Origin of the sequence: Thiofilum flexile DSM 14609, assembly GCF_000380185.1 — a bacterium.
Classification (GTDB): domain Bacteria; phylum Pseudomonadota; class Gammaproteobacteria; order Thiotrichales; family Thiotrichaceae; genus Thiofilum; species Thiofilum flexile.
The window spans coordinates 172,452-230,122 of record NZ_KB904747.1 but is presented as its reverse complement, the minus strand read 5'-3'; the positions used below and the strand labels follow the sequence as shown (position 1 = coordinate 230,122).

At 44.3% G+C, this 57,671-nt stretch carries 56 protein-coding genes (2 of these 56 cut by a window edge); 25 read left to right on the top strand and 31 right to left on the bottom strand.

Annotated elements, in window-relative coordinates:
* From A3IK_RS0102340 to A3IK_RS0102325, 4 genes are all read left to right on the top strand, one after another.
* Window positions 1-487, top strand: partial view of a DUF3501 family protein gene (locus tag A3IK_RS0102340; protein WP_020558356.1) — the 3' portion only. It extends 95 nt beyond the left edge of the window; the window shows 487 of its 582 coding nt (coding positions 96-582); its start codon lies beyond the left edge, outside the window; the stop codon is at window positions 485-487.
* Between the two features lie 84 nt (window positions 488-571).
* Window positions 572-2,476, top strand: coding sequence for an ATP-binding cassette domain-containing protein (locus A3IK_RS0102335; protein ID WP_020558355.1), 1,905 nt, complete (start codon window positions 572-574; stop codon window positions 2,474-2,476).
* 269 nt (window positions 2,477-2,745) lie between these two features.
* A complete protein-coding gene (locus A3IK_RS20035) occupies window positions 2,746-3,753 on the top strand; it encodes an OmpA family protein (protein WP_020558354.1) in 1,008 nt (335 codons plus the stop codon).
* 40 nt (window positions 3,754-3,793) lie between these two features.
* Entirely contained in the window at window positions 3,794-4,954 is a 1,161-nt protein-coding gene (locus tag A3IK_RS0102325) for a mechanosensitive ion channel (RefSeq protein ID WP_020558353.1), read from the top strand.
* 101 nt (window positions 4,955-5,055) lie between these two features.
* Here A3IK_RS0102325 and A3IK_RS0102320 read toward each other — a convergent pair whose 3' ends face one another.
* Window positions 5,056-6,555 (bottom strand): CoA-acylating methylmalonate-semialdehyde dehydrogenase, encoded by a 1,500-nt coding sequence (locus tag A3IK_RS0102320; RefSeq protein WP_020558352.1) that lies wholly within the window; start codon window positions 6,553-6,555, stop codon window positions 5,056-5,058.
* 247 nt (window positions 6,556-6,802) lie between these two features.
* On the opposite strand from A3IK_RS0102320, the gene A3IK_RS0102315 reads away from it, so the two are divergent.
* The 3 genes from A3IK_RS0102315 to moaC all read left to right on the top strand — a co-directional run bounded on the left by A3IK_RS0102315 (window position 6,803) and on the right by moaC (window position 10,175).
* A complete protein-coding gene (locus A3IK_RS0102315; protein WP_162596606.1) occupies window positions 6,803-8,080 on the top strand; it encodes a murein hydrolase activator EnvC family protein in 1,278 nt (425 codons plus the stop codon).
* A gap of 154 nt (window positions 8,081-8,234) precedes the next feature.
* Window positions 8,235-9,692 carry a S41 family peptidase gene (locus tag A3IK_RS0102310; RefSeq protein WP_020558350.1) on the top strand — a complete coding sequence of 486 codons (1,458 nt, stop codon included), beginning with the start codon at window positions 8,235-8,237 and terminating at the stop codon, window positions 9,690-9,692.
* Between the two features lie 3 nt (window positions 9,693-9,695).
* A complete protein-coding gene (gene moaC, locus A3IK_RS0102305; RefSeq protein ID WP_020558349.1) occupies window positions 9,696-10,175 on the top strand; it encodes a cyclic pyranopterin monophosphate synthase MoaC in 480 nt (159 codons plus the stop codon).
* Between the two features lie 50 nt (window positions 10,176-10,225).
* Here moaC and A3IK_RS0102300 read toward each other — a convergent pair whose 3' ends face one another.
* Window positions 10,226-10,420, bottom strand: a complete 195-nt coding sequence (locus A3IK_RS0102300) for a heavy-metal-associated domain-containing protein (protein WP_020558348.1) — start codon at window positions 10,418-10,420, stop codon at window positions 10,226-10,228.
* Window positions 10,421-10,571: 151 nt separating this feature from the next.
* Between A3IK_RS0102300 and A3IK_RS0102295 the strand changes: the two genes are divergently transcribed.
* Together A3IK_RS0102295 and cueR are read left to right on the top strand one after the other, a co-directional pair.
* Complete coding sequence (locus A3IK_RS0102295; RefSeq protein WP_020558347.1) at window positions 10,572-13,046, top strand: heavy metal translocating P-type ATPase; 2,475 nt, start codon at window positions 10,572-10,574, stop codon at window positions 13,044-13,046.
* Between the two features lie 72 nt (window positions 13,047-13,118).
* Window positions 13,119-13,511: a Cu(I)-responsive transcriptional regulator gene (gene cueR, locus A3IK_RS0102290; RefSeq protein ID WP_020558346.1), complete on the top strand. Its 393-nt coding sequence runs from the start codon at window positions 13,119-13,121 to the stop codon at window positions 13,509-13,511.
* Window positions 13,512-13,585: 74 nt separating this feature from the next.
* Here the strand turns inward: cueR and glmS are convergent, their stop codons facing one another.
* Window positions 13,586-15,424, bottom strand: a complete 1,839-nt coding sequence (gene glmS, locus A3IK_RS0102285) for a glutamine--fructose-6-phosphate transaminase (isomerizing) (RefSeq protein ID WP_020558345.1) — start codon at window positions 15,422-15,424, stop codon at window positions 13,586-13,588.
* 5 nt (window positions 15,425-15,429) lie between these two features.
* A complete protein-coding gene (gene glmU / locus A3IK_RS0102280; RefSeq protein WP_020558344.1) occupies window positions 15,430-16,794 on the bottom strand; it encodes a bifunctional UDP-N-acetylglucosamine diphosphorylase/glucosamine-1-phosphate N-acetyltransferase GlmU in 1,365 nt (454 codons plus the stop codon).
* A gap of 250 nt (window positions 16,795-17,044) precedes the next feature.
* Between glmU and A3IK_RS21245 the strand changes: the two genes are divergently transcribed.
* Window positions 17,045-17,269, top strand: coding sequence for a hypothetical protein (locus A3IK_RS21245; protein ID WP_162596605.1), 225 nt, complete (start codon window positions 17,045-17,047; stop codon window positions 17,267-17,269).
* A gap of 96 nt (window positions 17,270-17,365) precedes the next feature.
* Here A3IK_RS21245 and A3IK_RS0102275 read toward each other — a convergent pair whose 3' ends face one another.
* From A3IK_RS0102275 to A3IK_RS0102225, 11 genes are all read right to left on the bottom strand, one after another.
* The gene (locus A3IK_RS0102275) at window positions 17,366-17,791 is read right to left on the bottom strand and encodes a F0F1 ATP synthase subunit epsilon (RefSeq protein ID WP_020558343.1); all 426 of its coding nucleotides are present in this window, start codon (window positions 17,789-17,791) and stop codon (window positions 17,366-17,368) included.
* A 17-nt stretch (window positions 17,792-17,808) separates the two neighbouring features.
* Entirely contained in the window at window positions 17,809-19,188 is a 1,380-nt protein-coding gene (atpD, locus tag A3IK_RS0102270) for a F0F1 ATP synthase subunit beta (RefSeq protein WP_020558342.1), read from the bottom strand.
* 38 nt (window positions 19,189-19,226) lie between these two features.
* Entirely contained in the window at window positions 19,227-20,081 is an 855-nt protein-coding gene (gene atpG, locus A3IK_RS0102265) for a F0F1 ATP synthase subunit gamma (protein WP_020558341.1), read from the bottom strand.
* 15 nt (window positions 20,082-20,096) lie between these two features.
* Window positions 20,097-21,638 carry a F0F1 ATP synthase subunit alpha gene (atpA, locus tag A3IK_RS0102260; RefSeq protein WP_020558340.1) on the bottom strand — a complete coding sequence of 514 codons (1,542 nt, stop codon included), beginning with the start codon at window positions 21,636-21,638 and terminating at the stop codon, window positions 20,097-20,099.
* Window positions 21,639-21,654: 16 nt separating this feature from the next.
* A complete protein-coding gene (locus tag A3IK_RS0102255; protein ID WP_020558339.1) occupies window positions 21,655-22,191 on the bottom strand; it encodes a F0F1 ATP synthase subunit delta in 537 nt (178 codons plus the stop codon).
* 10 nt (window positions 22,192-22,201) lie between these two features.
* Window positions 22,202-22,672: a F0F1 ATP synthase subunit B gene (locus tag A3IK_RS0102250; protein WP_020558338.1), complete on the bottom strand. Its 471-nt coding sequence runs from the start codon at window positions 22,670-22,672 to the stop codon at window positions 22,202-22,204.
* Window positions 22,673-22,724: 52 nt separating this feature from the next.
* On the bottom strand, window positions 22,725-23,012 hold the full coding sequence (atpE, locus tag A3IK_RS0102245) for a F0F1 ATP synthase subunit C (RefSeq protein ID WP_020558337.1): 288 nt from the start codon (window positions 23,010-23,012) through the stop codon (window positions 22,725-22,727).
* Window positions 23,013-23,070: 58 nt separating this feature from the next.
* Window positions 23,071-23,946, bottom strand: coding sequence for a F0F1 ATP synthase subunit A (gene atpB / locus A3IK_RS0102240; RefSeq protein WP_020558336.1), 876 nt, complete (start codon window positions 23,944-23,946; stop codon window positions 23,071-23,073).
* Window positions 23,947-23,985: 39 nt separating this feature from the next.
* Window positions 23,986-24,351, bottom strand: coding sequence for an ATP synthase subunit I (locus A3IK_RS0102235; protein WP_020558335.1), 366 nt, complete (start codon window positions 24,349-24,351; stop codon window positions 23,986-23,988).
* Window positions 24,352-24,565: 214 nt separating this feature from the next.
* Window positions 24,566-25,309 (bottom strand): LytR/AlgR family response regulator transcription factor, encoded by a 744-nt coding sequence (locus A3IK_RS0102230; RefSeq protein WP_020558334.1) that lies wholly within the window; start codon window positions 25,307-25,309, stop codon window positions 24,566-24,568.
* Window positions 25,310-25,325: 16 nt separating this feature from the next.
* Complete coding sequence (locus tag A3IK_RS0102225) at window positions 25,326-26,366, bottom strand: sensor histidine kinase (RefSeq protein ID WP_020558333.1); 1,041 nt, start codon at window positions 26,364-26,366, stop codon at window positions 25,326-25,328.
* 258 nt (window positions 26,367-26,624) lie between these two features.
* Here A3IK_RS0102225 and argH point away from each other — a divergent pair, with 258 nt between their 5' ends.
* Complete coding sequence (argH, locus tag A3IK_RS0102220; RefSeq protein ID WP_020558332.1) at window positions 26,625-28,028, top strand: argininosuccinate lyase; 1,404 nt, start codon at window positions 26,625-26,627, stop codon at window positions 28,026-28,028.
* A gap of 138 nt (window positions 28,029-28,166) precedes the next feature.
* Here the strand turns inward: argH and nudK are convergent, their stop codons facing one another.
* Together nudK and trhP are read right to left on the bottom strand one after the other, a co-directional pair.
* Window positions 28,167-28,748 (bottom strand): GDP-mannose pyrophosphatase NudK, encoded by a 582-nt coding sequence (nudK, locus tag A3IK_RS0102215; protein WP_020558331.1) that lies wholly within the window; start codon window positions 28,746-28,748, stop codon window positions 28,167-28,169.
* Between the two features lie 87 nt (window positions 28,749-28,835).
* Window positions 28,836-30,191, bottom strand: coding sequence for a prephenate-dependent tRNA uridine(34) hydroxylase TrhP (gene trhP / locus A3IK_RS0102210; RefSeq protein ID WP_020558330.1), 1,356 nt, complete (start codon window positions 30,189-30,191; stop codon window positions 28,836-28,838).
* A gap of 148 nt (window positions 30,192-30,339) precedes the next feature.
* Between trhP and A3IK_RS0102205 the strand changes: the two genes are divergently transcribed.
* Both A3IK_RS0102205 and A3IK_RS0102200 read left to right on the top strand, forming a co-directional pair.
* Window positions 30,340-30,690 carry a hypothetical protein gene (locus A3IK_RS0102205; protein WP_020558329.1) on the top strand — a complete coding sequence of 117 codons (351 nt, stop codon included), beginning with the start codon at window positions 30,340-30,342 and terminating at the stop codon, window positions 30,688-30,690.
* 163 nt (window positions 30,691-30,853) lie between these two features.
* Window positions 30,854-32,227, top strand: a complete 1,374-nt coding sequence (locus A3IK_RS0102200) for an L-serine ammonia-lyase (RefSeq protein ID WP_020558328.1) — start codon at window positions 30,854-30,856, stop codon at window positions 32,225-32,227.
* Here A3IK_RS0102200 and A3IK_RS0102195 read toward each other — a convergent pair.
* Window positions 32,208-33,122 carry a LysR family transcriptional regulator gene (locus A3IK_RS0102195; protein ID WP_020558327.1) on the bottom strand — a complete coding sequence of 305 codons (915 nt, stop codon included), beginning with the start codon at window positions 33,120-33,122 and terminating at the stop codon, window positions 32,208-32,210. The two genes, A3IK_RS0102200 and A3IK_RS0102195, sit on opposite strands and share 20 nt — an antisense overlap.
* A gap of 130 nt (window positions 33,123-33,252) precedes the next feature.
* On the opposite strand from A3IK_RS0102195, the gene A3IK_RS0102190 reads away from it, so the two are divergent.
* From A3IK_RS0102190 to A3IK_RS20030, 6 genes are all read left to right on the top strand, one after another.
* Window positions 33,253-34,116 carry an MBL fold metallo-hydrolase gene (locus A3IK_RS0102190; RefSeq protein ID WP_020558326.1) on the top strand — a complete coding sequence of 288 codons (864 nt, stop codon included), beginning with the start codon at window positions 33,253-33,255 and terminating at the stop codon, window positions 34,114-34,116.
* A 133-nt stretch (window positions 34,117-34,249) separates the two neighbouring features.
* Window positions 34,250-35,194, top strand: coding sequence for a lipoyl synthase (gene lipA / locus A3IK_RS0102185; protein WP_020558325.1), 945 nt, complete (start codon window positions 34,250-34,252; stop codon window positions 35,192-35,194).
* Window positions 35,194-35,973 carry a YdcF family protein gene (locus tag A3IK_RS0102180; protein WP_020558324.1) on the top strand — a complete coding sequence of 260 codons (780 nt, stop codon included), beginning with the start codon at window positions 35,194-35,196 and terminating at the stop codon, window positions 35,971-35,973. The genes lipA and A3IK_RS0102180 overlap by 1 nt, the downstream gene beginning before the upstream one ends.
* Window positions 35,974-36,142: 169 nt before the next feature.
* Window positions 36,143-36,898 (top strand): ATP-binding protein, encoded by a 756-nt coding sequence (locus A3IK_RS0102175; protein ID WP_020558323.1) that lies wholly within the window; start codon window positions 36,143-36,145, stop codon window positions 36,896-36,898.
* Window positions 36,899-36,989: 91 nt separating this feature from the next.
* Window positions 36,990-37,334, top strand: a complete 345-nt coding sequence (locus A3IK_RS0102170) for a hypothetical protein (RefSeq protein WP_020558322.1) — start codon at window positions 36,990-36,992, stop codon at window positions 37,332-37,334.
* A gap of 55 nt (window positions 37,335-37,389) precedes the next feature.
* Window positions 37,390-37,920: an ankyrin repeat domain-containing protein gene (locus tag A3IK_RS20030; protein WP_162596604.1), complete on the top strand. Its 531-nt coding sequence runs from the start codon at window positions 37,390-37,392 to the stop codon at window positions 37,918-37,920.
* Here A3IK_RS20030 and xerC read toward each other — a convergent pair.
* Genes xerC through dapF form a run of 3 tightly spaced genes read right to left on the bottom strand, consistent with a single transcriptional unit; the run spans window position 37,917 to window position 40,401 of the window.
* Window positions 37,917-38,831 carry a tyrosine recombinase XerC gene (xerC, locus tag A3IK_RS0102160; RefSeq protein ID WP_020558320.1) on the bottom strand — a complete coding sequence of 305 codons (915 nt, stop codon included), beginning with the start codon at window positions 38,829-38,831 and terminating at the stop codon, window positions 37,917-37,919. The genes A3IK_RS20030 and xerC overlap by 4 nt on opposite strands.
* Before the next feature lie 2 nt (window positions 38,832-38,833).
* Window positions 38,834-39,529, bottom strand: coding sequence for a DUF484 family protein (locus A3IK_RS0102155; RefSeq protein WP_020558319.1), 696 nt, complete (start codon window positions 39,527-39,529; stop codon window positions 38,834-38,836).
* 32 nt (window positions 39,530-39,561) lie between these two features.
* Window positions 39,562-40,401 carry a diaminopimelate epimerase gene (dapF, locus tag A3IK_RS0102150; RefSeq protein WP_020558318.1) on the bottom strand — a complete coding sequence of 280 codons (840 nt, stop codon included), beginning with the start codon at window positions 40,399-40,401 and terminating at the stop codon, window positions 39,562-39,564.
* Window positions 40,402-40,526: 125 nt separating this feature from the next.
* On the opposite strand from dapF, the gene A3IK_RS0102145 reads away from it, so the two are divergent.
* Both A3IK_RS0102145 and bioF read left to right on the top strand, forming a co-directional pair.
* Window positions 40,527-40,757 carry a sulfurtransferase TusA family protein gene (locus tag A3IK_RS0102145; RefSeq protein WP_020558317.1) on the top strand — a complete coding sequence of 77 codons (231 nt, stop codon included), beginning with the start codon at window positions 40,527-40,529 and terminating at the stop codon, window positions 40,755-40,757.
* Between the two features lie 34 nt (window positions 40,758-40,791).
* Window positions 40,792-41,973, top strand: coding sequence for an 8-amino-7-oxononanoate synthase (gene bioF, locus A3IK_RS0102140; protein WP_020558316.1), 1,182 nt, complete (start codon window positions 40,792-40,794; stop codon window positions 41,971-41,973).
* A gap of 42 nt (window positions 41,974-42,015) precedes the next feature.
* Here bioF and A3IK_RS0102135 read toward each other — a convergent pair whose 3' ends face one another.
* The 10 genes from A3IK_RS0102135 to def form a co-directional block, all read right to left on the bottom strand.
* Window positions 42,016-43,527, bottom strand: a complete 1,512-nt coding sequence (locus A3IK_RS0102135; protein WP_020558315.1) for a YifB family Mg chelatase-like AAA ATPase — start codon at window positions 43,525-43,527, stop codon at window positions 42,016-42,018.
* A 202-nt stretch (window positions 43,528-43,729) separates the two neighbouring features.
* Complete coding sequence (locus A3IK_RS20025; protein ID WP_245539444.1) at window positions 43,730-44,449, bottom strand: C40 family peptidase; 720 nt, start codon at window positions 44,447-44,449, stop codon at window positions 43,730-43,732.
* A 278-nt stretch (window positions 44,450-44,727) separates the two neighbouring features.
* Complete coding sequence (locus A3IK_RS20020) at window positions 44,728-45,324, bottom strand: GspH/FimT family pseudopilin (protein WP_020558313.1); 597 nt, start codon at window positions 45,322-45,324, stop codon at window positions 44,728-44,730.
* Between the two features lie 47 nt (window positions 45,325-45,371).
* On the bottom strand, window positions 45,372-46,742 hold the full coding sequence (gene trkA, locus A3IK_RS0102120; protein WP_020558312.1) for a Trk system potassium transporter TrkA: 1,371 nt from the start codon (window positions 46,740-46,742) through the stop codon (window positions 45,372-45,374).
* 17 nt (window positions 46,743-46,759) lie between these two features.
* The gene (locus A3IK_RS0102115; protein WP_020558311.1) at window positions 46,760-48,139 is read right to left on the bottom strand and encodes a sigma-54-dependent transcriptional regulator; all 1,380 of its coding nucleotides are present in this window, start codon (window positions 48,137-48,139) and stop codon (window positions 46,760-46,762) included.
* The gene (locus tag A3IK_RS0102110; protein WP_020558310.1) at window positions 48,139-50,328 is read right to left on the bottom strand and encodes a sensor histidine kinase; all 2,190 of its coding nucleotides are present in this window, start codon (window positions 50,326-50,328) and stop codon (window positions 48,139-48,141) included. The genes A3IK_RS0102115 and A3IK_RS0102110 overlap by 1 nt, the downstream gene beginning before the upstream one ends.
* Window positions 50,313-50,891, bottom strand: coding sequence for a DUF4390 domain-containing protein (locus A3IK_RS0102105; RefSeq protein WP_020558309.1), 579 nt, complete (start codon window positions 50,889-50,891; stop codon window positions 50,313-50,315). The genes A3IK_RS0102110 and A3IK_RS0102105 overlap by 16 nt, the downstream gene beginning before the upstream one ends.
* A 12-nt stretch (window positions 50,892-50,903) precedes the next feature.
* The gene (gene rsmB, locus A3IK_RS0102100) at window positions 50,904-52,199 is read right to left on the bottom strand and encodes a 16S rRNA (cytosine(967)-C(5))-methyltransferase RsmB (RefSeq protein ID WP_020558308.1); all 1,296 of its coding nucleotides are present in this window, start codon (window positions 52,197-52,199) and stop codon (window positions 50,904-50,906) included.
* Entirely contained in the window at window positions 52,196-53,131 is a 936-nt protein-coding gene (gene fmt, locus A3IK_RS0102095) for a methionyl-tRNA formyltransferase (RefSeq protein ID WP_020558307.1), read from the bottom strand. The genes rsmB and fmt overlap by 4 nt, the downstream gene beginning before the upstream one ends.
* Window positions 53,128-53,673, bottom strand: coding sequence for a peptide deformylase (gene def / locus A3IK_RS0102090; protein WP_020558306.1), 546 nt, complete (start codon window positions 53,671-53,673; stop codon window positions 53,128-53,130). The genes fmt and def overlap by 4 nt, the downstream gene beginning before the upstream one ends.
* Before the next feature lie 102 nt (window positions 53,674-53,775).
* Between def and A3IK_RS0102085 the strand changes: the two genes are divergently transcribed.
* The 4 genes from A3IK_RS0102085 to rnd all read left to right on the top strand — a co-directional run.
* The gene (locus A3IK_RS0102085) at window positions 53,776-55,008 is read left to right on the top strand and encodes a LysM peptidoglycan-binding domain-containing protein (protein WP_020558305.1); all 1,233 of its coding nucleotides are present in this window, start codon (window positions 53,776-53,778) and stop codon (window positions 55,006-55,008) included.
* Between the two features lie 18 nt (window positions 55,009-55,026).
* Window positions 55,027-56,214, top strand: coding sequence for a DNA-processing protein DprA (dprA, locus tag A3IK_RS0102080; protein WP_020558304.1), 1,188 nt, complete (start codon window positions 55,027-55,029; stop codon window positions 56,212-56,214).
* A 6-nt stretch (window positions 56,215-56,220) separates the two neighbouring features.
* A complete protein-coding gene (locus A3IK_RS0102075; RefSeq protein WP_020558303.1) occupies window positions 56,221-56,694 on the top strand; it encodes a Smg family protein in 474 nt (157 codons plus the stop codon).
* A gap of 367 nt (window positions 56,695-57,061) precedes the next feature.
* Window positions 57,062-57,671: the 5' portion of a ribonuclease D gene (rnd, locus tag A3IK_RS0102070; RefSeq protein ID WP_020558302.1), read on the top strand. Its footprint extends 530 nt past the window's final position; the window shows 610 of its 1,140 coding nt (coding positions 1-610); its start codon is at window positions 57,062-57,064; its stop codon lies beyond the right edge, outside the window.

The window sequence follows — 57,671 nt, the reverse complement described above, 5'->3', positions numbered from 1 at the left end:
TCGCAAAGTCGCTTTAGGCTCTAATGCTACCCTCTATTTTGAAAATCGGCTCACTATTCAGTATCAGATTCAAGAAATGCTACGGATTGAGCGCGTTTTTGAGGCTGGGGGTATTAAGGATGAATTGGATGCTTATAACCCGTTGATTCCTGATGGCTCGAATTGGAAAGCTACCTTTATGCTAGAATTTCCCGATCCTGAAGAGCGTAAACGACAGCTAGCCTGTTTAATCGGTATTGAGCGTCAAATATGGGTACAAATTGCCGGGTTTGAGAAGGTTTTTGCCATTGCTAATGAAGATATGCCCCGTGAAACCGCAGAAAAAACCGCAGCCGTACATTTTCTACGTTTTGAACTCAGTTCAGGTATGCGTCAAGCTGCATTGAATGGAACCACTATTTCTATGGGTGTCGACCATCCTAATTATCACCATGCCATCACAGTCAATCAGGCTACACAGCAGTCATTAAGCGCCGATTTGATTTAACACTTAACAAGGAAGTACTGATTCATAAGGCAGTACTTCCTTATGCTATACTCCCGGCCTTCTAGCTTTTACTTAGTATGCTCTATGTTAGTATTTTCCGATTTAAGTCTGCGTCGCGGTAGTAAAGAATTACTCACTCAAGCCACTTTTAGCATTCACCCCGGACAACGGGTCGGGCTTACGGGTGCCAATGGAACCGGCAAATCGACCTTAATCTCCTTGATTCGTGGTGAAATCGGTGCCGATAGTGGCAACTTTAGCCGCCCACCGAATTGGGTACTAGCGCATGTTAAACAAGAAACCCCCTCTAGTTCACAATCCGCACTCGACTATGCACTAGAAGGTGATAGTGAATATGTCACTCTACGCAAAGAACTCGAACATGCCGAAGGGGTAAGGTTAGGTGAACTACACGCTAAGCTCGATGCGATTGATGGCTATACCATTGAAAGTCGTGCAGCGACCCTATTACATGGTTTAGGTTTTAAGCCTGCTGAAATTCGCAATCCAGTGAGTAGCTTTTCCGGTGGTTGGCGCATGCGTTTGAATTTAGCGCAAGCCTTAATGTGTCGCTCGGATTTATTACTACTAGACGAACCGACCAACCATCTCGACTTAGATGCCGTGATTTGGCTACAAGAATGGCTAAAAAGCTATCGTGGCACTCTGATTCTTATTTCTCATGACCGTGAATTTTTGGATGCCATTTGTACTCAAATCGCCCATATCGAACAAGGGCGCTTAACACTCTATACCGGCAACTATTCAACCTTTGAAATCACCCGTTCCGAGCGTTTAGCCCAACAACAATCCGCCTATGAAAAACAAAAACGCGAGCGGGAGCATATTCAAAGCTATGTCGATCGTTTCCGAGCGCAGGCCACCAAAGCCCGTCAAGCTCAAAGCCGCCTCAAAGCTCTAGAGCGTATGGAGGCGATTGCCCCGGCACATATAGACTCGCCTTTTAACTTTAGTTTTCGCCCACCTGAAAAACTGCCTGATCGCTTGTTACATATTAAGGAAGTGGACTTAGGCTATGGTGGGAAACGCATTATTAATAATGTTGAACTCCAAATTTTACCCAGCGATCGGATTGGTTTAATTGGCCCTAATGGTGCAGGTAAGTCAACGCTTATTAAATTTCTGGCTGGAAAACTAAAAGAGCAAAAAGGGATTTATTGGCAAGCCCAAGATTTAAAAATAGGCTACTTTGCTCAGCATCAATTGGAGCAATTAAATCCTAATGACTCCCCCCTACAGCATTTACGCAACCTAGATAAACAAGCACGCGAGCAAGATTTACGTAATTATTTAGGTGGGTTTGCCTTTCATGGGGCACGAGTCGAGGAGGCTGTCGCACCCTTTTCAGGAGGGGAAAAAGCGCGTTTAGCCTTAGCTTTACTCATTTATCAACGCCCTAATTTATTATTACTCGATGAGCCTACTAACCATCTTGATTTAGAAATGCGTCTCGCACTGAGTATGGCATTACAAGAATTTAGTGGTGCTATGGTGATCGTTTCACATGATCGCCATATGCTAAAAACGGTTACGGATAAATTAATCTTAATCGATAGCGGTAAATCAACCGAGTTTGAGGGTGATTTAGAAGATTATGCCCTATGGTTACAAAATCGCTTTAAACAAGAAGAACTAGAAAATAATCCTATACCTAATACTGTAACTACTAATACTCAATCGACTACTGCACGTAAAGATCAGCGTCGTGAATCCGCCGAAAAACGTAAACGCTTACAGCCACTCAAAAATAAAGTGGATAAGCTAGAAAAGCAAATGACATTGCTGCAACAAAAGAAAGTAGAGTTAGAGAATAAGTTAGGTGATAGTGATTTATATTTCGATGCTAAAAAAGAAACACTAAAGCAGCTATTACTCACCAAAGCTAGTAATGATACCGCTCTAGAAGCAGCCGAACTAGAATGGATGGAAGCACTAGAGGAGTATGAAACTGCACAAGCCGAAGATTAAAATTAGAGCTGTTACCTGAGAACAGTTATTGAGCCTTTCAGGGAGAAAACTCCTTGAACCTAAGTTTATTAGCACGTCTATCTCTGTGATTTATACGTGCATCCATAATAACTATACGTACTAGAACCTCACTTGTTAGATTGCCGGATAGGTATTTGAGGATAAGCCCCTCTTTTTTCCATAAGTACTAGTCACCCTTGTCAGACCCACTGTGCAAGGAATTGTTATTGCTTAGGTTTTACTGAATACTACGACTCAGGAAAAGGCTCATGTCTAATCAAGATGACTCCACCCTTATGCCTGTCACCGCAGAACCCCAACTCTTTGAGTATGGTGTTGCGGGGGCAGCCGTATTATTTTTTGGTTGGTTATATTATTGGCTCAATCCGCCTGGTGTTGATGTAACTGCCCTACCCACTACTCGCACTGTCTCCGTCGCAGCGCCGACCATTGCTCCTTTATCATTAGCACTAGATACCAGTGATTTAACCGTCACACCACCCAAAGCGAATACAGAGGCGGTTGTCACAGAGGCAACCACGACACCGGCTGTTGCAACAGTGCGCTCTAGTGTAGCAGCGGCTCCTAGCACTGTTGACTTAGGGCAGTTAAAAGCCGATCTCGTCAAACAGCAACAAGCTGAACTAACCAAAGTGCGTGATGAACTCAACACCGCTCATGAACAAGCTTTAAATAAGGTGCGTACTGAAACTGAGCAACAACAAGAGCAAATTGATCAATTACGTGATCAATTAGCCGCCGCAACAGCTGCCAAAGCAGCAAGCCCAGTGGTTACGCCTGCACCAGCACCTAGCACACAACCTGTCGAATTAAGCGTGACTCCACAGCCTGCAACGGTTGTAGAAACACCTCCTGCCACCCCAGCACTCGCGTTTGAACAGCAATTAGTAAATCAATTGAAAAAGCCTGTTGTGGGTCAATCTCTAATCTTAGACCAAGTCACATTTGACTCTAACTCTACTGCTCTGAATCCAAAAGCACTAGAGCAGATTAAAATAGCGGCTCAAACATTAACTCAATACCCTAATACTAGAGTTTTAATTCGCAGCCATACCGATAATGTAGGTGATTTTAATGATAACTCGCTGTTATCTCTAATGCGTAGCAAAAGCATTCGAGATCAATTAGTTAAATTAGGGTTAAATAATAACCGCCTACAGATTGAAGGAGTCGGCCCTTTAAATCCTATTGCTAGTAATGATACTGAAGAAGGTCGACGTAAAAACCGTCGCACTGAAATGATTGTCATAGAATAACACCACTACTAACGACTATTACAAGATAAGGAACTTAACAATGGAAAACTTATTAGCCCCTATTACTAATATGCTAGGCCCTTGGGCGACTAGTAAATTAGGTCATGCTTTAATCGGCCTATTAATATTAATCGTAGGCTTATTCATTGTCAGTATTATTGCTCGCTTCTTTAGACGCTTATTAACACGCGTAGACTTTTTAGAGCGCATTAACCTAGCAGGCCCTATTGCCACTTTAATCAAAGCGGTTCTGACTTTATTCGTATTATTAGCGGTTCTACAACACTTTGGCTTAACCGGAGTAATGGAACCCTTAAAGGCTATGCTCAATAAATTTGTTGCTGTCATACCTAATATTATTGGCGCAGGTGTAATTGGCTATGCTGGCTGGATTATTGCGAAAATTGTTTCCAGCCTTGCTGGTGTTGGTTTAAGACGCGTTGATCAACATATTATGTCACGCACTGGGCATGAGGATATTAAATTAGCTAAATTTGGTAGCACCTTTATCTTTGCCGCCTTACTCCTACCCATCGTAGTAGCAGCATTAGGGGTGTTAAATATTCCAGCTATTACAGTTCCTGCCTCTGCAATGATTAATAAATTAATGGCTGCTATCCCTAATATTATTGGTGCGGCTGTTATTTTAATTGTGTCTTATTTTGCAGCTAAATTTGTGACCTATATTCTCAGTGGGCTTCTATCAGGCTTAGGTGTGGACTCCTTACCACAACGCTTAGGTATCTATGGTGGATTCACTCCTCAATTTACTGTCACAAAACTCATTAATTACGCCATTATGTTCTTTGCAATGTTGACTGCCACTACAGCGGCTGTGAGTACTTTAGGTATCGATATTGTCTCGAATATCTTTGCCCGTATCTTAGACTTTGGCGGTAGCATTTTAGTAGGCGCTCTGATTTTAGTGATTGGTTATGTGTTAAGTACCTTAGCCTACAATAAATTATCAGCCACCACTGGTGTAGCCACAGCAAATATTGCACGCTTTGGTATCTTAGGCTTAGTGCTAGCGATGGGACTAAGAGCTATGGGACTTGCTGATAATATTGTCAACATGGCCTTTGGTTTCACCCTAGGTACTGTCGCAGTCGCAGCCGCAATAGCATTCGGCTTAGGTGGACGTGAAGCGGCTCGTGCCATTGCTAATTATTGGGCACAACGTGTACTGAGAAATCGCTAATTCTCAAACCAGTCGATAGGTAGACAGATCTAGGTATCTGCCTACTCTCAGTAAACGGGTAGACATGTAAGTCTGCCCGTTTGCTTTTGTCTCTTTATGCTTTATTTCATAGTTGGCATAGAAAACTCATTCCCCGCACGAATTCCAGTAGGCCAGCGACTAGTAATGGTCTTCATCCGCGTATAAAAACGCACCCCATCTGAGCCATGCACATTCAGTGATCCAAAAATCGAGCGCTTCCATCCGCCAAAACTATGAAAGGCCATTGGCACAGGAATAGGCACATTGACTCCGACCATGCCGACTTGCACCTCTTCACAAAACTGCCGAGCTGTATCACCATCACGAGTAAATATGGCTGTGCCATTACCATATTCATGGTGATTAATCAGGGCGAGCGCTTCAGCATAGGTATTAACACGCATCACACTCAAAACCGGGCCGAAAATTTCTTCACTATGAATACGCATTCCCTGCTTTACATGATCAAACAAGGTAGGGCCTACGAAATAGCCGGTTTCGTAGCCTTTGACCACAAATGAACGCCCATCTCGTACTAAGGTCGCGCCCTCCGCTACTCCTTGATCAATATAACTTTTGACTTTGGCAGCGTGCTCTTTAGTCACTAAAGGCCCCATATGCGGCTCATTTGCGTCCAAACCATTACCCACTTTCATCGCATCAATTTCTTGCGCTAGGCGTTGCACTAATTTATCTGCCACTGCATCACCGACACACACTGCCACCGAAATAGCCATACAACGCTCACCTGCTGAACCATAAGCGGCTCCCATCAGGGCGCTAATCACTTGCTCCTGATCCGCATCCGGCATAATCACCATATGGTTTTTAGCCCCACCTAAAGCCTGTACGCGCTTGCCATGTTTGGAGCCAGTTGCATAGATATATTCGGCAATCGTGGTGGAGCCTACAAAGCTAATGGCTTGCACACGTGGATCGGTCAGCAAGACATCCACGGCTTCCTTATCGCCATTGATGACATTAAATACACCATCAGGCAAACCCGCTTCTTTGAGTAACTCTGCTATACGTAAAGCAGGAGAAGGGTCTTTCTCAGAAGGCTTCATGACAAAGGTATTACCACAGGCTAGTGCGATGGGAAACATCCACATCGGCACCATCACGGGAAAGTTAAAAGGCGAAATACCCGCACACACGCCTAAGGGCTGCATTAAGGTGTAACTATCTACATCAGTACCCACATTCAGTGAGTGCTCGCCTTTTAATAAATGTGGAATACCACAGGCAAACTCCACCACTTCTAACCCACGTGTGAGTTCGCCGTGTGCATCTGAGAGTACCTTCCCATGTTCAGAGGTAATCAGCGCTGCTAACTCATCTTTATGCTGCTCTAGTAGCTCTTTAAACTTAAACATCACCCGCGCTCGGCGTAGCGGTGGGGTTTTACCCCAATCTGCAAAAGCCTCTTGAGCCGCATGAATCGCCGCCCGCGTTTCATCCGCTGTCGCTAAAGAGACTTGTTTAGTCTGCTCGCCTGTTGCAGGATTAAATACCGGAGCTATACGACTACTTTGACTAGCAAGACGTGCTCCATGAATAAAATGGCCTAGAATCTGCATGATATTGACTCACTCATAGGTAGAACGCTCTCATTTTGCGGGGGAGAGCGGTGTTCTTCAACCTCGTTAAGCGGAATAAAAGGGAGCCTATAGGATAAAGATAAGGTATAAAGGAATAAGACAAGACCTTAGCAGTGTTGTTAGTTCGCGCCTAGCTAATGCTAGACAAAGGACGGCAAGCTACTTATTATGCAAAGTGCGACTGCTGATCGTATAACATCACACCAATTATTACCTGTGACCAGCCGTGAATACTCACTTACAACATTTTATATCACTTAACATTATCTTATTGAGTTTAGCCGCTTATCCACTAGGTGCAGCAACTGTTCCTACCGATACGCAGTCTATTCGACGTGACATCAAACAACTCAAAGATACCTTAGACAGTACCAAGGATCGCTATCAAAACCTGAGAAGTGAAGTCACTCAACTAGAAAAGAAACTAGGTGATATAGCAACAAACTATCGTAAAACCGAGCTAAAAATTGAAGCCTCACAAAAACGCCTACAAGAGGCCAATACGAAAGGCGAGAGCCTAGATCGAGATTTAGATGTACAAAAGTCCGCGCTAGCTGAACAATTACAAGCCATGTATACAGCAGGCGGGCAATCGCATTTACGCCTTTTACTGCGGGAAGATGACCCATCCGATATTAGTCGTACCTTACGCTATTTTGCCTATCTCAACGATTATCGTATGGCGCGTATTAAACGCTTACATAAAACGCGCAGCGATATTGCCACTTTGCGTGAAACCACCCATAACGAACAGCAAACCTTAGCAGAATTATCCGTCACCCTCAAAACTCAACAATCTCAATTACAATCTACTCTGGATGAGCGTGAGGGTAAATTAAGCGCACTTAAAGGGGACATGCGTACTCAAAGCCGCCAACTGGCTACCCTGCAAGCGGAAGAGGCGCAGTTACAACGCACGATAGAACGTATTACACAACAACGTGAACAAGCTGCTCTCGCCCAAACTAAAATCGCTGCAGCGACTCCCCCTCCACCTGTTACCAAACAGACAGCTAAGAAAGCGCCGGACGTTTCAACGGAGACCAGCGCTCCTACTACCTCAAACAAACGCACTAAAGCCGATGCGGAGCTAGTTAGCTATACCGGTAATCGCCCTTTTACCCAACTCAAAGGTAAACTTGCTTGGCCTACTAGTGGGAGTATTCTACATGCCTATCGCTCGCGGCGTAATGAAAAGCTCCATTGGAATGGGGTAGTCATTAAAGCGCAGGGAGGTGCTCCGGTACGGAGTGTGGCGGCAGGTAAAATTATTTTTGCCGATTGGGTTGATGGTTATGGTCATTTAATTATGGTGGAACATGATCGCAATTATATGAGCATTTATGGTTATAATCGCGCTCTATATAAGAAAAAAGGCCATGTCATTAAAGCCAATGAAGTCATTGCTGTGGTAGGTAACTCAGGAGGACAACAGCAAAATGGTTTGTACTTTGAAATCCGTAAAGGTACTACCCCAATGAATCCGGCTATTTGGTGTCGTTAAGACACCCTAGTATGATAATTGAACTTATTCAAGCAGCTTTAGATCTAGTAAACTATTCTGTACTTTATATCGATGACTGAATAGTAGAGCTGCTACTATTAATAACAGACAAGGGCTTGCTTGCGGCTCGTGCCCCTTAGAGAGAATTAAATTTATGCAATCACAACGTCTCATTCTCGGCACTTTAATAGGCGTCTTATTAGGTGCAACCGCTACTATAAGCATCAATGTATTTGCCTTTAAACAAAGTGCAGATGATGCGGCAGCACTCCCACTGGAAGACTTACGCAAATTTACTGAAGTTTATAGTCGGGTAAAAGAAGACTATGTAGAACCGGTCAAAGATAAAGAAATGATCGGTAATGCGATTCGCGGCATGTTAACGGGACTAGATCCACACTCCGACTATCTCAATGAAGAAGAATATAAAGAGCTACAAGTTGGAACCACAGGGGAGTTCGGTGGTTTAGGTATTGAAGTGGGTATGGAAGATGGCTTTGTGAAAGTCATCTCCCCTATTGATGATACGCCTGCCCAAAAAGCGGGGCTTGAAGCGGGCGACCTAATTATTCGCCTTGATGATAAGCCGGTAAAAGGCATGAGTTTAAACGATGCGGTTAAAGTCATGCGGGGTAAACCGAATACTGATATTAATTTATTAGTGGTACGTGAAGGTAAGCCTAAGCCCTTTAAGGTCACCATCACGCGTGCGGTGATTAAAGTAAATAGCGTTAAACAACGTCTCTTAGAGCCGGGTTATGGCTATGTGCGGATTAGTAGCTTCCAATCTAAAACTACAGATTCATTAGCTGAGGCAATTAATACCCTACAAAAAGAGAATAAAGGTAAGCTACGTGGCTTAGTGCTAGACCTACGTAATAATCCGGGCGGGGTTTTAAATGCAGCGGTAGGCGTATCGGATACCTTCTTAGACTCTGGCAAAATCGTCTATACCGAAGGACGGGTTGAAGACGCTAAGACCGAATATAGCGCTCAAAAAGGCGATCTTTTAAATAGTTCCCCCATAGTGGTATTGGTCAATCGTGGGTCTGCTTCAGCCTCTGAAATCGTCGCCGGAGCCTTACAGGATCATAAACGCGCTCTCATTGTCGGACAAAAAACCTTTGGTAAAGGCTCAGTACAGACCGTATTACCTTTGGATGAGAAAACCGCGATTAAGATTACTACCGCACGGTATTTCACTCCTCTAGGGCGCTCCATTCAAGCCGAAGGCATTAAACCTGATATTGAACTCAGAGTACTCAAAGTCAGTGCCGATACCAATACTGATGATGATCTTGATTTACTCAGTGAAGCTGATTTAAGCAAACACTTAAGTAATCCGACTTTAAAAGCTGCCAATGAGGCTGACGAAGCTTTAAAAGTAGAGGATGAAAAAAATAAGCCTGCAGCAGACGACAAAGCTAAACCCGCAGAGCCCAATAAGGAAACGAGTCCAAGTACGACTAAAGAATCTAAGCCACTTCCTGCTGCTAGCAAGGATGGTAAAGATAAGCCTTTAGCTGAAACGGATTATCAGTTGTTTGAAGCACTCAATATTCTAAAGGGTATGGATTTAGCGATTAAACGTGCCCCTGACAAAGCCTTATAACGCATGAGTGATTTAACTCACTTTAATGCTCAAGGCGAAGCCCATATGGTCGATGTCGGTGCTAAAGCATCGACTCACCGTATTGCCATTGCCAGTGGTACCATCCAGATGCAGCCCGCCACGCTTGCCAAAATCTTGGCGGGCGAGCATAAAAAAGGGGATGTGTTAGGCATTGCGCGGATTGCCGGTATTATGGCAGCTAAGCGCACCGCTGACCTCATTCCACTGTGTCACCCACTAGCACTCACCCATATCCACATTGATTTTACTACCGAAACTACCCCTCAAGCCTTAGTACAGTGTACTGTACAGGTAGAAACTCAAGGGCAAACGGGTGTTGAAATGGAAGCGCTGACAGCGGTTAATGTAGCCTTATTAACCATTTATGATATGTGTAAAGCGGTGGATAAAGGTATGACATTGACGAATATTCGCCTGTTAGAAAAACAAGGCGGACGTTCCGGTCATTGGCAAGCAAGCTAAAATAAAAATAGCCTCATTCAGAGGCTATTTCATGTAAGACAGTTTATGGGTTATTGCACTTTGGCAGGAAAACCGTCTTCTGTTAAAGCAGCAACGATCTTATCTACATTAGCCGTTGTTTCCACATTAACCACTTTAGTGGGTAAATCAACATTCACTTTGGCCGTAGGATCAAGATCCTGAATGGTAGCCGTCACACTACGAGCACAACCACCACAAGTCATATTTTCAATTAATAGTTTCATTGTCGTCTCCCAATAGAACATCTATTAACAACAAGCTTAAACCTTGTCATGATGGCAAGGTCAAGTCTATTTTTTAAAGAAACATGCTTGACCTTACCATCATGTCAATCTGTATGCTGGTCACAAAACATTGAAAAGGACAGAGGTTGTTATGGACTCAAATACTACAAACCCCCTCTACCGTGACACATTATCGATCGAAGGCATGACCTGTGCCTCTTGTGTAGGACGCGTAGAAAAGGCCTTGAAAAAGGTTGAAGGTGTGCAGCAGGCAGACGTGAATCTTGTTACTGGCAAAGCCGTGATTGCCTCCTCTCAACCCGTAGACCGTTCAGCTCTCACTCAAGCCGTTAAACGGGCCGGGTATGAGGTGCTGACTACCCAACCTATTGAGCTTGCCATTGAAGGCATGACCTGTGCTTCTTGTGTGGCACGAGTAGAAAAAGCCCTAAAAAAAGTAGAGGGTGTACAAGAAGCCACCGTCAATCTTGCCACTGAACGCGCATGGATTCAGGGTAATACTCAGGTGCAAAGTGAGGCTCTGATTCAGGCCATCAAAAAAGCAGGCTATGAGGCCAAACTTATTGAACAGGACCACAATGAACAACGTGATAAGAAAGCCACTGAACAGCAGCAACTCAAAAACGATTTAATCCTCGCACTTATTTTGACCTTACCTGTTTTCATTCTGGAAATGGGATCCCATATGATTCCCGCCTTTCATATGTGGGTCATGGAAAATATCGGGCATCAGCAAAGCTGGCTGATTCAATTTGTGTTGACTACATTAGTGCTGATCTTCCCCGGCAGACGTTTCTATCAAAAAGGTATTCCTGCCCTACTCCGTTTTGCACCGGATATGAATTCATTAGTGGCGGTCGGCACCTTATCTGCTTATAGCTTTTCCGTAGTGGCGACTTTTGCTCCACAGGTTTTGCCTGAGGGTACAGTAAATGTGTATTACGAAGCCGCCGCCGTAATTGTGAGCTTAATTTTATTAGGGCGCTATTTTGAAGCGAAAGCGAAAGGACGTACCTCTCAAGCCATTCAACATTTGATTGGTATGCAGGCTAAAACTGCACGCATTCAACGTGATGGACAAATACTCGAAGTCCCTATTGCCGAAGTAACGGCGGGAATGATAGTTGAAATTCGTCCGGGTGAACGTGTACCTGTGGATGGAGAGGTGGTAGACGGGCAAAGTTATATTGATGAATCCATGATCACAGGTGAGCCTATTCCGGTTGAAAAGCACTCAGGTGCTCAAGTGGTAGGCGGAACCATTAACCAGAATGGCACCTTGACTATTCGAGCTACTGCTATTGGTGAAGCTTCGGTTTTAGCCCAAATTATTCGTATGGTTGAACAAGCCCAAGGCTCTAAATTACCGATTCAAGCCTTAGTTGATAAGGTGACCATGTGGTTTGTACCGATGGTGATGCTCTTGGCATTACTAACCTTTATCGTCTGGTTTATTTTCGGCCCTGAACCCGCGCTAACCTTTAGTTTAGTGAATGCCGTTGCCGTACTAATTATTGCTTGTCCTTGTGCTATGGGGCTGGCTACCCCTACCTCGATTATGGTCGGTACAGGGCGTGGGGCAGAAATGGGGATATTATTCCGTAAAGGTGAAGCCTTGCAGCTCCTGCAAGATGTAAAAGTGGTCGCTGTTGATAAAACCGGAACCCTGACCGAGGGCAAACCCACTCTAACCGATTTTCAGATACAACCAGGCTTTGCACGGGAACAAGTCTTGCGATTGGTAGCATCGGTTGAGGCTAAATCTGAGCACCCGATTGCCGTGGCGATTGTACAAGCCGCCAAACAGGAAAACATTGATTTATTACCTGTCACAGCCTTTGATTCTATCACAGGGTCGGGCATTAAAGCTGAGGTAGCAGGGCAAGTCGTGCAAATCGGTGCGGATCGCTATATGCAGCAATTGGGGTTAGACATCACGGCTTTTGAACAAGAAGCCATCCGCTTAGGTCAGGAAGGCAAAACCCCTATCTATGTGGCGATTGATCAAAAGCTCGCCGCCATTATTGCCGTCGCAGACCCTATTAAAAGCACTACCTATGCTGCTATTGCTGCTTTACACCACATGGGCTTAAAAGTTGCTATGCTTACAGGTGATAACCGTCATACCGCTCAAGCGATTGCCAACCGTCTGCAGATTGATCAAGTGGTAGCCGAGGTTTTACCAGATGGAAAAGTCGAAGTAGTGCGTCAATTACAGCATCAATATGGACGAGTAGCTTTTGTAGGCGATGGTATTAATGATGCCCCTGCATTAGCACAAGCCGACGTAGGGTTAGCGATTGGTACGGGGACTGATGTGGCGATTGAGGCCGCAGATATAGTATTAATGTCGGGTAATTTGCAAAGCGTGCCTAATGCTATTGCATTAAGTAAGGCAACTATCCGTAATATTCGACAAAACCTATTCTGGGCCTTTATCTATAATATTGCCTTGATACCGATTGCAGCCGGTGTGCTTTATCCTGCCTTTGGGATTTTACTGTCGCCCATGTTTGCAGCCGGTGCTATGGCACTATCCTCTATCTTCGTACTTGGTAATGCCTTACGGTTAAAATATTTTCGTGCTCCAACACTTACCGCATAACTAGGAGCCGTTCCATCAGGGGTTAGGCAAAATTAACAGCTTAACCCTTATTTCAGGATCAAGAGATCACACATGAATATTGGTCAAGCCTCTAAACAATCCGGCATATCCGCCAAAATGATTCGCTATTATGAGCAAATTGGTTTATTGGATACGGCTAAACGCTCTTTGGCGGGTTATCGGATTTATACTGAACAAGATATCAAAACCTTGGTCTTTTTAAGACATGCGCGAGATCTAGGCTTTTACTCTGATCAAATGAAAGAGCTACTGTCATTATGGAAAAATACCGGACGGCAAAGTGCAGAGGTTAAGCAATTAACCTTGCAACATATTGATACCTTAAATGAGAAAATTGCTCAACTACAAGATATGGTGAATTGGCTACAAGAATCTGCTGATCATTGTGCAGGAGATAGTCAGGCAGATTGTACTATTCTAAAAAATATCGAGCAGGGTAAATAGAACCGTATGGTAGGAATAAACCCAGTCTATTTTAATAAAAATAGCTGGGCTTATTAAGTGTAGAGCGTTAAGACTTACTCTACTGTTACAGATTTAGCTAGATTACGCGGTTTATCTACATCTGTGCCTTTCAATACCGCCACATGATATGACAATAATTGCAGTGGAATGGTATACACAATCGGAGTCAATAACTCAGGCACATGCGGCATTTCCAGCACATGTAAATTGCTAAAAGGTTGAATATGTGCCTCTTTATCGGCAAACACATATAACTCCCCACCGCGTGAGCGCACTTCTTCTAAATTAGATTTGAGTTTCTCTAATAAAGCGGTATTAGGTGCTACCGTAATAATCGGCATTTCACTATCGACTAAAGCCAGTGGGCCATGTTTTAACTCGCCCGCTGGATAAGCTTCAGCATGAATATAAGAGATTTCCTTGAGTTTTAAAGCGCCTTCTAAGGCAATCGGATACATTTCACCGCGCCCTAAAAATAAAGCATGTTGCTTTTCTAAAAAGCGCTCGGCTAACGTTTCAATCGCATCATTTAGATTCAGTGCTTGCTCAATCAATAAAGGTAACTGACGCAATCCATTACTCAGTTGCTCGACCTTACTAATATCTCCACCCTTGGCTTGAATTAACAAGCCAACTAATAGCTGCAATGCTACTAATTGGGTGGTAAATGCTTTAGTAGAGGCTACACCAATTTCAGGGCCTGCAACCGTCATTAACGACCAATCCGATTCACGGGTCAATGAACTTTCGGGCACATTGCAAATCGTGAGTGAGGCTAAACAACTACCTTCTTGTTTGATTTTCTCTAAAGCCGCTAAAGTATCTGCCGTTTCACCGGATTGTGAAATAGTAATAACTAATTGGTTTTTACGCGGTGGTTGACGACGATAACGGTACTCGCTAGCGACTTCAATCTGGCACGGAATATCGGTTAAAGCCTCAATCCAATAACGCCCGACTAGTCCTGAGTGAAAGCTAGTACCACACGCAATAATCTGAATAGACTCGACTTGAGCTAGGCGCTCCTGCACTTGTTGCCCTTTAATGGTTCCCCAATTAATCCCATTAGCAGCAATGCGTCCCTCTAAAGTAGCTGCAATAGCACTAGGCTGCTCAAAAATTTCTTTGAGCATAAAGTGACGATACTCACCCAAATCCGAGGCAAACGAATTCACATTGGATTGCTTAACGGGACGCTCTATGGGTCGATTATTAACATCAAAGATTTCAATACCATAACGCTTCACCCGTGCTACATCGCCATTTTCTAAATAAATAAAGCGTGAAGTAACGGGTAATAGCGCTTGAATATCGGAGCCTACGAAGTTTTCCCCCAAACCTAAGCCAATCACCAAAGGACTTCCCTGGCGAGCGACAATTAAGGTTTCGGGATCATCATGAGCTATCACAGCAAAACTATAAGCTCCAATGAGTTGCGAGCGTACATTAAGCATCGCTTGCATGAGGTCATCACCATTTTCTAGAGCACGACTCAGTAAATGTGCGACCACTTCGGTATCGGTTTCAGAGGTGAATACATACCCTTGTGTTTTCAGCTCAGCACGTAATTCAGCATGATTTTCCACAATACCATTATGTACCAACCCTACCCGATCATTACTAAAGTGCGGGTGAGCATTATGCTCTGCGGGTACGCCATGCGTGGCCCAACGGGTATGAGCAATACCAATATGTCCCTCAATAGGCTCCTTGTGTAAGCGCTCTTGTAAGCTCGCTACTCGACCTAAGGCACGACTACGGACTAACTGGCCTTGCTCATCAATTACTGCAAGACCCGCTGAGTCATAGCCACGGTATTCTAGCCGCCGTAAACCTTCGAGGAGAATTTCTGTCACCGGACGCTGTGCAACAGCGCCAACAATTCCACACATTACTATTACTCCTTAACTGGACGTTTCCAGTTATCAATCGTTTTTTGTGGGGCACGGGTTAGGGTTAACTTATCAGGTGGAGCATTTTTAGTGATAGTAGAACCAGCGCCAATGGTCGCACCGGCTCCAACGGTCACGGGTGCCACTAATTGTGAACACGATCCAATGAAAGCCCCGTCCTCAATCACCGTTTGGTGTTTATTCACACCGTCATAATTACAAGTAATCGTACCAGCACCGACATTAACATTGGCACCGATAGTTGCATCACCAATATAGCTTAAGTGGCTTACTTTACTGCCAAAACCGATATGGGCTTTTTTGGTTTCAACAAAATTACCCACTTTCGCCTCAGCCTCTAACACTGTTCCGGCTCTGATGCGGGCAAAAGGCCCAATATCACAATCATCCGCAATAATGGCAGACTCAATCACGCTATTAGCCTTGATATGGCAAAAATCACCAATAGTAGAGTCTTTAATCACGCAGTTAGGTTCAATAACAACATTTTTCCCCAGAACAACATCACCTTGCAGCACTACATTCACATCAATATAGGTATCCATTTGTGCGGTGACTTTGCCACGAATATCAAGACGCATCGGGTCAACCACGGTGACACCATTTAGCATTAATTGCTCTACTTGACGTCTTTGGGCTACCCGCTCTAATTGGGCGAGTTGCACACGGTTATTAATGCCCTCCACCTCTTGCGAGTCTTCACAGAGCACCGTGTTCACGAGCCAGCCTTCAGCGACTGCTAAACCCACACAATCGGTTAAATAATACTCACCTTGAGCATTCTGTGGGGTGAGTTGTTTAAGCCAACGCTTCCAATCACTCGCACGTGCCACCATAAAGCCGGTATTGATCTCATTGATCAGGCGCTGCTCTACATTGGCATCTTTTTCCTCAACAATGGCAACCACCTTGCCTGATGTATCACGCAGCAGACGCCCATACCCTTTAGGATTAGCGACTTTGGTCGTTAAAATACACAGGGTAGCCTGCCCTAAACCTTGAGCAAGTTCAGTTAAGGTTTCCGAGCGGATTAAAGGAACATCACCATAAGCAATCAGTACTAGGTCATTATCTTGTGCTAAGCCAATAGCTTGTTGCACGGCATGTCCTGTACCTTTTTGCTCGGCTTGTAATGCCCAGAGTAACTGCTTACCCGTGATCTGTTGTCGTACTTGCTCCGCACCATGGCCGTAAACAATGGCTATGCGGGCGACGGACAGTGGTTCAAACGCATCGATTACATGCTGTAACATAGGCTTGCCTGCAATCGTGTGTAGTACTTTAGGCAGAGCAGAGCGCATACGAGTACCTTGACCCGCTGCTAGAATAATTGGAAATAATGATATCATAAATAATAGTTAATACTGGCTAACGAATAAATGAGCTAAAGATAACGCTACTAAAATCATTCTAACAATAGCTTTTATTAAGTTTAGTAGGGTTAAGATAGAAATAGTTTTGATTTTCCTGTCATTAATGACATTAAGTCACAAAAAACTACCGTTTGTCGGAAAAGTAATTTTCATTTGAACCTTTTCTGAAATAGTTTTTCGTATAAGTTCTGAGTGTGCTAAGTATATAAGTATAAGGGAGGCAATTATGTCTAATTCTCAGTTACTCTATGGCAACACTGCAATGGCTGATCATGCCGAAGCTGTAAAGCAAAACCAAATCATCTGTCCGCATTGTCAAAAAGTAGATGGTTATGTGTCGCGCCTACATCGAAACTGGTGGCAACGTTTCTTTTCCCCTAATCGTAAATATTTTTTGTGTCAGGAGTGTGATAGGACTTTCTGGGCAGAAAGCCAATCCAAACGCTCTTGATCCTCTACTACGGCTGGACTTTAATTTTTATATCATCTAAACAAAAAGCGCCTTAAGAGGCGCTTTTTGTGATTATGGTGTCAGAGACTACTCTGCTTAGCGACGGTTTTTACTAATCCGTTGCAGCATTTCGATTTGCGCTTTAGCGGCTTCGAGTTCGGCTTGTAGCGTTTCGTAGTTCAGATCCTCAGGATCTTTACCTGCTAACGCATCCTCTGCACGTTTTTTAGCCTCAATAGCGGCTTTCTCATCAAGGTCATCTGCCCGAATAGCAGTATCGGCTAATACCGTTACTACATAGGGTTGAACCTCAACAATACCACCTGACACAAATAAAGAAGCTGCATCACCATTTTCAGGTTTATAGCGTAACTCTCCGGGGCGCAGTGGTGAAATGAGCTGAGCGTGACGTGGATAAATACCTAATTCACCCATCACCCCTGGTACACTCACCTCATATACCATACCGGAAAATAGCTTCTTTTCTGCACTTACTACATCAAGACGTATAGTCATTGCCATAAGAATACCTCCTCAGATTAGAGTTTCTTGGCCTTCTCTACAGCCTCTTCAATACTACCGACCATGTAGAACGCTTGCTCAGGTAACGTATCATGTTCACCACTGAGAATCGCTTTAAAGCCTGCAATAGTTTCTTTGAGCGTTACGTATTTACCCGGAGAGCCGGTGAATACTTCAGCAACGTGGAAAGGTTGAGATAAGAAACGTTGCATACGACGCGCACGTCCTACCACTCTCTTGTCCTCATCCGACAACTCGTCCATACCTAAGATGGCGATAATATCTTGCAGCTCTTTATAGCGCTGAAGAACACCTTGTACGCCCCGCGCTACATTGTAATGCTCTTCACCAATAACTAATGGATCAAGCAAACGTGAAGTCGAAGCCAAAGGATCAACCGCAGGGTAAATACCTAACTCAGCAATATTCCGTGACAATACGAGTGTCGCGTCTAAGTGAGCGAAGGTAGTCGCAGGTGACGGGTCAGTCAAGTCGTCCGCAGGTACATAGACCGCTTGGAAGGAGGTAATAGAACCTGTTTTCGTTGACGTAATACGCTCTTGTAGCGCACCCATTTCTTCCGCTAGTGTTGGTTGATAACCTACCGCAGAAGGCATACGACCTAACAGAGCTGATACTTCCGTACCCGCTAAGGTATAACGATAGATATTGTCAATGAACATGAGAACGTCACGACCTTCGTCACGGAAGTACTCAGCCATTGTCAATCCCGTTAACGCTACCCGCAAACGGTTTCCGGGAGGCTCATTCATCTGACCGTAGACCAGTGCTACTTTGTCCAGAACGCCACCTTCTGCCATTTCGTGGTAGAAGTCATTACCCTCACGAGTACGCTCACCAACACCAGCGAACACTGACAGACCAGAGTGAGCTTTTGCGATATTGTTGATCAGTTCCATTAGAGTAACGGTTTTACCTACACCCGCACCCCCGAACAGACCGACTTTACCACCTTTAGAAATCGGCATAATTAAGTCAACGACTTTAATGCCGGTTTCTAAAATCGAAACACCACTGGCTTGCTCTTCGTAGCTAGGAGGAGCACGGTGAATGGGCCACTTTTCAGTAGCTTCAACGTCGCCTTTCATGTCAATGGGATTACCCAAAATATCCATGATACGACCTAAGGTGCCCTTGCCCACAGGTACAGCAATCGGAGAACCTGTGTTGCTAACACCCATACCACGGCGTAAGCCATCGGATGCACCCATGGCAATCGCACGCACTACACCATCGCCTAACTGAGTTTGCACTTCTAAAGTCAAACCCTCTGGATTGGCAACGGTCAGGGCATCGTATACTTTCGGCACAGCATTGCGTGGAAACTCCACATCAACTACCGCACCGATTACTTGAACGATGTGTCCAGTACTCATTGAAACAGTACCTCTTAAAATTTAATTTCCAAACAGCTTTAAACCGCTGCCGCACCGGCGACAATTTCTGAAATTTCTTGCGTGATCGCTGCTTGACGCGCTTTGTTATAGACGAGCTGTAACTCATGAATGAGGTTGCCCGCATTATCCGAAGCACTTTTCATCGCGACCATACGTGAAGCCATCTCAGAGGCCACATTTTCAACTACCGCTTGATAGACTAATGACTCAATATAACGCTGCATCACTAAGTCAATCACCTCTTTAGCATCAGGCTCGTAGAGATAATCCCAGTGATACTTAATATCTTTGTCATCAGCCGCTACCAAAGGAATCAGTTGAGTGACCTGAGGTTTTTGGGTCATGCTGTTGATAAATTCGTTCTCAACCAGATAGAGGCGGTCAATACGACCGGACTCATAAGCATCCAGCATTACCTTGATAGTACCTACCAAGTCGGCTAATTGAGGCGCATCACCCAAGTGGGCTTTTTCTGCAACAATACCGTAGCGGCGAAACGTATTAGCACCCTTACTGCCAAATACAGCAATATCGACTTCAACGTTTTGCTCTTTCCACTTTATGATGCTTTGTAGGGCGGTTTTGAATAGATTCACATTCAAACCACCACACAAACCACGATCGGTAGAAATAATAATGTAGCCTACGCGCTTAACGTCACGCTCTTGGGTAAAAGGATGACGATACTCTAATTGACCGTTAGCAATGTGGCTTATGACCTGCTGCATCTTTTCTGCATAGGGGCGAGTAGCGATCATACGCTCTTGCGCCCGACGCATTTTAGAGGCGGCAACCATCTCCATTGCCTTGGTGATCTTCTTAGTATTTTTGATACTTTTGATCTGGGTCTTAATTTCCTTAGCGCCTGCCATGGGACTTACCTCCCATTACCAGGTGTTTTTGGATTTAAACGTTGTTAACGCCTGACTCATTGCCGCAGCAATTTCGTCATCGTACTTACCACCATTATTAATCTTACCCAATAATTCAGATTGCTCTGAGCGGAGGTAGCTTAATAAGGCCGCTTGGAAATCAACCACTTTGTTTACATCAACATCGTCTAAGAAACCATTATTGGCTGCATATAAAGCAAAACCAATTTCAGCCGTAGACATAGGTGAGTATTGAGGCTGCTTCATTAACTCGGTAACACGTTGACCACGTTGCAATTGTTTACGGGTAGATTCGTCTAGATCCGAAGCAAATTGCGAGAACGCCGCTAATTCACGGTATTGAGCCAAGTCAAGACGTACACCACCACCGAGCTTTTTAATGACCTTAGTTTGGGCTGCACCCCCTACCCGTGATACGGATAGACCGGCATTAATAGCAGGACGAATACCCGCATTAAATAGATCGGTTTCTAAGAAGATCTGACCGTCGGTGATTGAGATCACGTTGGTAGGAACGAAGGCAGATACGTCACCCTCTTGAGTTTCAATAATCGGTAATGCGGTTAGAGAACCTGTTTTACCTACTACTGCACCCTTAGTGAAACGCTCTACATACTCGGCGCTAACACGTGAAGAACGTTCTAGCAAACGTGAGTGTAAATAGAATACGTCCCCAGGATACGCCTCACGTCCAGGAGGACGGCGTAATAGTAGAGATACTTGACGATAAGCCCATGCTTGTTTGGTGAGATCATCATAAACGATCAAAGCATCTTCACCACGATCACGGAAGTACTCACCCATCGCGCAACCGGCGTAGGGAGCTAAGAATTGCATAGAGGCAGGATCAGCCGCATTCGCAGCGACCACAATGGTATACTCCATCGCGCCATGCTCTTCTAACTTACGTACCACACCAGCAACAGAAGACGCTTTTTGACCTACGGCAACGTAGATACATTTAACATCTTTGCCTTTTTGGTTCAGGATAGCATCAATCGCTACCGCTGTTTTACCCGTTTGGCGGTCACCGATAATCAATTCCCGTTGACCACGACCGACTGGCACCATCGCATCCAATGCTTTGATACCCGTTTCTAGTGGCTGATCAACCGATTTACGATCAATAACGCCGGGGGCAATACGCTCAACGGGCGCAAAACCGTCGTTTTCAATCGCACCTTTGCCATCAATAGGAGTACCTAATGCGTTCACAACACGGCCTAGTAAGCCACGTCCGACCGGTACTTCTAAAATACGACCAGTACATTTAACAGTGTCGCCCTCGGTGATACCTTTGTAATCACCTAGAACAACCGCACCGACAGAATCACGCTCAAGGTTGAGCGCTAGACCGAAGGTTCCGTTAGAGAATTCAATCATCTCACCAGACATGACATCGCCAAGGCCGTGGATGCGAACAATACCGTCCATAACGGAAACAACAGTACCCTCTGTACGTGCTTCAGCGCTGGCGTCGAAGCTTGCAATACGCTTCTTGATCAGATCGCTGATTTCAGTTGGGTTTAGTTGCATAATGCTAATTCCTCAGTTATCGGCTCAATGCCGCCTTCATTTCTTTCAGACGACTTTGAATCGAACCATCAATCACCAGATCACCCGCTCTTACCACAGCGCCTGCCATGAGTGAGGGGTCTAATTTAGTGACCAGTTTGACTTCACGTCCCAAACGCTTCTGGAGTGCTACAGCAATGGCGTTTTGCTGAGCTGCTGATAATTCCATAGCAGCAGTAACCTCAGCCTCAATCGCGCCTTCAGCTTGTGCTTTGAATTCCTCATATAAACGAGTAATTTCTGGCACTAGAATAAAGCGATTGTTTTCTCCCAAGACCCGTAGCAAATTTTTGCCATCAGGGTTGACATGTTTACCGAGAGCATCGGTCAAAACATCAACCTTTTGATCTTGTGATAGGCGCGGATTATTCAGCAGCGCCGCTGAATCCTCTGAGCTAATGACTTGTGCCATAGCCTCAAGCTGCTGAGACCAACCTGCTAGGTTGCCAGCACCTTGTGCCATTTCAAACACAGCTTTGGCGTAAGGACGAGCAGCGGTTGTCAATTCAGACATGGTTCACCACCTAAATTTGTGCAGCTAAATCATCCAGTGCTTTTGCGTGCGTAGCTGCGTCGATTTCTTTGCCAAGAATCTTTTCAGCTCCAGCGACCGCTAATTGCGCTACTTGAGCACGTAAACCTTCACGCGCCCGTGAAACTTCTTGCTCAAGGTCTGATTGCGCTGCAAGCTTCACACGACCGGCTTCGTCTAAAGCGGCGTTTTTAGCTTCATCTACAATCTCACCTGCACGGCGTTGTGCCTGAGCAATAATTTCAGCCGCCTCAACTTTGGCTTTCTTCAGTTCATCTAGAGCTTTTTGGCGAGCCAATTCTTCTTCGTGCTTGCCCTTTTCTGCAGCAGCTAGACCATCAGCAATACGCTGTTTGCGGTCATTGAGCACTTTAAGCATCGGTTCCCAGAGTACACCTTTGACGAACCAAATCAGGATCGAGAAAACGATCATCTGACCGATCAGCGTTAGTGTTACATTCATGTTAACCTCCGAGTGTTAGTGTGTTAGTAACAACGTTTAACAATCGTGAGTATTAACCAGCACCTAGGGCTGCTTTTGCTGCACCAACGAATGGGTTAGCAAAGATGAACCACATAGAAATACCAAGAACGATCATCGGGAAGGCTTCCATCAAACCGCCGGTGAATAACATTTGACCTGTTAATTGCGCACGCATTTCGGGTTGACGCGCAATACCTTCTAAGAATTTAGAGCAAATTAAACCCCAACCTAATGCAGAACCTAAACCCGCAGCCGCTAAAATAATACCCACACCGACCGCAGTGTAGGAATAGATCATTGCAATACTTTGTGCATCCATTGTGGAGTCTCCAGAGAAATTAAAAGTTAAAAAGTAAAAATTAAATCAAAATCCAGTTTTAATGGTGTTCGTTGTTTTGGCTAGCTAATCCTAAGTAAACCACGGTTAAAAGCATGAAAATGAATGCTTGTAAGGTGATAACAAGGATATGGAAAATCGCCCACAATGAACCTAAAACAATTTGTGCAGGCATTGCCCAAACGGAGAATGCTAACAGTGCAATCAATAGGAACAACAACTCACCCGCAAACATATTCCCAAATAGCCGCAGACCAAGACTGACCGGTTTAGCCACTTCTTCAATCAGCGTCATAAGGAAATTAATCGGGGCAAGAATAATCTTTACGATTATATTTTTGGCAGAGAAAGGATGAAAGAAAAATGAGCTTAACCAGCCTACTAATCCCTTACTTCTAATGTTGTAGTAAATAATCAGTGCAAATACGGTAAGCGCTAATGCAAATGTAGTATCTAGATTAGTTGTAGGGACTACTTTTAGGTATACATGATGCGGATCAGCACCAAATAATCCCAAAATCCCACCCCATAAGGAAGGTAATAAATCGACGGGCAGCATATCCATCGCATTCATTAAGAATACCCAAACGAAAATGGTTAATGCTAAAGGCCCAACGAGACGATCTGCATTAGGGAAAATGTCTTGGATTTGTTGATTAACAAACTCAACCACCGTTTCAACGACATTTTGTATGCCTGAAGGTGCATCTGCATTAAGACTTTTACCGACTTTCCATGCCACATAGGCAAATAAACCTGCGAGTAATACGCTGAACAGGAACACATCAACATGAAACACGCTAAAATCAACAATGTTGACCTGTTTGCCGTGCTCAACGCCAATACTCCAGTTAGTCAGATGGTGCTGTATATACTCAACAGGATTAGAAATTGCTGGCGCATTCGCTTCGCTCACAATTCACCCCGTAAATAAAGTTAATAAAAATTGTACGCTTCATGTTGACTCGACTTGCTTACGAGCACTTAAGGCCGCGATGTAATAACCGAGTTGGGCAACAATAAACATGCCTAACAACGGTTGAGGTGCTAGCTTTAAAAAACCTAAGCCAATAGATAAAGCTACCAGCACCAATAAAAATCGACCGACGGCACTAACATAAAGTAATATGACTGTGGTGTGGGGATCGGATGATGCTACTTCACTCTTTTTATTCATCCGTAGAGAAAGCAATGCCGAATTGGCTAATGCTACAGCTCCTCCATATAACGTCGCAGTGATACTTGCCTCACCTAACGTAACCCAAACAATAACAATACCCAAGAGCACTAGTACTACTTGGATAGAAAATAATCTATTCATGAACCCACCGCGCTACATGGGGATGTGCCTTCCAAAACTGACCTTGGAGTATAGAGACAGTCGAATATACGGTCAACCACAAACCATAGAGCTAAGTGAATATTCTCTGTAAGGGTGATGATCCTAATAGGGAACGCCAAAATGCAAAAAGGCTCAAAAGTAGCAACCTTTGAGCCTTACAAATACCCCACTATAAGCTAGGGTAAGAAATCAACTAACGTCCGCGTACAAAGCGACGTACTTCTGCTAAATGACGGCGGCTGACCTCTAGCTGGTCAGTAATGCGATCCAATGTCACTTGAGTACGCCCTAAATCTGATTTAGTTAGCCCAGTAATGCAGCTTTTAGCCACGAGCGCATTACGATGGATACGAATAAAGCGGTCTGCTAGATCGGTTTCCAATGATTTAAGCGATTCTTCAATAATCACGACACCCTTATTATGACGTACCGTTACATATTTTTGATCCGCTTGGAAATACACAACATCCTCAATAGGAATTAACTCTAAATTACCCCGCATACGCGCACAAATGTGACGACGATTAGATTTAACCCCCTCACGTTGCTCTAACATTTCTAAACGTTGTACACGATTCAGCGAACGGGCTTGTTCCAGACTTTGTAATAATTGTTCTTGTCTTATTGGTTTCATGAGATAACCTGTTGCTTTTGTTGAAAATGCTTCTAAAGCATATTCACCATACGCTGTGGTAAATATGACGGCAGGCGGATTCTCCAACGTAGACAGGTAACGAGCCGCTTCAAGCCCGTCCATGCCGGGCATCGAAATGTCCATTAACACAATCTCCGGTTGAAGTCTCTCGACCAAGGAAATAGCCTCTGCCCCGTTTTCGGCTTCAGCACAAACTTCATAATCCGAGGTTTTACTCAATAGCCCCAAAATTCTTTCGCGGGCATATTCTTCATCATCGACAACTAAAACTTTGATAGCCATTGATACTCTCTCTTCTTTACTCTTTTGGTATGGAGAAACTGACACAATATTGCTGATCTGTTTTTAATATTTGCAGATTAGCACGTTCTCCATAGGCTAGTTTCAAACGATTTTTCATATTTTCTTGGGCAATATGATTACCCTTTTGATGGGGGTTAGCATCGGCAGGCGGTAAGGGGTTGGTTACCGAAACTTTTAAATGATCACCCGCATCATATAACCCAATACTTAAGGTTCCGCCGTCTTTTCGAGGTTGTATTCCATGATAAATAGCGTTTTCAACAACAGGCTGTAAAATTAAAGGTAAAATATTCATATTAAAGGGTAGCGTGTTTTTATCCATATCCCACAAAACCGTTAATCTGCGCTTACCTAAGCGTAGGCTTTCCATTCTTAAATAGCGTAGTGTTAAATCCACCTCTTCTTGTAGGGTAATGCGGGTACGTTTATCTAATGTAGTGCGCATAATATCTGCAAGATCAAGAATCGCTTCTTCGGCTCGATTGGGGTCTTTATGTACTAAATGAGCAACCGTATTTAAGCTATTGAATAAAAAATGGGGACGCATCCGTGATTGTAGTGCATCATATTTAGCCGAGGTATCTGCCTCTACCGTGTCCTGCCAACGTCTATGAATAAAGAAATAACGCAGCAAAACGGCACTAGCTACCACACTAATTAAAATATTTTTAAATAAAAATAAACCATCAAAACTAAAACCTTCTTCTCCGGGAGCTTTAATTACTGCCATACCAATGAATGAGGCAATAATAGTTAAAACAATACTAACTCCCATTACTATAGCGGTTGTTTTTTTACTAGATACGTCACCCATAGTGCGGCTCAGTAAACAGATTACAAAAACACCTATTAGTACTACCCAAACGGTAAATAAGGTGTGCGAACCTAATAACCAAGGTAATTGTTTTAATTCGGAGGCTACGGATATAGCCAATACTGCACCTAATATCAAAGCAGCTATCACTACACGCAAGAGTGCCTGGGGTGAACAGATATTAGGCAAATAGCCTAAAGTATTAGTACGGGATTGTGACATTATTTTAGCTCATTACCTATCAAACCCAAAAATTTAGAGTGTTTGAATGATAGTTTAGTTCAGTTAAGTGTTATTGTTTTTTTTTATGGTGTGAACTACACAACCGAGCTGCTTAATTATTTATTATTTTAATTACTGCTCAATTATTAAAGCATTTAATTGATTCTTACACGATGCCATTATATAACGCAACTTTTTTAGTATTTCTGGCATAGTTTGTTTAAAATACTCCCAATTTAATAGATAGAGGGTTAACCGTTGAGTACTTCACAATCTCATGAGAGCAAAAATCAATCTTGGGGTGGTCGCTTTACCGAATCCACCGACGCTTTCGTGGAGCAATTTACTGCCTCCATTACCTTTGATCAGCGCCTGTACAAACATGATATTGCTGGTTCACGCGCCCACGCCCGCATGTTGGGTAAAGTGGGTCTTCTAAACTCAACCGATGTAGAAGCTATTCTAAACGGTCTTAACCAAATCGAAGCTGAGATTGAAGCCGGCAGCTTTGATTGGAAAGTGTCGTTAGAAGATATACATATGAACGTTGAGGCACGCTTAACCGACCGGATCGGCCTTGCGGGCAAGCGTTTGCACACCGGACGCTCGCGTAATGATCAGGTTGCAACCGATATTCGCCTATGGCTACGCGATCAAATTGATCATATTGGCTATGCCATTCGCCGCCTACAAACCGGACTAATCCAAGTAGCGGAACAGGAAGCCGATACTATTCTTCCGGGCTTTACCCACCTACAAGTCGCCCAACCAATTACCTTCGGTCATCACATGCTGGCATGGTTTGAGATGCTGCAGCGGGATTATGAGCGTCTCATGGATTGCCGCAAACGGGTGAACATTATGCCCTTAGGTGCTGCTGCCCTCGCTGGAACGACCTACCCAATTGATCGCGACTACACCGCTGAGCTATTAGGCTTTGAGCGTCCTACGCGTAACTCTCTCGATGCCGTGAGTGATCGAGATTTTGCTATTGAATTTACCAGCTTTGCCTCGCTATTGCTGATGCACTTATCACGCTTTTCTGAAGAGTTGATTCTGTGGACTTCGGCACAATTTGATTTTATTCGTCTGCCTGATCGTTTTTGTACCGGCTCCTCCATTATGCCGCAGAAAAAAAATCCCGATGTACCCGAATTAGTACGGGGCAAAAGTGGACGGGTATTTGGGCATTTAATGGCATTACTAACCCTGATGAAAGGTCAACCGCTGGCCTATAACAAAGATAATCAAGAGGATAAAGAACCGCTATTTGATACCGTTGATACCGTATTGGGCTGTTTACGTGCCTTTGGCGATATGATGCCGCATGTGCAAACTAAACCAGAAAAAATGCGTAAAGCGGCGATGCAAGGCTTTTCAACCGCCACCGATTTAGCTGATTACTTAGTACGTAAAGGCTTGCCCTTCCGCGATGCGCATGAAGTGGTGGGTAAAGCTGTGGGGCTTGGCGTACAAACGGGACGTGATTTGAGTGAAATGAGCTTAGCAGAACTCCAAAGTTTCTCAGATGTCATTACTGATGATGTATTTACCGTGTTAACGCTCGAAGGCTCAGTAGCAGCACGTAATCATTTAGGCGGAACTGCACCCGAACAAGTCCGTAAACAGGTAGCTATTGCTAAAGCATTGATTGCTGAATAAATTAAATGTAATCCTTAAGCAAAGGTAATCGGGTCTTGTTGGAGCAGTCTTAGCGGCAGGGATGCCGCCTTGTAGCGTACAAGGACATATTTACAGCGACTGCAAAAGCAAGATCCGATTATGTTTGCTCTATATCATTCACGACTTAAATACCGTCAAAGCAGCATGCTGTAATAACATAATGGTTTTACCATCTTGAATTTCACCCGTCCTAATCATCTGCATAGCCTGTTGAAAGGGTAATTCTAATACTTCAATATCCTCCCCTTCGCTTTCAATACCGCCACCTGTTGTTAACTTATCATGGGGCTGGTATTCGGCAATATAAAAATAGAGCTTTTCAGTGACTGACCCCGGACTCATATAGGCCTCAAATACTTTTTGAATAGTGCCTACCTGATACCCCGTTTCCTCCTCGGCCTCCATACGAATACGCTCTTCAGGACTCGCTTGATCTAATAAACCTGCCGCAGTTTCAATTAATAAACCATCAACTAATCCATTGACATAAGTAGGAAATCTAAATTGCCGTGTCAAAATGACTGTTTGCTGGCTAAGGTTATATAATAAAATAGTCGCCCCATTTCCACGATCATAAACTTCACGAATTTGCTTTTGCCATTCGCCATTATTACGTAAATAATCAAAGGTCGCTTTGCGTAATATATACCAATTATCTGAGAGCACTTCGATACTGTGGACTTTAATACGATTATTCATTCATAGTTACTCTTAAATAGAAAAGGAGACAGATCACTAAATGCCATAAAACACTTAGTGATCTAATACTATTTTCAATAAAGGGGATTATAAAAACCGACTCAATAATACTTTATCGGTATTCAAATGGGGCACAGGAATACGCACTTGATGACCACTGCCTGGAGCGACTTCAATCGGTTCATTACGTTTATTGCGCATGGCCTCCAATTTAATCTCTTGATTTTTGCCACTTGGTACAATTAATTCTAAACGATCACCAATACCAAAACGGTTTTTTACCTCAACATCCATCCAACCGCTCTCGGCATCATACGCAATCATTTCACCCACAAATTGCTGCTGATGGCTTTGTGAAGAGCCATGAATATAATTTTGATATTCGTGGGTATGGTGGCGTTCATAGAAGCCATCGGTATAACCACGATTTGCCAAATTCTCTAGAATACCCAATAACTTAGGATCAAAAGGACGACCTGCTGCGGCATCATCAATCGCTTGACGATAAGCCTGTGCCGTGCGTGCGGCGTAGTAATGTGACTTAGTGCGTCCTTCGATTTTGAGGCTATCGACACCAATCTCACATAAACGCTGCACATGCTCTACCGCACGTAAGTCCTTGGAATTCATGATATAAGTGCCGTGCTCATCCTCCATCACAGGTAATAATTCCCCCGGACGATTGCTCTCTTCCAAGAAATATACGCGATCTGCCAAAGGATGACGCTGTTGATTACCACAATCAGCCGTACTAGCGACTTGATTAAATGCATCCATGGATAAAATAGCTTCGGTAGGTACATAAGTACCATCCGGTGTTTCGGTTGCAGCCGAGGTTTTATAATCCCAACGACACGAATTAGTGCAAGTACCTTGATTCGGATCACGATGATTAAAATAGCCGGATAATAAACAACGGCCTGAATAAGCAATACATAATGCCCCGTGGACAAATACTTCTAATTCCATATCAGGGCATTCTTGGCGAATTTCGGCAACCTCATCGAGTGATAATTCACGCGATAAAATAATACGTTTCACACCCATTTTTTGCCAAAACTTCACACTGGCATAATTGACAGTATTCATTTGTACCGATAAATGAATCACTAAATCGGGCCATGTTTCGCGTGCCATCATAATTAATCCGGGGTCTGCCATAATAAAGGCATCCGGTTTCATTTGCACCACGGGTTCGAGATCACGAATAAAGGTTTTCACTTTACTATTATGTGGCATGGTATTCGCCGCGACGAAAAACTGCTTGCCAAGGGCATGTGCTTCATTAATACCTTGAGCGAGTACATCGTTTTGGAAATCATTATTGCGTACTCGCAGGCTATAGCGGGGCTGTCCGGCATAGACCGCATCCGCGCCATAGGCAAAGGCATAACGCATCATTTTAAGGCTACCCGCAGGGGCGAGTAATTCTGGCTTTTTCATGGTGGCTCCTGCTCCCGATTGCAGATCGAGAGGTGTTAAAAATCGTGAGGGTGGATTGTACTAGGGATGGTAAGATGTGCCTAGATAATTATAGTTTCAAGCTTGTATATATTGAATTTAAAATTAAACTTCTTTAAAGAGGAATTGTATGAATATTTCAAATACTCTAGACAACTTAGGTTTTTTATCATCAGGTGTTGGTGCAACATATTTCTTGTTTATTTATTCTTTTATTGTTGAAACAAGTATTTTTCTAGACCTAAGCAAGACATATCTAGCTCATACAGTACAAATAAGATCATGTTGGCTAAAAAATAAAAAAAACAAAGAAAAAAATGATAAGGTAGAAAAACTTAATGATAGTGAGAGTTACGATAAAAGTGATTGGTCAATTGGAAAACGCTTTGCCTTTTGGTCTATGAATTATGGAGTAGTTTTATGTTTTTTACTTGTTTTTATAGGATTCCTACTTCAACTAATAGCTAAAACACTCAAATAATACAACTTCACTCAAAATCATCTAATAACAGAGATAGTGATAATCTTAACCTATGACTCTCAAAAAATAGATAAGAGATTTGAAAATGCCTAGCAATTTTCATATATATTCGTACTAAGCCCCCTAAAGCAGTATGCTTGAGCAAAACGCTTAGGAGCAAATGATGGCAATCAGTGTACTGGATATTTTTAAAATTGGGGTGGGGCCTTCTAGCTCTCATACGGTAGGCCCTATGCGAGCGGCTTTATGGTTTGCTCAAGGCTTAGAACGCGAGGGATTACTGTCCCAAACTACACGCATTAAAGCTGAACTCTATGGTTCTTTAGGTGCCACGGGTAAAGGGCATGGCTCAGACAAAGCGGTCTTAATGGGCTTAGAGGGGGATGATCCAGCCACGATTAACACCAAAACCCTCACCCAACGAGTAGCCACTATTCAAAGCACTCAAACGCTTAAACTCCTCCAACAGCACACGATTACCTTTAATCCAGAGACCGACCTGATTTTATTTAGGCGTCAAGCCCTACCCTATCACGCCAATGGGATGATTTTTTACGCTTATGCAGGTGACACCCTACTCAAAACGCAGACCTACTACTCGGTAGGCGGTGGTTTTGTAGTCAATCCCGATGCACAAGGTACAGAGCGGCTTGTGGAGGATAATACCGTGTTGCCCTACCCGTTTAAAACCGGACGGGAACTGCTCAAACTGTGCCACGACACGGGCTTATGTATTAGCTCGCTCATGCTGGAAAATGAAAAAAGTTGGCGGGATGAAGCCACGTTGAGAGCGGAGTTATTGGCTATTTGGGCGGTGATGCAAGATTGTGTCCACACGGGTTGTCATACCGAAGGCATTCTCCCCGGCGGTTTAAAGGTTAAACGTCGCGCTCCTTTGCTTTATCGCCAGCTCCAACTCGATACGAATCTACATCAGGCTCCCTTAGGCACCATGGATTGGGTCAATTTATTTGCCCTTGCTGTTAATGAAGAAAATGCGGCGGGTGGACGGGTTGTAACAGCCCCCACCAATGGAGCCGCTGGTGTCATTCCTGCGGTATTGCATTACTACACCAAGTTTATTCAAGGGGCGAATGAGGAAGGCGTGATTCGCTTCCTACTCACAGCGGGTGCCATCGCTATTTTATATAAAGAAAATGCCTCTATTTCGGGTGCGGAGGTAGGTTGTCAGGGTGAGGTCGGTTCTGCCTGCTCGATGGCAGCCGGTGCTTTAACCGAAATATTAGGCGGTACACCGGCACAAGTCGAAAATGCCGCAGAAATCGGTATGGAGCATAATCTCGGTCTAACCTGTGACCCGATTGGTGGCTTGGTGCAAGTCCCCTGTATTGAGCGCAATGCGATGGGTGCGGTCAAAGCGATTAATGCCGCACGTATGGCCTTACGCGGTGATGGTAGCCATTTCGTATCCCTAGATAAGGTGATCAAAACCATGCGTGATACCGGCGCAGATATGAAAACCAAATATAAAGAAACCGCGCGGGGTGGTTTAGCGGTTAATGTGATTGAGTGTTAACAGCTAGCCAAGGTGCTTGTTTAAAACGCTCCACTAAATAATCTAATAGCGCTCGAATAGCGGGCGCTAGATGACGTCTTGAAGTATACAGAGCTTGGATTTGCATAGGCTCAGGTGACCAATCGGGTAATACCACTTGTAAGGTGCCTTCTTTTAAAGCCTCATGGACTAAATAAAGCGGTTGTAAAGCTATACCTGCTCCGGCTAGCGTTGCCTGTAATAAGATAGTGGCCTCATTCGCTGCTAAGGGTGTCACTATATTAATGGCCTCAGTTTGCCCCTGCTTAGTCAAATACCAGATACTCCGCCCAAAATTCATATAGCCTAAACACTTATGTTGCTTAAGATCATGAGGGGTTTGAGGCACTCCATACTGTGCTAGATAGGCAGGGGCAGCCACTAACACCGAGTCGCATATTCCTAAGGGCCGAGCGATTAAACCTAAATCAGGCTCACTACTAATCCGAATCGCTAAATCAATCCGCTGCTCAACTAACTTTTCTGCCGTATCACTTGCGACCAGATCAATGCTTAAGGCCGGATGTAGCGCTAAAAACTCATGTAAGACAACCACCACATACGCATAGGCTAATGACATGCTACAGGTGATACGTAGTTGCCCGCGCAGAGTCCCTTGCGAGGGCATCACGGCTTGCGTCAAATCTTGACTAATATCCACTAACTGCGAGCAATAATGTAAGGCTTGCTCGCCCGCATGCGTCAAGGTAACCGAGCGTGTAGTACGTTGTAATAAGGCCGCCCCTAACCACTGCTCTAGCTCAGCCACATAACGTGTCACCATAGTACGCGACATATCCAAATGCTGTGCCGCTTCGGTAAAACTCCCCGTTTGTGCTACCTCAATAAAGACCTGCATAGCTATTAAACGATCCATAAGATTTGCTCGAATTATAAAACAATGATGCACATTTTACTGTATATATTTGCTCAGATAAAGCAACTATAGTATCTCCCATGCTGATTCACAGCACCGAATACGACCTACAGTTATGGAGTTTTTAATCATGTTACGACAACTTATTCTAGCCACGACGATTGCCCTGGTATCAAGCACTACCCAAGCCGCAGATCCCTTACAAGTGAAGGTTTATAATGCTGATAGCAATAGTTTCAATGTCACCTCAGTCTTAGTCACGGGCGAGACAGAAGCACTGGTGATTGATAGCGGTTTTACCCGTGCGGATGCTTACCGTATTGCAGCTAATGTTTTAGATAGCGGCAAAACTTTAAAAACGATTTTAATTAGTAATGCTGATCCTGATTTCTACTTTGGGGCGGAAACCTTAAAAACGATTTTCCCTGATGCCCAAGTCGTCGCAGCACCGAGTGTTAATGAACACATCAAAGCTAAATTAGCGGCTAAAGTGGCCTTCTGGGGTCCCAAAATGGGAATCAATGCGCCTAAAAATCCCATTGTTCCTGCTGATCTTAAACAATTGACGCTTAAAGTGGATGGGCAAGATATAGAAGTGCGTGGAACAACGGGCACTATTGCTCATCGTCCCTATGTCTGGATTCCCTCTATTAGCACCGTTGCGGGGGCTTTAAATGTCTACGGTAATATTCATCTATGGATGGCAGATGCTAAAACGGCTCCCGAGCGCCAAGCATGGCAAGAGCAACTGACTGAAATTGCAGCGTTAAAACCTAAAGTGGTCATTCCTGCTCATATGACAGCTAATACCCCTTTAGACCTCTCTACGGTTGAATATAGTAGCGAATATCTAAAACGTTTTGAGGAAGAGGCCGCAAAAGCCCCTGATAGTGCTGCTCTGATTGCTGCGATGAGCAAAGCCTATCCTGATAAAGGTGAGGTAGGCTCGTTAGAATTAGGCGCTAAAGTGGTTAAGGGTGAAATGGAGTGGTAAGCCCCTGTTGGGTTGATTAAGTTTATGTCTGGGGTATGAGTTATGCTCATACCCCTCTTTGTTTGGGCAGATCGTGCAAGCGTTGTTTAATTTAGCCTATAATGGCTCCTTCACTAGAGTGAGATAGCAGGATATGTCAAGCAAAGAAATAGGTGTCAAACAACGCGGCGCTGATAAAGTTTCGCGGATCCCCATTAAAGTCGAGCCTACCACCGAATTTAAACGTAAACCCTCTTGGATCAGGGCGCTGGCACCTGTGACTCCAGAAGTTAAGCACCTCAAGCAAATTTTACGCGAGCAAAAGCTGCATACCGTCTGTGAAGAAGCGGCCTGCCCGAATTTAGGCGAATGCTTCACCAAGGGAACAGCGACCTTTATGATTATGGGCGATATTTGTACTCGTCGCTGCCCCTTCTGCGATGTAGCCCATGGCCGCCCTCAGCCCCTTGATGAAAATGAGCCAAAGAATATGGCTGAAACCATTAAAGCGATGGGGTTACGCTATGTGGTTATTACCTCGGTGGATCGAGATGATTTACGCGATGGCGGGGCTGAGCACTTTGTAAAATGCATTGAACAAACCCGCGCCTTATCACCGAATATCCAGATCGAAATCCTCACCCCTGACTTTAGAGGACGGATGGATATAGCCTTAGAGATTATGAAAAAAGCGCCACCGGATGTGTTTAATCATAATTTGGAAACCGTACCGCGTTTATACAAAAAGGCACGTCCGGGTTCAGATTACCAATACTCCCTGACCCTGATTAAGGAATTCAAAGCCTTATTCCCCCATGTGCCGACCAAATCCGGTTTAATGCTAGGTTTGGGTGAGGAAATGGATGAAGTATTGGCTGTGATGCAAGATTTACGCGCTCATCATTGTGATATGTTGACGCTAGGACAATACCTACAACCTAGCCGTGATCATTTACCCGTAGACCGCTTTGTGCATCCAGATGAATTTGCTGAGCTGGCTCGCTTAGGGATGGAAATGGGCTTTTCACATGTCGCTAGTGGCCCTATGGTGCGCTCGTCCTATCATGCCGATCAACAAGCGGCTCACGTTATTAGCTAATGTCAGTATTCTGGGTTCGTACTATTGAGTTTTTGCTACTGCCACCGGGCAATTTATTGCTGATTGCCTTGGTGGCTTTACTATTTTGGTTACTGAAACGCACGCGTGCCGCTCGTATTCTAATGGTATTAGGCTTGATTCAAATCATATTATTAGCGACTCCTGCCACCTCTGCTTGGTTATTGCGTGACCTACAAGACCAGTACCCTGTTCAGGCTGAACTATGGAAAAGCACTCCTCTGCCCGATGCTATTGTCGTGTTAGGCGCGGGACGTAATGAGCGAGCGCCGGAATATGGTGGCGAAACTAGTAGTACTACCGGCCTAGAGCGCTTACGTTATGCCGCGCTACTACACCGCGAAACTCAATTACCTATTTTAATTAGTGGTGGCTCTCCACAGCCGGGTAAGCTTAGCGAAGCCGAACTAATGCGTTCTATTTTAGAAAACGAATTTAAAACCCCAGTCCATTGGGTGGAGACACAAAGTCATACTACTTTGCAAAATGCTGAGTTCACGGATCAAATTTTGGCACAAGCAGGCATTAAATCGGCTTGGTTAGTCACACAAGACTGGCATATGCCCCGTTCGCTTCAGGCCTTTGCAAATCGGCAAGTACAATATATTCCCGCCTCCTGCTCGTTTGGGGGAAGTATTCCTTGGCATTATGGTTGGACGCGCTGGATACCACAGGCCAGTGCATTAGAACGTAGCACTCATGCCTTACATGAGTATGTGGGGTTGGCATGGTATGCACTGAAGCGTAAGGAATCAAATTAAGCGCCTTGATCCGTATATTTCACACAATTCACGCATGAAAAAAATTCAAGTTCGTTTTAAACTGTACCCGAACCGAAAACAATACTTCTCACCCACCTGTTTAAGTCAGGTATTGACTACCTATTTAACATAGTACTGACTTAAACCTTAATTTGTAGCGGAAACTAGCATGGCATTTGGCAAAACTGGCATTGATTGGCGCTCAACAGTAGCCGCCGTATGGCGTTCTAATCGTCATTATTTAAAACCGATAGTCAATGTCGATTTGGTAGATCCTGAAAGTCTATTGGGTATTGAAGAGCAAAAGGTCGCTATTTATAAGAATACAGAGAATTTTTTACGCGGTAAGGCTTGCAATCATGTATTGCTGTGGGGTTCGCGGGGTGTAGGTAAGTCTTCACTCATTAAAGCAGTACTCACGCGCTATCACGTTTACGGCTTGCGTATGATTCAAATTCCTCGCGATGACCTCCACTTGCTCCAAGATATCACCGACGATCTACATGACAACCAACATAAATTTATTGTATTTTGTGATGATCTTAGTTTTGGGGATGGGCACTGTGATCATCGCCAATTAAAAGGATTGATGGAGGGCAATTTAGAAAAACCACCGGCTAATATTCTCATTTATGCTACCTCTAATCGCCGTTATTTAATCTCTACTCCGGAGGTTAAGACTGATCCTGCAGGTAAATGCGACGAAGCAGAAGATGAGCGTTTAGCATTAGCAGATCGGTTTGGATTAACATTAGCCTTCCCCTCTATGGATAAGGAAGTCTATCTGCAAATCGTGGAGCGCTTATTCAAAGGGCGGGGAATTGAGCCAAATACTCTACATGAAGAAGCGTTACGCTTTGCCGCAGAGCGCGGGGGTAAGAGTGGACGAACCGCCCGTCAATTCTACAATCACAGTATGATTTAATTTCAGGTATTTCTAATGCGCTGCGCCCCAGACACAGCGGGTATTAGTCAAACCCAGACTCACCTTTGACTTAAAAATTAAGGAGCATTTCATGCAAAAAACCAAATTAGTAGCAGCACTATTAGTTACCCTAGGTCTACTATCGGCCTGTACTCAAGAAACTCAAAACCAAATCGGACGCTCCATTCAAAACTGGACTGGAACAAATGGCGTATTAGAGGTTTATGCCGGTGATAAGCTCGCTAAGCGTTTTCTCAAAGTAGATAAACTCACCACTGCAAGTGGAACTACTAGTAACTCTGACCGCCCTTTCCGTTTTGGCTATGGTGTCTTAGATGCCAACCTCAATGGGGTTGCTGATTCTAATGAAAAACGGGTTTACTTTGAAATCAGTGATTACTCAACGTCCTATGTTTTTTATGAAAACCCCAATTAAACCCTGTTAACGCGTAAATCTCCAACCACAACCCCCAACAGAGTGAATGGAAGCTATGAAATATACAACTTTGGCTATTGGATTAGTCCTGTTGGCTGCTGCTCTACCTACACAAGCAGCCCCCGGCGGTAATGATTCAATGGAGCTATTTGCTACGGATACCCCCAGTAATCCTATTCAAAATGAGCGTGATCAAAATGAAGAACTATGGCTGGCTGCATTAGGTGGCAACACTGGGCGCATTCGAGCTTTAGTTGAGCGCGGTGCTGACCCTAGTTTTAGTACCCGTTTTGGTGAAAGCGCTATGCATGCCGCCGCCTCGCGCGGACGCTTAGAAGCTTTGATTTATTTGGCTAACCATGGTGGAAATGTGAATGCCCGCACCTCTAAAGGCTGGACACCACTCCATCATGCTGCTCGCTTTGGGCATACTGAGGCCGTACGCTATTTATTAAGAATGGGCGCTATTCCTCATGTACGCACCAGTGATCGCGGTAATAAAACACCGATGCAAATGGCTGTTGATGGCAATCATATCGATATAGCCATGTTATTAGGTTATCGCCCCCGTCCTAATCAGCGCTAATCTGAAGTATCAGAATCATTTGGTTCACGGCGTTTGCGTGCTCTAGGGTGAGCATTGTCATACGCCTGAGCCAAATATTGATAATCTAAATGGGTATAAATTTGCGTGGTACTAATATTGGAGTGCCCCAATAATTCTTGTACCGCTCTCAAATCCCCCGACGACTCCAAAATATGACTAGCAAACGAGTGACGTAGTTTGTGGGGGTGTAAACCTTGGGTCAGAATATATTTTTTCTGCCATACTTTTAGCCGTACCTGTACGGTTCGTGGGTTAATCCGCTTGGCTCTTTGGCTTAAAAATAAAGCCTCTTCGGTTTCATCCACCAACCCTAGGCGCAAGGGTAGCCATTTCTCTAGGGCTATCATCGCCTTACTGCCGATCGGTACTAAACGCTCTTTACTGCCTTTACCTAAGACCTTGATCTGATGAGTTTCCCAATCAATATCATAGATATTGGCATTCACTAACTCTGATAGGCGCAAGCCGGAAGAATAAAATAACTCCATCATGGCGAGATCCCGTGTCTCTAACCACGACTGTGAGGGTACATCTAAAAAGTTATTGATGGTATCAACGGTTAGGGTAGCGGGTAATTTGAGAGTAAAGCGCGGCGCTCGCACATCGAGTGCTGGGTTAAATTTAACCTTATGCTCGCGTAATAAGAAGTGATAAAAGCGCCGTAAGGAAGAGAGTTTGCGTTGAATACTACGTCCATCTAAGCCACCCCGATGCAAATGAGCCGACCATTGTCTGACCTGATCTGGCAGTACCTGAATGTACTCAATACGTCGCTCTGCCAGCCAAGTCATAAACTCATTGAGATCAATACAATAGGCATTAACGGTTAAAACCGCATAATGCTTTTCAGTCTTGAGGTAACGTAGGTACTCATCAGGGATTGTTGACACACTTAATGGCCTGTTGACTCAACCGAGCCTTTTGATAAAGGTGTAATATAGCGCGTTAACGCACTCGACACCAAAGCCCCTAACTGATTAATGAACAACGTCCCCATCCCCGGATAGTAGCGCCCTTCGTCATCACTCCCTAGTGCTAATACACCTAATTCATATTGAGAATATAAGGGTATTAATACAGCGGATTTAATCACTGAGCCTTGAGCACCAAATAAAAACTCTTGCTGCTTAGGGCGCAAACGTCCACACACGGGTTGACGCTTAGTAAACAGGTGTGACAGTTGTTTTAAGGCTCGATCTTCAGGGCTAATAAAGTTTAAGCCTTCCGCCTTAGCCGTTCCTTCGCCAATGAGACGAAATACCACGCTATGGGCTTTAAACTCTTGCTTGATAATGCGATTGCAGACTTGAACCACTTGCTCTAAATCATGACAACCTAATAGCTCGGTAGCTAAAACATGTAGCCCCCCGACCATACGCTCACTGCCCCGTGCAGCATTCATGAGCGTTTCTAATTGCTGCTCTAGCTGCTGTTGCCGCTCACGTTGACGCTGCACTAAACGCTCTAGCAGTGATACCACATTACCCGTACTCGGTTGAGGTATCACCAATTGCTCCAAAAGCATTTCATGTTCAGTGAAAAAGTCGGGATGTTGCTGCAAAAATTCGACCACTTGCTGTGGTTCCACAGACAAGCTCGCAGATGGCGTTCTTGTTCCATTCATAATGTTATTACACCCGAAAAAACGGTTGTGGCAGGCCCCGTCATTTTAACGCTATGCCCCTCACCTAACCATTCAATTTGTAAACGTCCGCCGGGTAGTTCCACCCCAACGCGCTCGGCAAGCAAACCCCGTAGTTGTCCTGCTACTACCGCAGCACAAGCTCCCGTTCCACAAGCAAGGGTTTCCCCTACACCTCGTTCAAACACTCGTAAGCGAATCTGCTCTGGATTTAAGACCTGCATAAACCCTACATTGACTCGTCGAGGGAACTGCGGATGGCGTTCAATAACCTCACCCCACTCCTGCACGGGAGCAGTATCCACATTATCTACCACTAGAACCGCATGTGGATTACCCATTGAAATAGCAGAAATAGCTACGGTATGCTCATTAAAAGACAGATTATAGACAGCCTGATACGAATCAAATATGAACGGTATCTGCGCGGGGGTCAAGATGGGTTTACCCATATCTACAGTTACCATACCATCAGGCTGAAGTATTAATACTATACGCCCCTTAGCTGTCATCACGGGAATTGTCGTGCTGCTAGTTAAACCCTGATCATACACAAAGCGGGCAAAACAACGTGCCCCATTGCCACATTGCTCTACCTCTGAACCATCCGCATTAAAAATACGATAACGAAATTCGGCTTCCTCGCCGTCATAAGGCTCTACCAATAATAATTGGTCAAATCCCACCCCGAAATGCCGATCTCCTAACTGCTTAATTTGCTCGCTAGAGAGCTGAATGGTCTGCCTAACACCATCTAGCACCACAAAATCATTGCCTAAACCGTGCATTTTAACAAAGGGTAATAGTGGTCGAGTCATAAAGAATCCTCTAATATTAGAATAGTCTAATAAAATAATAGCGGCACCTAACGATTGATGTTATGGTAACGCCCGAAGGTTTTAGACCGCAATCTAAATTAGTCCACGATTAAGAGAGGATAACAATGAGTGAATTTAATCAAGAACTAGACGCCCGTGGCTTAAATTGCCCACTCCCTATTTTGCGTACCAAAAAAGCCATGAACACCCTCGCCTCTGGCGAAATCTTAAAAGTGATTGCTACCGACCCCGGTTCAGTGAAGGATATGGAATCATTTGCCAAGCAAACAGGCAATGAAATTGTAGGTAGCGGCGAGAGTAGTGGCGAATATACTTTCTTCATTAAGAAAGGCTAATCGCGTCCCCTTACGCTTAGGTGGTCAAAAAGGTATGCTCATTCTTTTTGACCACCCTGTTATGAAAGACCTTCGCGCCCGCATCCAAGTCAGTCAAGCACAACATCTCTACCGCCAACCCCGTATTAGCGACAGCCCTCAGCAGCCCGTGATGACTATTGATGGCAAAACTATCCTCAATTTTTGTAGCAATGATTACTTAGGCTTAGCCAATCACCCTCAAGTGATTCATGCCTTCCAACAAGCCGCTAATCAGTATGGTGTGGGCAGTGGGGCAGCGCATTTAATTAATGGGCATTCGCGTCTACATCAGCAACTAGAAGAAGCATTAGCCTCCTTTACCGGACGAGAGCGAGCCTTACTCTTTTCCACTGGCTATATGGCAAATCTTGCTGTAGCTAATGCCTTAATGGACAAGGACGATATTATCTTCCAAGATCGACTCAATCATGCATCGCTGATTGACGGAGCACTGATGTCTAACGCTAAGCTCATGCGCTATGCCCATAATGATAGTGAGCACCTCCGTCAACGCATGCAAAGCAACTCTAGCCCCGATGCTATGATTATGACCGATGGGGTATTCAGTATGGATGGCGATGTGGCCCCTTTAGCCACACTGGCACAAATCGCCCAACAACATCAAGCGTGGCTAATGGTCGATGATGCACATGGCTTAGGGGTTTTAGGCAAAACGGGGGGCGGTTTAGTTGAAGCCTTACAGCTTACTCCCACTGATGTCCCCATTTTAATGGGTACTTTAGGCAAAGCGTTTGGCACAGCCGGGGCTTTTGTAGCAGGTTCGCACGATTTAATTGAATATCTGATTCAAGTGGCTCGCCCATTTATCTATACCACCGCTCAACCCCCTGCTATTGCGGGCGCTACCTTGGCTAGCCTTGAATTAGTACAAAGTGAGCACTGGCGACGGGAGCATTTACAACAGCTCATTCACTACTTTAGACAAGGTGCGACCCAATTAGGCCTGCAGTTAATGGACTCTAATACCCCCATTCAACCCATAGTAGTGGGTGAAAGCGCTAAAGCCCTACAGATCAGTCGGCGCTTACAAGCGTTAGGATTGCTAGTCGTTGCTATTCGTCCACCGACCGTCCCAAACAATACCGCACGCTTAAGGGTTACCTTTTCAGCAGCGCATACACGGGAACAAGTCGATCAATTATTAAGTGGTCTAAGCCTAGCTTGCGGTGAATAATACCTTTATTCACCGCAAATTTTGCGGTGAATAGCTGCTTGCCTAACCTCCTGACATTAAGCGATCCATCACCCTATAAGATAATGCCTCGGATAGATGCGCAGTTTTAATGCTTTCACTTTGGGCTAAATCAGCAATAGTACGTGCGACCTTTAAAATCCGATGATAAGCACGAGCAGATAATTTAAAGCGCTCCATCGCCCCACTCAAAAGCTGCTTATCCTTATCGCCTAAAGCACAATACGTATCCAAAGCTTTACCTGCTAATTGATGATTTAATACTCCTTGACGCGCATATTGACGCTGTCTTGCAGCCTCTACTCGCTGCCGAATCACTGTACTAGATTCGCCCGTTTGTACGGTTTGCAAATCCTCTTGTTTCACACGGGGGACTTCAATTTGAATATCAATCCGATCCAAAAAGGGGGCTGAGATACGGCTACGATGGCGTTTTTGTTGTTCATGTGAACACTCGCAATTCTCGCGTAAATCACACGCTCGCCCACGCGGGCAAGGGTTCATGGCGGTAATCAGTTGAAAATTAGCGGGATAGGTCGCTTGTCTGGCTGCACGTGATAAAGTTATTTGCCCCGTCTCTAGTGGTTCACGCAGAACATCCAATACTTTACGATCAAACTCGGTCAATTCGTCTAAAAATAATACCCCATGATGCGCTAACGAAATCTCTCCGGGCTGCACATTCGAGCCACCACCCACTAGAGCAATTCCTGACGAAGTATGATGAGGTTCGCGTACCGGACGTAAGCCCCAACGTTCGGCACTAAAGCCTTGCTGGCTAATCGAAGCAACGGTAGCTGATTCTAGTGCTTCGGTTTCTGTTAAAGCTGGCAGAATCGTTACTAAGCGATTCGCTAACATGGTTTTACCCGTTCCGGGGGGGCCTATCATCATGAGATTATGCCCACCGGCTGCGGCAACCTCTAACGCTCGACGTGCGACAAACTGCCCCTTCACATCCGCCATATCAAAGGGATAGGTTGTTTCTTTAAAGGCTATTTCTAGTTGATAGCGGGCAATGGTGTGAGTATTTTGCAAATGGTCGACTACCGCCTTTAAATCGCTGGCTGGATATACTGCTAAGGTGCGAATTAAAGCTGCCTCATCTGCATTTTGAGTGGGAACGATTAACTGCCGTCCTGATTCACGCGATGCGAATGAGGTGGGTAGCACGCCTCGCACTCCACGCAATTGTCCCCCTAGAGATAGTTCACCTAAAAATTCGTACTGCTCTAACCCTTCACTCGGTAATTGATGACTCGCCGCTAAAATCCCTAAAGCAATGGGTAAATCAAAGCGCCCTCCATCTTTGGGAATATCGGCGGGTGCTAAATTCACGGTAATACGTCGTAAAGGAAACTCATAGCCCGAATTAGTAATCGCCGCTCGTACTCGATCACGACTTTCTTTCACCGCTGTTTCGGGTAAACCTACGATCGAAAATCCGGGTAAACCATTCGCCAAATGGACTTCAACGCTGACTAAAGGTGCATTTAGGCCGTCATTGGTTCGACTGTAGGTAATAGCAAGACTCATAGGTGTAGTACTCTTTTTTACTATTATAATTTTTGAGTAAAATCACTAACTATTCTGACGTAAAGGTTAAATTTGAAGCAAAAAAGATAGGATGAATGGAGTGATTATTTTCTCCACTTGCCAATGAGATGTGCAAATAAAGCCTAAGTATTGACCTGACTTAGGCTTAACTATTAAATAAAATACGCTTGTAAAATAATACCTAACCGTAGAAGGCAGGAATCTTACAAGCACCGGGGATACGTCCAAAACCAATTAAACGATTACGCCAGTAGCCGTTAATCTCAGCACGTTGAATACGCTTGCCGGCTCGTGGTGCATGTAAAAAGGTATTATTACCTAGATAAATCCCTACATGGCTGATCCGCTTACGCTTGGAGGTATTAAAAAAGACCAAATCCCCCCGCATTGCCTTACTTATAGGCACTTTGGTCGATATTGCATACTGGTCTGCTGCGGTACGTGGCAGTGCAACCCCAGCGCCCTTTTTCATCGAAAACTGCACCAGACCACTGCAATCAAACCCGTTGAGCGGACTTTCTCCCCCCCAACGATAACGTTTACCTTCTTGCTGACTCCCCACCCGAATAACCCGCTCAGCCGGATCAGCTTTCGCAGGTACTGCGGCGGCGGCGGGTACAGGAGCTGGAGCTGGAGGTGCTTTAGTCCTAGTATTATTGCGAATCGTTGGAGTTCTAGGATGATAACGATTTGCTTGAGTAAAACGACGTGTTTCACTATCGACACGATTCACGACGGGCGCATAATAAGACGGTTGAATAGATTGACTAGGTACAGTCACAAATCTTGCATCATACCGAGGTGAAGCGAAATCATTAATGCTTAGAGTACCTAAGCGTAACGCTTGTTGATAACTAGCTTGAGTCTTTACGGCAAATTGCCCGTTAGCCGCATGGCTCACTGCCCCAAAGCCTCCTACTATAATAAACCCCACTGATAGGAGCCTGCTTATACGAAAACCAACACTACTCATTCACTGAATTCCTCAGAACACGGGAAAAAATCCTTTTCTCACTTAGTTATTACGCTATTCCTGCTAGCCTCAAAATTACCGTGTTTCCTTAGTCCATACAATATAAAAATCTAAAATCGACAGCATTTATTACCTAACCAGCCTAGGATATGCAGCGGTAGGTGATCCATTGCCTTAGCAACACCCACGTATCCCCCTCGGATGACCTAACAATCATCTTTATTCTTCGGCACAAAACAAGAACGCATCCGCCCTGACATAGAAAACACAACCTTGCTTAGTAGTTTACTATCTTCTTTACGCTGCACTTTCAAGTTAAAAAGTCTTGCGCCTACTATTGCCCCGTTAGGTGCAAAGGGGATAATGGTACTAGCACGAGAGGTGATGATTTCATAAGATGAGGTGCTAGGTTCAGATTGAAAAATAATTTCCTCATAAGAGTCCGGTATATTATCAAAGTTTAAGTCATATCTGATATTCGTATCGTCATAGGTGTTATTAGCAGGTTTAGTACCGTCTGAATAGTCAACAAAGATAAAGATTCCTTGCGAAAAATCAGTTGCGTTACTATCGCACCCCGTACCTGCGGTATTACGAATACAAGCTACTACGTTATAACTACGTTTAGCAGCTTCACTACGCGCTAAACTAAAATAAGACAGCATTTGGTTGGTAATGGCTGTTGCGCGATTGCGCTCCGTAAATTCTTTCAAACTAGGTGTAGCTACGGCGACTAAAACACTGAGTAGCACCAGCGCAATCATTAACTCAACGAGAGTGACCCCTTGCATATGTTTTGGCATAAAGCACTCGATTATTGTTATTCATAATTAATGCCTAGTATACACGGTTAGAAGAAATGAATCCCTACCTGAAACAGCTTTTCTACCGTAGCAATATACCGTTTATCTGCAACAAACATGATCACATGATCACCATCTTCCACAATAGTTGCATTATCAAATAACAACTCATCGCCCCGAATCAATACACCCACCGCTGTTCCGGGTGGTAATTTTAGGTCATCAAGTCGCCTACCAACCACACGTGAGGTTTGCCTATCACCATGGGCTACCACCTCAATCGCCTCTGACACACCGCGTCTTAATGAGTGAACGGCGACAATATCTCCCCGCCGAATATGCGCTAATAAGGCTCCGATAGTAATCTGTTGTGGCGACACCGCCACATCGATATTACTCTCAACCAAGTCCGCATAGCTTAGCCGATTAATCAAACACATTACCCGCCGTGCCCCTAAGCGCTTGGCTAACATGGAGGATAAAATATTGGCCTCATCATCATTGGTAATCGCGACAAAGACATCGGTACTATCAATACCCTCCTCAATCAGCAGATCTTCATCCGCCACATCCCCTTCTAATACAATGGTTTTATCGAGGCGTTCGGCTAATTTAGCCGCCCGTTCGGAGTCTTTTTCAATAATCTTAACTTGATATTTCGCCTCTTCGAGTAGGCGAGCTAAACGATTACCAATATTACCGCCCCCGGCGAGTACAATACGCTTATAGGGTTTATCTAATTTACGTAACTCACTAATAATCGAGCGAATATGTTTAGGGCTGGCAATAAAGAAAACCTCATCGTTTTCTTCTAATATGGCATTTTCAAAATCATGAATGACCTTACTTTTACGAAATAAGGCTGCAACCCGCCCCTTAATCCCCGGCATATGCTCATGAATTTCTGATAAGCGATGTCCGATTAAAGAGCCACCTGATAAGGCTCGCACTGCCACTAACTGTACTTTATCCTCAGCAAAGCTTAATACCTGTAACGCCCCCGGATGAGAAATGAGCCGAAAGATATGCTCGGTCACTAATTGCTCCGGGCTAATCAGTACATCTACAGGAACGGCGTTACTACCAAATAAGCGCGGTTGCTCTAGATAATGTGAGGAGCGAATACGGGCAATTTTGGTGGGTGTACGATACAGCGTTTGCGCCACCTGACAGGCAATCATATTAATCTCATCACTATTCGTGACGGCAATAATCATATCGGCCTCTTGAATCCCCGCTCGCTCTAGCACGCGCGGATAAGAGGCTTGCCCCACCTCAGTACGCACATCTAGCTTTTCACGTAACTCACGCATCACCACTGCATTCGTATCAACGATAGTAATATCATTGTCTTCATGGGTGAGTACGGCAGCAACTGACCGACCGACCTGCCCTGCACCTAAAATTAGAATTTTCATCGAGCCAACTAACTCACTTAACGGCTATATTTCTTGGGATCAACACCCAAGGCACGCATTTTACGATAGAGATGGGTACGCTCCATACGCACTTGCTCGGCTAATTTGCTCACATTACCATCGGCTTGTTTGAGCTGATAGACTAGATAATCATGTTCAAATTGCTCACGCGCTTGTCTAAGCGGTAAGTCAAATAAGGTTTCTGGTGTGCCACTGAGTTCTTGCGAATAAACCGGAACTGGAGCACCTAAAGCCTCCTCCACTTCATCCTGAGTAATTTCTACCTCTGTGCCTAAAATCAATAAACGCTGCACTAAATTACGCAATTCACGAATATTGCCGGGCCAGCGATGGTTACGCAGGAAATTTTGAGCGGACAAGGTAAAATGCCGATAGGGCAGGCCGTCTTGGGCGGTTAGTAAATTCACATAATAGTTGAGTAGTTCAGGCACATCTTCGGCATGTTCTCGCAAGGGCGGAATCACTAACGGGAGGGTATTGAGTAAATAATATAACTCGTTATTCAGCATCCCCGCTTGTACATCATCGGCTAGATCATAGGAGGATGACACAATTAAATTAAGATTTAGCTCCACCCAATCATTAGTACTACCGACGCGTAGAAAGCGATTTTCTTGTAAGGCTCCTAGTAAACGCTGTTGGCACGTTAACGATAGCTCGGTAATTTCGGCTAAAAATAAAGTCCCACCATTCGCCTCGTCTAATAGACCATACTGACTTTTACCAGCTTCTTGACTGCCAAATAATAATTTACAACTATCTTGTTGCCCAATAGAGGCGAGATTAGCTTTAATAAATGGACGATCACGCCGTGCGCTCTGCTCATGGATATAACGCGCAAACGATTGTTTACCCACCCCCGGCTCACCATACAGCAAGACGCGATTATAGTGTTGCGCAATACGTTTTGCTTGCTCGCGTAAGGTTTGCATCACTTGACTGGAACCGACCCAATCATTAGTGGCGAGTACTTGGCGTTTTAAGCCTTTATTTTCTTGTTCTAATTGGCTGGAACGTAGAGCATTGCCAATAGTAAGCAGCATCTTAGCCAGTGACAGCGGCTTTTCAATAAAATCATAAGCGCCTAACTTTGTTGCCTCTACTGCCGTCTCAATGGTGCCATGCCCTGACATCATAATGACGGGGCCTAATAAAGCATTGCTATCACGCCACTCTTTTAATAAGGAGATACCATCCATGCCCGGCATCCAAATATCCAGCAGCACTAAGTCTGGGCGACGTTTACGATGAATCTCGCGAGCCGATTCAGCACTATCGGCGGTCTCGACACGATAACCCTCATCTTCTAGAATTTCGCTCACTAACTGACGAATATCCGGCTCATCATCGACGACTAAAATAAATGGTGTGGTCATTATGCTCCTCGCACTGCTGGTACTTGAATCGGTATTAATAAGGTAATCATAGCGCCTTTTACCTCGTGATTGTGGGCGCTAATTTGTCCGCCATGTTCTTCTACGATTTTCTTGACAATTGCTAGCCCTAATCCCGTTCCTTTATGTTTAGTAGTCACATAAGGCTCGAATAGTTTAGGTAGTAATTCAGGATTAATACCAGGCCCACTATCGAGTACCCTTAACTCAGCAAAAGCTTGCCCTTTAATCACAACCCCTTGGGTACTCAGGGTGATCGTACCTTCTTGACCCTGCTCTCCGATAGCTTCGAGCGCATTTTTAATTAAATTCACCAATAACTGCCGCATTCGATTTAGGTCTAAACGTACCGGCGCTTGTAGATTTAATGTTGTATGGAGTGTAACTTGCTGCTCATTCGTACGATACAAATCAACCACATTAAGCACTAATTGATTGAGATCCGTAGTTTGTAGCACCAAGGCGGGGGCTTTTGCATATTCACTAAACGCATTGACCATGCCTTTTAAGGCATCCACTTGTTGCACAATAGTATTGGTCATACGCCCTAAAAACTGCGCTGACTCCTCGCTCAGCTCGCCTTTTAGTTTACGTGCTAAACGTTCTGCTGATAATTGAATCGGGGTCAGAGGGTTTTTAATCTCGTGTGCTAAGCGGCGTGCCACCTCACTCCAAGCAGCATCATGCTCAGCCTGAATCAGCTCACTAATATCATCAAATACTAAAACATAGCCTAATTGATCAATATCACTCGGTAAACCAGCGCCTCGACAAGCTAAAGTACGGCGTTTACCTTTAAACTCTAAATGAATTTCTGTCTGCCACTCAGCATTATCCGCCTGTAAATAAGGTGAAACCGCTTCTACAAAGGGCATAAACTCGCCACAAAGCTCACCCGCTGCTGGTAAAGTATTACCTACTAAGGGTTGTAATGGCAGCTCTAACATACTACTCGCTGCGCTATTAATACGTTGAATAACCAAATGCTCATCTAAGGTAATAACGCCTGAAGTAAGATGCTCTAAAACTACAAATAAATAATCATGCTCTTGCTGTAATTGCCGCTGCGCTTGTTCACGCTCTTGTTGTGCGGCAGATAAACGTCTAGTCATAGTATTAAAAGAACGCGCTAAAGAACTAAAATCATCTCGCTCTAAAACAGGTAATTTTTTATCTAAATCTCCCGCCGCGACTGCTAAAGTTCCCTCAACTAATACCCGCACCGGACTTGTTAAACGCCGTGAAAAGACAAATGCTGCCCACAGAGAAAATAAAACGGTTAAAACCATAATGACAAATAAAGTCAGGCGAAACGAATCTTTAATTAAATTGCGTTGAAAACGTAGCTCTTTATATTCTTTTTGGGCAATGTCTACGCTACGGGCTAAGGACTTTTCATATTCGGAAATAGGAAATAAAGCGGTTAATATACCCTGACGTGCCATGCCATCCGCAAAACTATAACTAACCTTAACAGCCACCCGTGAAAATAAATCATCTTCACCCACCGGCTCTAAATGATAATAGCTATTTATTTGCTCTAATTCATAATACAAATCTTGAGCGGGAAATTGAGGAATTAAGGTCGTATTATCACCGACACTGGTTACTTCAAACTGCCCATCTTGACCAAATAATACGACTTCCTGTGCTTGGGTCTCATAACGCCAATCATCAACTAACTCTAAAATAGTCGCACGTGACTTATCTTTAATAGCATTTGCCAAACGCTTCAATTCGTATAAGTGCTGCTGATTACGAGTTTCTAAAGAGATACGGCTTAAATCCACACTATCCTCTAAGGCTCGCTCAATTCTGACATCAAACCAACGATCAATACGTTGCCCAATAAAATTCATGGAGAAAAATGACACGACAATTAGCGGTATTAAAGTCAGTAAGACAAAGCCTGACATTAAGCGAATAGTAAAACGTGAACCTGCTTGGCGAGTATACCATTGATAGATAGCACGAAATAAATTAGAAAATACGGCTATGACTAAAATAACGAGAATAAAGCCATTAAGATAAATAAGAAAATCGCCATATTGCTCACTACTTGTCGGATTAACCGTAGTAAGATTAACTAAATATAGCGAAACCAGCAGGGAAATTAGAATAATAATAACAGGTAGCCACTGCTTAAGCCATTTAGTTAGGGAAGAGGCCACTTGACCCCCTGACTTTCAATTGCATAGTCTTCCGTAAATAATAAGCGTAGCTTTAGAGGTAAAGCCGGTGATTTAGGTGTTAGTGTCACCTGCATTACAATAGAGGCATTTGATCCTAACGCATTAGCAGGTAATAAGGGTAGCTTATAATTTTCTAAAGTTCCCATATAATCTAATGCCGAGGCTAGAGAGGTGAAATTCCAATGCTCCTGAGTATCTAAACGAATTAATTGATAATGCTGGCTCAGAGCATGATACTGTAATTCTGTCTCTACTCGATCTAAGGGGCGCGTCGTATTCCAAAACCAATTATTTTCCCACATCAGATCAAAAGTAATCGCCTGTCTTAAAGTAACCCCATTTAACAAGCCCTCACGTAAATAGCTATTGAGTTGATAATCAAAACTAACATTCGCCACTAACTGACGTGGACTTCCTGCTGTCGTAATTACAAAGTCTTTTAATAAAATTTCATCTTCTGCTTTAGCAGGTGTTATTAAAATCATTAGCCATAACGGTAACCATAAAAATAACTTGCCAAAATATAATAACCGAGTACTCATCACTCATGTGCCTTAGGCTTTGCGCAATAAAGCATAATAAAAACCATCCATGCCCTGATAGCTCGGTAATAATTGCCGACCTATTTTCCCCTCTCCTAAATTGTTTAGGGGGAGTGGCTCTAATTGAGCCTCTGGCGTTGCCGCTAAAAATGTTTGAATCTGCTCCTGATTTTCTTGTGGTAATAAAGAGCAAGTTGCATAAAGTAATACCCCTCCCTTTTTCAAAGTCTGCCATAAAGCCTTTAATAAACGTGCTTGTTCTAATTGTAAGGACGCAATATCACTATTTTTCCGCAAATATTTAATATCGGGGTGGCGGCGAATCACACCTGTAGCAGAGCACGGTGCATCTAATAAAATTCGATCAAATAACTGTCCCTCCCACCAACTCTCCACATCGCCCGCATCAGCCGCTTTAATTTGTGCTGTGAGCTTCAGCCGCGCTAGATTAGCACTGACCTGCTCTAAACGTTTCGCACTCGAATCTAGTGCTAGCACGGTTAAATTAGGTGCGGATTCTAATAAATGCCCTGTCTTCCCTCCCGGTGCGGCACAGGCATCTAATATCGTTTCACCCGCTTGAGGGGCGAGTAACAGTGCGGCTAACTGTGCCGCTGCATCTTGTACCGAAACCGCGCCTTCTGCAAAATAGGGCAAATTGGTAACCGGTACAGGTTGGGTAATCACTAAAGCGCTAGGAACTCCTTCAACCCTAACCGCTGGAATCCCTGCCTCTGTTAATAATTGCTGATAGTGCTCAGTAGTAAACTGTAGTTGATTAACGCGTATGGTGAAGGGTGGATGCTCATTAATCGCTTGAACTAACCTTTCCCAATCTTGTGCATACGCATTTTGAAGACGAGTTAATAGCCAATTCGGAAAGGCATAGCGGACATTAGGCTTCGTATCGACTTGAGCTAAAATACGCTCACGTTCCCTTAGAAAAGTACGCAATACCCCGTTAACTAATTTACCCGCCCATTGCTTTTTAAGATCTCGTGTAGCATTTACCGCTTCACTCACCGCTGCATGTTCTGGGATTTGTTGATAAAGAATTTGGTATAAGCCAATTCTTAAGACGCACTCAATATCATTATCCGCTGCTTTAAGTGGCTTAGTCATCAGTACCGCTAAAATCGCACTTAAGCGCTCATGCCAACGCATACAGCCAAAACATAAATCACGAACTAGACCTTGATCCCGTGCTGCCAATGTTTGTAACTTAGGAGAGCGCAAAACCTCAGTCAAAGACTGATGATTGGCTAATACATTTTGTAGTAATTGAGCCGCTAGGCCTCGCGTATTCAAAAGCGTTCTCCTAATAGAGAGCGTGCCTTAGTAAACTCAGCCACCGCTAAGGGTTTGCTTCCTGCTAGCTGTAGACGCAAAATTCTCACTACCCCCTCACCCGTGGCAATATCAATGCCTGCCTTACTTTCAGCAATCACCGAGCCTGCGGGCGCTTGGGTATGACTATCGAGTACTTGCGAATTAAAAAAACGCAGCGGCTCCCCCTTGTATAGGGTATAGGCTGTTGGGTAAGCATCAAAGGCACGAATTTTCCGATCAATCTCTAGTGCAGGCTTTGACCAGTCAATCAGCGCTTCAGCCTTAGTCAATTTATGTGCGTAGGTCGCCAATGCATTATCTTGCTTTTCAGGGCGTAAAGTATCGGTACAAACCTGATCAAGCACCTTCAATAAGGCCGCAGCACCGTCTTGGGCAAGCTGATCATGAATACTTCGTCCCGTCGAGGTACTAGTAATAGGGCAATGGGTTTTTAACAACATATCACCCGTGTCTAAACCTGCCGCCATTTGCATAATGGTAATGCCTGTTTCCTTATCACCTGCTTCAATCGCCCGCTGAATCGGTGCAGCACCGCGCCAATGGGGCAATAAAGAGCCATGAATATTCAAGCAACCATAACGCGGAATATCCAATACCCGCTGCGGTAAAATCAAGCCATAAGCCGCCACGACCATCACATCTGCTTTATACTGCTCTAGAATATGTTGCACCTCTAGGCTCTTTAAGGACTCTGGTTGTTCAACGCTAATATTATGAGCTACAGCAAATTGCTTGACTGGACTGGGCATCAGTTTACGTCCACGCCCGGCGGGTCGATCTGGTTGAGTATAGACCGCCACCACGGTATGGCGCGATTGCACCAAGGTTTGTAACGCTGGCACGGCAAAATCAGGCGTACCGGCAAAAATCACTCGTAACGCCAAGCTCATTGATTAACCGCCTGCGCCTCAGGGTCAGGCGTTTTTGCCGGAGCAGGATTCTTGGCGAGTTTTTCTAGTTTCTTACGTACCCGCTGCTGCTTTAAGGTTGATAAGTAATCAACGAATAACTTACCCTCTAAATGATCCATTTCATGTTGGATACAAATAGCCAATAAGCCCTCTGCCTCTAGCTCTACCGTTTGTCCCTCACGATTTAAAAAGCGCACTCTGATTTTTTCAGCACGTGTCACTTTATCGTAATACTCAGGCACCGATAAGCAGCCCTCTTCGTATTCAATCGTGCCTTCTTTGTGGAGGATTTCTGGGTTAATGATAAACAGGGGCTGATCTTTATTTTCGGAGATATCCATCACAATCATGCGCTGATGCACATTGACTTGTGTGGCTGCCAAACCAATGCCGGGAGCGGCATACATAGTCTCTAACATATCATCTAAAGTCTGTTGTAAAGCGGGCGTGATCGCATTGACTGCCGCTGCCTTTTTACGCAAACGTGGATCGGGATGATGTAAAATGGTTAATAGTGTCATAGTGTTCAATTACCGAAAGTCTGGAAGAGATGTTGTCACTTATTGGGTCAAGTATCATGCGAGATTAAATCCACTCCAATAATAACGACAAGGATCTAAATCATGTTACGTGATCTGAATACCTTATGGTTAACGTGTGTCATGGGTTTCGTAGTAGTAGGTTGTAGCACGGCTAAAAACTATAACGAAACACCTGTAGTTAACCCTAATTATGACCGATATTATGGCCAACCCCAAAGTAATCCCTCTAATCATGGCTCAAATAGCGATACGTTCGTCAGTTCTATTGCTAATGATGACTGGGATACGCCACAACGCTCCTCCTCTTTGGAGTTAAATCCCAATGCCCCCGATAGTTATACCGTTAAAAAAGGCGATACCTTATGGGATATTGCCGGAAAATTCCTCAAACATCCTTGGCGTTGGCCTGAAATTTGGGGTAATAATCGCGAGATTAAAAACCCACATTTAATCTATCCGGGCGATGTCATTCGCTTAGAAAACGGTATGTTAAGCTATAATGGTCGAACGCTAAATAGTGGCAACACCATGGCAGCCGATGCGAGTACCCTTAAGCTCAAACCGCGCATTCGTATTGAGCGAACCCAGCAGTCCTTAATTGGCGAGCCTATTAATACCCTTGCAGCCTTTACCTTCTGGCCTAAATTGCTCAGTGCTGACCAAATTAATAAAGCGCCCTATATCGTAGCCTCACAAGACAACACGCTCTTAATTGCTCCTCAGCAAAAAATTTATGTGCGCAATTTACGTGGCGCTCAAGTAGGCCAACAGTGGGGAGTCTATCACCCTAGTAAAAAGCTTAATGACCCTAGTAGTAAGCGCATTTTAGGCGTTGAGGCCAACCTCGCCGGTATTATTGAAATTAATACCCCAGGTGAACTGACTACTGCTACAGTTATAGAGAGCCAACGTGAAATACAAAATGGGGATCGAGTATTTCCACTAGAAGATCACACCATTCAACTCCATACCGCCATGACAGAGCCTACGCACAAAGTACGTGCCGATATTATTTCTATGCTAGATGCTAACTATTTAGGTGGCAATCGTATGGTAGCCGTCATTAATAAAGGCGCGGGCCAAGGGATACATGAGGGTTATGTATTAGGTGTTTATGCCCCAGGCTCTGTGGTACTAGATCCTTATCAATCTAGAAAAGGTCAATATGGTACTGAACAAAAACAAGCGGTGCGCTTACCACCTGAAAAAGTTGCTAATCTTGTTATCTTTAAAACTGACCGCCAAGTGAGTTATGGACTCATTATGGACGCCTCCCGTGAGGTTAAAAATGGGTATAAAATTGGCAATCCTTAACCCCTATTGAGTACTGACATGACCGCATCGATTAGTGAACAGGAGTTATTCCAGCGCCTGAAACTGTGGCGAACGCCCGGAATAGGCCCAATGAGTCTGCGCCGTCTGCTACAGCAATTAGGTTCAGCCGATGCGGTCTTTAATGTTAGTGGTCAGTTATTACAAACAACTGGCCTTAAGCCTGTGGTGATTGAAGCGCTTCAATCACCTTCAGCCGAAACCTTAGCCGGTGCTGAGCTGGATTTAAAGTGGTCTACCACCTCAGCTCAACGCCATATTCTGACCCCAGAACATGAACATTACCCCGCCCTACTCGCCGATATTGATGCCTCTCCTCCGCTACTGTTTGCGGTAGGAACAACAGCCTTATTAAATGACCCACAATTAGCCTTAATTGGTAGCCGTAACCCTAGCCGTGAGGGACGTGATAATGCCCGCGCGTTTGCGGCTTATTTAGCAGAGCATGGTTTAACTATCACTAGCGGCCTCGCTGAAGGTATTGATGCGATTAGCCATCAAGCAGCTTTAGACAGTGGTGGTACTACTATTGCGGTAGTAGCAACGGGTTTAGATATGGTCTACCCCAGTCAAAACCGGAAGCTCGCCGAACAAATTAGCCAAGCAGGTCTCATTATTTCTGAGTATCCGATTGGAACCAAACCTCTACCACAACATTTCCCCCGCCGTAATCGGATTATTAGTGGCCTGAGTGTAGGGACTTTAGTAGTGGAAGCCGCACTTAAAAGTGGCTCACTAGTCACCGCCAAGCATGCGATGGAACAAGGACGTGAAGTCTTTGCTATTCCCGGCTCCATTCATAATCCTATGGCACGGGGTTGCCATCAATTAATTCGCCAAGGGGCTAAATTGGTGGAAACCGCCCAAGATATTTTAGAGGAAATTGCCCCTCAATTAGCGCCCTATTTGCAGGATGGCAACACGCCTCAAGCTCAGACCTCCAGCTCCCGCCCTCACGCTCCTAAGCCCAATAAGCAGGCTATCTTTGAGGTTAATTGGGACATGGATGAGGAACATAAACGCATTCTGTCGGCTTTAGGCTCAGAACCCCTACCAATTGACCAGATAATTCTTAATACTGGCTTGACCGCCGATGTGGTTTCCTCCATTCTGCTTATGCTTGAGTTACAGGGCTTTGTTGTGGCATGTGGTGGCGGGCACTATATGCGTCAAACTCCAAGAGAGTAATATTTCATGAAAGAAAACACACTGGATGTATTGTTCTACCTGTTTGATACGTATCCGGGTATGGAAGATCAACTGGAAGAGGATCGAGAGGTTTTACAAGACTACCTACAAAGTGCGGGGTTTCATCGTGGTGAAATCATTCGCGCATTTGACTGGCTAGAAAGCCTAGGCGATACCGCTTCTAAGGTTACCCCTACTTATCATCCTCATTCATTGCGAGTATTTACTCCCTTTGAACAGCAGTGGTTGGATATTGAATGCCAAGATTATTTGCTGCAATTAGAACGCCAAGGCTTACTTTCTGCTGCTGAACGCGAACAAGTGATTGATCGAGTACTAGTTTTACAAGATCGGGAATTTGATTTAGCGAGATTGCAGTGGGTGGTACAAATGGTGGTCATGAACCGTGCAGATACTTCCTACACTGGCCTTTTACAACCCATAGAAACTGCCGAACAGAATAATACCCTCCTACACTAACTAAAATTAATGTTACCTCTCATAACTAAAAACCCAGCTATTAGGCTGGGTTTTTAGTTATCACAGAGGGGGTATCATCCAACTAGCGGTTGGGGCAGCACCCAAGTATTATTAAGCGCCACACCCGTTCAGTTTCTATTAAATTTATCAAACTGTCAATTAAATAAAATAAATAACTCAACCTATTCAACTATTTAGATTGAATTTCTAGCTATTTATTAAATTCTCTATTGAGAATTTTTATTAAGCTAGTCATAGTACTTAGCGCTTATTTCCAGACTTTAGCTGATCCCTTTTTGAGCTAACTCACCGTGCTTACGCTATTAGCTAATGATTGATTTGAATCCTTATTTTACTAAGGCTGACTATGTTTGACTATATCGCTACTCCTGCTGAATTACAGACTTTGCTTATAGATCTCAGTGATGCTCAGTGGGTAGTATTGGATACTGAATTTATCCGCGAAAAAACCTACTATCCGCAGCTCTGTTTAATCCAATTAGCCACTGAAAAACGTTTAGCTTGTATTGATCCCTTAGCCATTGCTGACTTAACCCCTTTGTTTACTTGGTTACATCAACCTACCTTACTCAAAATATTTCATGCCGCCTCACAGGATTTAGAGATTTTCTATCACCTAAGCAAGCAAGTTCCAGCTCCGGTATTTGACACTCAAATAGCAGCCGCCGTGCTAGGCTTAGGGGATCAATTAGGCTATGGGCGCTTAGTCGAAACATTACTAGGGGTTAATTTAGATAAATCCCAATCTCGCACCGACTGGTCGGCACGCCCTTTACGGCATGAGCAATTGGAATATGCCATTGATGATGTCCGTTATCTCAAACAAATTTACCCCCTCCTCCAACAACAACTCAAAACTCTGCAACGGGATCAATGGGTATTCAAATCCTTCGCTAAACTCACCGATCCCAACACGTATGAAGTGGATATCAGAGGGACTTGGAAACGTGTTAAGA

What these genes read in the sequence shown, in the direction of transcription:
- A3IK_RS0102205 (WP_020558329.1), top strand. Translation starts at nt 30,340, where the DNA reads ATGAATATTTCAAATACTCTAGACAACTTAGGTTTTTTATCATCAGGT.
- moaC (WP_020558349.1), top strand. Translation starts at nt 9,696, where the DNA reads ATGAGTGATTTAACTCACTTTAATGCTCAAGGCGAAGCCCATATGGTC.
- def (WP_020558306.1), bottom strand. Translation starts at nt 53,673, where the DNA reads ATGACACTATTAACCATTTTACATCATCCCGATCCACGTTTGCGTAAA.
- A3IK_RS0102175 (WP_020558323.1), top strand. Translation starts at nt 36,143, where the DNA reads ATGGCATTTGGCAAAACTGGCATTGATTGGCGCTCAACAGTAGCCGCC.
- A3IK_RS20035 (WP_020558354.1), top strand. Translation starts at nt 2,746, where the DNA reads ATGTCTAATCAAGATGACTCCACCCTTATGCCTGTCACCGCAGAACCC.
- dapF (WP_020558318.1), bottom strand. Translation starts at nt 40,401, where the DNA reads ATGACTCGACCACTATTACCCTTTGTTAAAATGCACGGTTTAGGCAAT.
- trhP (WP_020558330.1), bottom strand. Translation starts at nt 30,191, where the DNA reads ATGAAAAAGCCAGAATTACTCGCCCCTGCGGGTAGCCTTAAAATGATG.
- atpG (WP_020558341.1), bottom strand. Translation starts at nt 20,081, where the DNA reads ATGGCAGGCGCTAAGGAAATTAAGACCCAGATCAAAAGTATCAAAAAT.
- A3IK_RS20020 (WP_020558313.1), bottom strand. Translation starts at nt 45,324, where the DNA reads ATGCCAAAACATATGCAAGGGGTCACTCTCGTTGAGTTAATGATTGCG.
- A3IK_RS0102310 (WP_020558350.1), top strand. Translation starts at nt 8,235, where the DNA reads ATGCAATCACAACGTCTCATTCTCGGCACTTTAATAGGCGTCTTATTA.
- A3IK_RS0102135 (WP_020558315.1), bottom strand. Translation starts at nt 43,527, where the DNA reads ATGAGTCTTGCTATTACCTACAGTCGAACCAATGACGGCCTAAATGCA.
- fmt (WP_020558307.1), bottom strand. Translation starts at nt 53,131, where the DNA reads ATGAGCTTGGCGTTACGAGTGATTTTTGCCGGTACGCCTGATTTTGCC.
- A3IK_RS0102275 (WP_020558343.1), bottom strand. Translation starts at nt 17,791, where the DNA reads ATGGCAATGACTATACGTCTTGATGTAGTAAGTGCAGAAAAGAAGCTA.
- atpE (WP_020558337.1), bottom strand. Translation starts at nt 23,012, where the DNA reads ATGGATGCACAAAGTATTGCAATGATCTATTCCTACACTGCGGTCGGT.
- trkA (WP_020558312.1), bottom strand. Translation starts at nt 46,742, where the DNA reads ATGAAAATTCTAATTTTAGGTGCAGGGCAGGTCGGTCGGTCAGTTGCT.
- A3IK_RS0102200 (WP_020558328.1), top strand. Translation starts at nt 30,854, where the DNA reads ATGGCAATCAGTGTACTGGATATTTTTAAAATTGGGGTGGGGCCTTCT.
- A3IK_RS0102145 (WP_020558317.1), top strand. Translation starts at nt 40,527, where the DNA reads ATGAGTGAATTTAATCAAGAACTAGACGCCCGTGGCTTAAATTGCCCA.
- glmU (WP_020558344.1), bottom strand. Translation starts at nt 16,794, where the DNA reads ATGATATCATTATTTCCAATTATTCTAGCAGCGGGTCAAGGTACTCGT.
- glmS (WP_020558345.1), bottom strand. Translation starts at nt 15,424, where the DNA reads ATGTGTGGAATTGTTGGCGCTGTTGCACAGCGTCCGGTGACAGAAATT.
- A3IK_RS0102250 (WP_020558338.1), bottom strand. Translation starts at nt 22,672, where the DNA reads ATGAATGTAACACTAACGCTGATCGGTCAGATGATCGTTTTCTCGATC.
- A3IK_RS0102195 (WP_020558327.1), bottom strand. Translation starts at nt 33,122, where the DNA reads ATGGATCGTTTAATAGCTATGCAGGTCTTTATTGAGGTAGCACAAACG.
- A3IK_RS0102115 (WP_020558311.1), bottom strand. Translation starts at nt 48,139, where the DNA reads ATGACCACACCATTTATTTTAGTCGTCGATGATGAGCCGGATATTCGT.
- A3IK_RS0102325 (WP_020558353.1), top strand. Translation starts at nt 3,794, where the DNA reads ATGGAAAACTTATTAGCCCCTATTACTAATATGCTAGGCCCTTGGGCG.
- A3IK_RS0102295 (WP_020558347.1), top strand. Translation starts at nt 10,572, where the DNA reads ATGGACTCAAATACTACAAACCCCCTCTACCGTGACACATTATCGATC.
- A3IK_RS0102085 (WP_020558305.1), top strand. Translation starts at nt 53,776, where the DNA reads ATGTTACGTGATCTGAATACCTTATGGTTAACGTGTGTCATGGGTTTC.
- A3IK_RS0102105 (WP_020558309.1), bottom strand. Translation starts at nt 50,891, where the DNA reads ATGAGTACTCGGTTATTATATTTTGGCAAGTTATTTTTATGGTTACCG.
- atpA (WP_020558340.1), bottom strand. Translation starts at nt 21,638, where the DNA reads ATGCAACTAAACCCAACTGAAATCAGCGATCTGATCAAGAAGCGTATT.
- A3IK_RS0102230 (WP_020558334.1), bottom strand. Translation starts at nt 25,309, where the DNA reads ATGGCTATCAAAGTTTTAGTTGTCGATGATGAAGAATATGCCCGCGAA.
- bioF (WP_020558316.1), top strand. Translation starts at nt 40,792, where the DNA reads ATGCTCATTCTTTTTGACCACCCTGTTATGAAAGACCTTCGCGCCCGC.
- nudK (WP_020558331.1), bottom strand. Translation starts at nt 28,748, where the DNA reads ATGAATAATCGTATTAAAGTCCACAGTATCGAAGTGCTCTCAGATAAT.
- lipA (WP_020558325.1), top strand. Translation starts at nt 34,250, where the DNA reads ATGTCAAGCAAAGAAATAGGTGTCAAACAACGCGGCGCTGATAAAGTT.
- A3IK_RS0102180 (WP_020558324.1), top strand. Translation starts at nt 35,194, where the DNA reads ATGTCAGTATTCTGGGTTCGTACTATTGAGTTTTTGCTACTGCCACCG.
- cueR (WP_020558346.1), top strand. Translation starts at nt 13,119, where the DNA reads ATGAATATTGGTCAAGCCTCTAAACAATCCGGCATATCCGCCAAAATG.
- atpD (WP_020558342.1), bottom strand. Translation starts at nt 19,188, where the DNA reads ATGAGTACTGGACACATCGTTCAAGTAATCGGTGCGGTAGTTGATGTG.
- A3IK_RS0102335 (WP_020558355.1), top strand. Translation starts at nt 572, where the DNA reads ATGTTAGTATTTTCCGATTTAAGTCTGCGTCGCGGTAGTAAAGAATTA.
- A3IK_RS0102235 (WP_020558335.1), bottom strand. Translation starts at nt 24,351, where the DNA reads ATGAATAGATTATTTTCTATCCAAGTAGTACTAGTGCTCTTGGGTATT.
- A3IK_RS0102255 (WP_020558339.1), bottom strand. Translation starts at nt 22,191, where the DNA reads ATGTCTGAATTGACAACCGCTGCTCGTCCTTACGCCAAAGCTGTGTTT.
- A3IK_RS0102300 (WP_020558348.1), bottom strand. Translation starts at nt 10,420, where the DNA reads ATGAAACTATTAATTGAAAATATGACTTGTGGTGGTTGTGCTCGTAGT.
- A3IK_RS0102190 (WP_020558326.1), top strand. Translation starts at nt 33,253, where the DNA reads ATGTTACGACAACTTATTCTAGCCACGACGATTGCCCTGGTATCAAGC.
- A3IK_RS0102170 (WP_020558322.1), top strand. Translation starts at nt 36,990, where the DNA reads ATGCAAAAAACCAAATTAGTAGCAGCACTATTAGTTACCCTAGGTCTA.
- A3IK_RS0102225 (WP_020558333.1), bottom strand. Translation starts at nt 26,366, where the DNA reads ATGTCACAATCCCGTACTAATACTTTAGGCTATTTGCCTAATATCTGT.
- A3IK_RS20030 (WP_162596604.1), top strand. Translation starts at nt 37,390, where the DNA reads ATGAAATATACAACTTTGGCTATTGGATTAGTCCTGTTGGCTGCTGCT.
- A3IK_RS0102075 (WP_020558303.1), top strand. Translation starts at nt 56,221, where the DNA reads ATGAAAGAAAACACACTGGATGTATTGTTCTACCTGTTTGATACGTAT.
- A3IK_RS0102320 (WP_020558352.1), bottom strand. Translation starts at nt 6,555, where the DNA reads ATGCAGATTCTAGGCCATTTTATTCATGGAGCACGTCTTGCTAGTCAA.
- dprA (WP_020558304.1), top strand. Translation starts at nt 55,027, where the DNA reads ATGACCGCATCGATTAGTGAACAGGAGTTATTCCAGCGCCTGAAACTG.
- A3IK_RS21245 (WP_162596605.1), top strand. Translation starts at nt 17,045, where the DNA reads ATGTCTAATTCTCAGTTACTCTATGGCAACACTGCAATGGCTGATCAT.